Raw genomic sequence first — 44,737 nt, forward strand, 5'->3', positions numbered from 1 at the left:
ACGGGCACTTTCCTGACCGCCGATGGGCAGTCCTTATTGGCCGTCAGCGGGCACTTTCGTGACCGCCCATGGGCAGTTTTTCATGTCCGCTGACAATCACCTTTACGTTGGAGTACGTCCGGGGCGGTCGCCTCGGACGTTCGTCCGCGGTTCGGGGCGTGGCTCGACAATCACCTGTTGTCGCTGGTGGCTTGGCGTGGAAGGTCACCCCGGACCGTGACGGGTCGTTTCGGCCGCTGATTGAGATGTGTTCGCGAACTTGTCGCTGTGTAAAGGTGTGCCGGCGAAACCACCCTGACGAGCCAACCGCACACGGAAGGACAGTATGGACGAAAAGATCTGGGTAGGAATTGATGTCGGTCGGCATGCGCATCACGCCGCCGCGGTCGATGAGGCGGGAACGGTGCTGTGGTCTCGGCGGCTTCCCAACGATCAACCGGCGATCGAAGCGCTCATGGACCGGGTCGCCGACATGAAATTCGTGGTGTGGGCGATCGACATGACCGCACCGGAATCGGCGCTGCTGAGGGGTGTGCTGGCTGCGCGGCGCCAGCAGATCCGCTACGTGCCCGGCCGGGTCGTGCACAGCATGACCGGTGCGTTCGCGGGTGAGGGCAAGACCGATGCCCGCGATGCGGTCGTGATCGCCCAGACAGCCCGCCTACGTGGCGATCTCGCCACCGTCTCGGCGCCCGACGACGTCGCGATCGAACTCGACCTGCTGACCGGACATCGCAACGACCTCGTCGCTGAACGTACGCGAGGCATCAACCGCCTGCGCGGCCTGCTGACCCGCATCTTCCCTGCACTAGAACGGTGTTTCGACTACTCGACACTGACCGGTCTAACGTTCCTCACCCGCTTCGCCACGCCATCTGCGATCGCTGCGGTCTCTGACGACGAGATCTACGACCACCTGCGCAGTCACGGCGTCCGCCGACCCACGATCCCGAAGATGATCGACAAAGCCCGTGCCGCGGCGGCCGCGCAGACCGTCACCCTGCCTGGCGAGGCGACCACAGCCCTACTGGTGCAACACGCGGCTACCTCGTTGGTCATGCTGACCCGTCAGATCGCCGACCTGGATAAGCAGATCACCGAGGTGTTCCGCCGCCACCGTCACGCACGGATTCTCGAATCCGTGCCAGGCATCGGCACCCGAAGCGGCGCTGAGCTCGTCGCGATCACCGGCGGCGACCTCACTTCGTTCGGCTCGCCCGCCAGACTCGCCGCCTACGCCGGTCTTGCTCCGGTACCGCACGACTCCGGTAACCGCCGGGGAGCCTTGCGTAGACCCCAGCGTTACCACAGAGGACTTCGCAAGGTGTTCTACATGGCCGCACTCAACAGCTCGCAACGCGACGGCCCGTCCCGCGAGTTCTACCAGCGCAAACGACGCGAGAAGCGTTCCCACGTCCACGCTCTCATCGCTCTCGCTAGACGTCTGGTTGACGTGGTCTGGGCACTGATCCGCGACGGTAGGGTGTGGTTGCCGCGGCCGACCGTCGAGCGGGTGTCAGTCGATGAGGTGGGCGCGATGGCTGGATGACTGGCGGGGCCGGTCAGATCTCGGCACGTGCGTGCGTACTAGCGGGACACTGGATGCGTGTCGGTTCGGGTACTCGGCCACCAGCTTGCTCTGCCGACAAGTGTGGCGATGGTCGGCACAACGATGGTGCGGACGATGAAGGTGTCGAGCAGCAGGCCGATGCCGATGATGAGTCCGACCTGGGTCATGATCGAGATGGATCCGGCCATGAGTCCGAACATGCTGGCAGCGAAGATGAGGCCGGCCGAGGTGATGACTGATCCGGTGTTGGTGACGGTTCTCAGGACGCCGATGCGGATGTTGTTTTGGGATTCTTCGCGTAGGCGAGAGATAAGAAGCATGTTGTAGTCGGCGCCGACCGCGACGAGGACTATGAAGGCCAGTAGTGGTACGGGCCAGGCGATATCGGTTTTGAGGATGTGTTGAAAGATCAGGACACCGATACCCAGTGCCGCGGTGTAGTTGAGTATGACGGTGCCCAGAAGGTATAGCGGCGCGATGAGTGCTCGGAGTAGGAGTATCAGGATCAGGCCGACGATGGTGAGGGTGGCCAACGCTAGGAGTCGGAAGTCTTCGGTGAGTAGACGTTGCAGATCGGCGTTGATGGCGGGGAACCCGGCTATCGCGATGTTGGAGTCCTGCAGGGTTGTGTTCGGTCTGGCGGCGAGTGCGACATCGGTGATTGTGTCGGCCAGTTGCATGGCCTCGGTGCTGTAGGGGTCGAAGCTGGTTTGTATTGCGTAGCGCACGGTATGGCCGTCGGGCGAGACGAACTGGCGAGCGACGTCGACGAAACGGCGGTCTGCGTTGGCCTGAGGTGGGAGGTAGAAGCCGGTTGCTGAGTTTGTTCCGGCGGTCTCGCGGGCGGAGGTTTGTAGTTGTGTGGCTAGCGCGGCCATCCCGGCGAGTTGTTGAAGGTTGCTGTCGATCAGCGCGGATACACCGGCGGCGAGTTGGCGTGATCCCGCCGCGAGTTGACTGATACCTGTTTGCAGTTGGGTGAGCTTGCCGGGAAGGTCTTGGCTGCTGATGCTTCCCAGCGTGGAGCCCAGTGAGTTGACGGTGGAAGTGAGTTGGTCGGTGACTGTTGAGATCGGTGTATCCAGCTGCGCGAGTTGTGTTGACAGCGTGGCGATCTGGTCGAGGGTCCCGTTGCTCAGTAGGGCGTCGAGATTGCGGGTCTGCGCGCGCAGAGCTGCGCACTGCGGGACTTGGGTGCACCAGGGCGCATTATCGAGGATGGGCAGGATCGAGGTCACTGTTGCCAGGGCTGCAGATGTTTGGCGGGTGAGCGCGGCCAGCTGTGGGGCATTCTGAGAAGCGCGATCGAGCGCTGGTGCAGATGCGGCGAGTTGGCGGAGTATCGGCTGGTACTGCTGAATTTGCTGCCCTGCTGTGCTTGCCTGATCGAGGATGCCGGCCAGGGGGGCCAAGTTGGTGCGTACCTGGGTGTCGAGCTGAGTAAGCCCGTCGGCGAGTTGGAATGCGCCGGTACGGAGCTGTTCGAGGTCACCTCGGCGGTTCTGGCCATCGTCGACCGCACCCGCCAGCCGGTCCCCGATCTGACCGTTCTGCCAGGACAGCTCGGCTTGCTCGAGCTTGTCCCCGGTGGGACGGGTAACACCGATGACTCGAGTCACTCCGGGGATCTGGGATACACGTGAGGCCATTTGCTCAAGATCGGCCAGCCCGCTGGCAGTACGGAGATCGATCGGTGCATCTACAACGAGGAACTCAGTGATAGTGACGTCTTGAGGGAAATGACGGTCGAGCAACGCGTAGCCTTCGTTGCTGTCGGTTGTCGCGGGCTGCCCCTCACGATCGTCGAAGGTGATCTGGATGCCCATCGCGAAGACGCTAAGCACGATTAGCCCGACCAGGGTTAGTGCCAGCAGAGGCACAGGACGCCGCACGACGAGCACGGCGACGCGATTCCAGTACTTTCGGGTCAGATCTCGTCTGGGTGCGCCCCAGCCGAATCGCGCCGCCCACAGCAACACCGGTGGTAGCAGGGTGACCGTGGCGAGGAATCCGATGAGGATGGCGATCGCGCATGCCGGACCCAAGGTGGAGAACACGCTCAGCTGACCAAACACCATCGCCAAAAAGGCCAGCGCCACCGTGGCAGCTGAAGCCAGGATGACCCGTCCGATAGTTGCTGTCGCGTCCACGAGCGCAACCTCAGTGGTAGCGTCCTGGCGTAGCCGTTCGTGATAGCGACTGATGAAAAAGACTGAGTAGTCGACCCCGGCTCCGAGCAGGATGACGGTCATGAACGCGACGGTGAACTGCGATACCGGCATACCGAGTTCGCCGAGTGCGGACAAGACCCCGCGGCCCACGCCGAGGCTGACACCGATCACCAACAACGGCACCAGCGCGGTGAACAGCGATCGGTAAACGATCAACAGAATGATCGCGATAAGCGCCACCGTCGCCACAGTGATCACGACTAAATCGCTTTCAGCACTGACGATCTGGTCACTGAAAGTGGCCGTCGGCCCGGTGACATGGACAGTGGTGTCCGTACCGTCAAACACGCGCTGCGCGGTTTGGCGCACGGTCTCCACAGCATGCGTGGCCGTTGGCCCTCCCAAAGTTCCGGTGACCCCGACAGGCAAGTACCAGGCTTGCCCGTCCTCACTCAAGGCCTGGCCGGCCGTCGTCGGATCGGAGAGCAAATCCCGCACTGACTGCACATCGTCGAAATTTTCGCGCAACTGCAGAACGAGCATGTCGTAGCGTTCCCGCGCCACGTCGGTGAACCCGTTCGGGTTCTCCATGGTCACGAAAACAGTGGTCTTGGCGCCCTTCTCACCGAACGCACCACCCATCTGATCGAGTGCTTGAAACGATGGAACCCCAGCAGGGATCGGATCAACAGACTGCTGCCGCACCACCGTCTCCAGCTGGGGAAACAGTATCGCCAAGACGATACCCACAGCCACCCACGCCCCGATGACGAGGAATCTGTGCGCCAAGGTGAACCGTGCCAACCGCCCCAATGTCGTGCTGTACTCGCTGCGTTCCGCCAACCGGCGCGCCGCCAAGCGCCCACCACTTGGACGTTGGACCACCATACGCAGCACCTCACCCTCGACCCAGCCCGTCTACGAAACCGACGGTATCGTTACGGTACTAGCAGTACCGTAGATGGGGAAGGAGGTCAGGAGGTTTGGTGTCGCCGGTGGGCCATGAGGAAATCGTCGACAAGCTGTTCGAGATCGCCAACGGTCATCGACCGAATGCCCGTGAGCTTGGCAAAGACAAGGGGGCCCGCCAGTTGAGTGACTGCCATGGTCAAATCGAGGTCGCCGAGCTCCGCCGTGGCCACGTCACTCGTCAAAACTCGATCGAATGGTTCTCGATACTGCTCGACGACTCGACGACTCGACGACGCAGTGGCGCGAGCGCGTTCTGATCCCCGTCGGATTGCCCGGATTGCCGGGGCTGCTCGGGAAGCATTGCCAACCATGCCAGCGTCGTCAACTGCAGCGGTGCCTGCTCAATAAGCTCAGCCTGCCGCTGCATCAGCTTCAGCAGGTCATCACGGATCGACGTCGTCGTCTCGGGGGTCTCGGCCTGAGGCAACAATCGCTCGAAGGCAGCCGCCACCAGATCTGTGGAGCTCTCGAAGTGACGATACAAGGTGGTGCGAGCAACACGAGACAGTCGAGTGACCGCCTCCACGGTAACGGCTTCGACCCCGCCACTGTTCAGCAAGGTCACCGCAGCATCCAACAAACGCTGACGCGACCGAACCCGCCTCGGGTCAACATCGTCGGAATCGATGGTTTCCACCTGGCCACTCCCTATATAGCCAAAATCACGAACCCCTGACTGCACAACAATACCGTCGGTAACAGAGCGAAACTGCCAGTGGCGGTACCGATTGAAGGCTCAGAAAGGTCACTTATGAGGGGCGACAAACCACTACCAGCACACGCACCATGGTGCATGGGATGCGGCGAAGACAACCCCAATGGCCTGCACCTCGAGGTACACCTGCACGGCGACCACGTCTACGCCGACCTGCAATTCGACGAGCGCCACTCAGGAGCCCCGGGACTCGCCCACGGCGGAGCCATCTCAGCGGCATGCGATGACATCATGGGTTTCACCCTGTGGATCGCCGAGACACCCGCAGTCACCCGAACCCTCACCGTGGAGTATCGACGCCCGGTCCCACTGCACACCCCCGTGCACATCACCGCCTCCCTCGTCGACGAAACCGACCGCGCGCTCTTCATCGAAGCCAACGGTACTGTCGGCGACACAACCTATTTCGCCGCAGAAGCGGTCTTCGTAAAGGTCGACTTGAGTCATTTTCTTCGTCACGGAGACTGGGGCGCCACAGCAGACCTCATCACCAGATTCTTTCAGGCCGACTAGCGACCGCCAGGCACGCCACCAAGCAGAAGAGTCGCCCCGCATCCACCAGCTGGCCCATCCTTGCGCACCCGCATTGAGATCCACGTCCGCGGTGACATGTCCCTGCGGCTTGTTCTGCGATCGGCTACGGGGCACCCGCAGTGCCCGGCCGGTGCGCAGGCATGTGACCAACTCCCGTTTCAGGGCGCCTCGACCTTCGATGTACAACGATTGGTAGATCGCCTCGTGACTGATGCGCATGGACTCATCCTCCGGGAAATCAACTTTCAGCCGGTGCGAGATCTGCTGCGGGCTCCATGCCGTCGCCCACCGTCGGTCCTGCCGATGCGGCTTGTTCAGTCCTTTCCACGCGGGCGTGTCGGGGCCTGCGACGGCGGTGCCGTCGGGCCGGCGGACGGCCCCGGAGAGCCGCTCCTGCACATACTCACGCAACCTGTCGTTGTCTACCAGCTTCGCCGTTTTCGGGCGTTTCGCGGCTTGCTGCGCTTTCCACTGCGCCACTCCGGCTCGGTAGACCTGCGTGCCGCTGCGGGTCGCCGCGTTGCGGCGCAGCTCGCGTGAGATCGTCCCCGGGTCGCGTCCGATCCGACGGGCGATCTCCCGCACGCCGACATCCTGGGCGCGCAACAGTGCGATCTCCTCACGCTCGGTGAACGACAGGTAGCGGCCCGTGGGCTCGTCCAGGCTGATCGGCGGCATGCCGCCAGCGTGACGGAACCACCGGGACCCGACCGGCCACGACACGCCGACGGCCTCCGCGGCGTCGGCAGTCGTCGCTCCTGAGGCGATCGGCCGCCAGAAATCGCGCTGCACCGCACGCGAGGGTTCCGGTCTCCCCGGTGACCGCATCGACGGGCGCAACGCCCGATCCGCCGCCCACTGCCGGCGGGCACCCACCGGCGCCTGGCGTGTCTGCTTGTTGCTGCGTCCCATCGCACACCTCCGTCATCGAGGTGTTGCGACGACCGATTGAATCCACCCTGCGATCCGGCATCGCTGTGATGGACGAGCTTGCTCAAATCGACCACCCCGCAACGCTTTCTGTTATCTATCGCATTGTTGATCGCATCGGTCACCAAGTTCACCGTCATCTCCGTGGACACCTTCCAGCCGACGACCTTGCGGGCGAACACGTCAGTCACGAATGCCGTGTAGGCCCAACCAGATTCGGTGCGGCAGTAGGCGAAATCGGCCACCCACAGGCGGTTAGGTGCCGCGGCATAGAACTGCCGGTCGACCAGATCCGTCGGCCGCTTGGCCGCCGCGTCAGGAATGGTCGTGCGCACCCGCTTCTTCTTGATCGCGCCGTGCCATCCCATCTCCCGCATGACCCGCTCAACCGTGCACCGAGCAACATCTAATCCGGTGCCACGCAGCATTATCCACGTCTTTCGTGTACCCAGAACGCGGGTCAGGGGTTTGTTCTTGCGGAGCATGAAGATCGCATCGATGACCTGCGCGTCGGTGAGCATCCGCACGCTCGGCCCGCGGTTGATGTGGTCGTAGTATGTGGACTCCGGCGATGCGCCAGCCGTGCTCAGACAGCACGGCGCACATCGAATCGACTCCCCAGATAGGACCATCCGCACCCACCCGGTGTCCTTGGTGGTGCGGATGAAGTCCACAATTACCGGTGTGGCCGGTCGATCTCGGCCGCGAAGAAAGCCGACGCCGCCTTCAGGATCCGGTTGGCCCGTTTGAGTTCGGCGACCTCCTGTTTGAGCCTGCGGATCTCCTCGTTGTCGGCTTTCGCGGTCGCGCCCTCAGCATCAGCGGCCGGGGCCTTACGAACCCACTGACGAACAGTCTCCGCCGAGGTCACCCCCAGCAGATCTGCGGTCTTGCGCATCGCTGGCCACTCCGCCGACCCTTGCGCCACCAACTGGGCCACCATCTCCACGGCGTCTCGCTGCAACTCAGCCGAGTACCGCTTCGATCCCGCTGCCATAGGTTTCATCCTCCCTTGAGAGGAGCCCTCCGGAAACCCGGGGACGGATCAGTACCACCGTTGCGCGGGTGTTGAGTGCCGGCCGACGCTCGGTGTGGACAACCATTCGGTACTTCACCGTTGCCGGTCGCGCTGCCGCCCCCCATTCGACACGCCCATGCCCCGACGACCACCGTGACATAGGGTTTCTGTGGTGTGAACGCTTGGTCGTGGGGTGCACGGCGCCCACGGTGGGCCGAGGGAGTTCGAGGTGGTGGAGGAATCGGTGACGGGTCCAGCGGAAACGCCGGAAGAGATCGACGCGGCCGAGTCGTCGGTGACACCGGTCCGTCGTCCGCCGACCCTCGACCCGATCCGCGCGCTCATCCCGCACACGGTGAGCACCCCCGCGGCCACCGCCGTCAGCGACGGGCACACCGTGCTGTCGTATGCGCAGCTCGCGGCACGTGCCCGACGCCTGGCCATCGACCTCGGCAAGGGTGGCATCCGCTACGGCGACCGCGTCGCCCTACGCCTGCCCCGTAGCGCCGACACCGTCGTCGCGATGGTCGGCGTGCTGATGGCCGGCGCCGCCTACATCCCGCTCGACCCGGCCCTCGACTCCGACGCTGACACGGCCTCCGACGATGACGGCCCGGCCGCGGGACCGGTCGCGACGATCAGTGCCGGGCTCACCATCGACTGGCACCGCGACGACGCCGGCGCACCCCAACCGGGCGATGCGTACCTGCTACCCGTCGCCGGCACCGACCGCTGGGTCGGCGTCACCCGCGCCAACCTCACCGCCATGCTCGGCGCCGGCCTCGACGTCGTCGCCGCCGGACCCGCCGACGTGTGGAGTTGGGCGCACCCGCTCACCGCGCTGCAGTCGGCGTGGGAGGTGTTCGGTGCGCTGGCCTCCGGTGGGCGGGTGGTGGTGATCGACGCCGCCGCCGCAGCGGACCCGACGCTGCTGGTCGCCGCCCTGGACACCTATGCCGTCACCATCGTCACCCAGACCCCGACGGAGATGACCGGCCTCACCGACCCGGCCGCCGCAGCAGCCATCGCCACCGACCTGCCCGCCCTGCGGTGCATCGTCACCGGCGGTGACCCGACACCCATCGCGCACGCCGACTGGTTCGCCGCCCACCCGTACCTGCGGCTCGTCGCGCTGCGCGGTCACGCCGAAACCGGTGGGTGGTCGGTGGGCGGGGAGGTCGACCCCACCGCCGGCACCGGTGTCCGCGGGGCCGTCCTCGACGGGATCGACTGGTCGGTCCGTGACAACCAGGGGCGTGAGGTGGCGCCCGGACAGAGCGGCGAACTGTATCTCTCCGGAACTCAACTGGCGCGCGGATATTGGGGCGATCCGGTTCAGACCGCGGCCCGGTTCGTCGCCGACCCCGACCAGGTCGGCGGCCGCATGTTCCGCACCGGGGAGATCGTCGCCGTCGACGAGGACGGGCGGGTGGTGGAGCCCGGGGGCGCTGGTGCGGGCGTCGATGACGTCGACGTCAGCGCGCCCGAGAGTGCTGTCAACGCGGACGAGAGTGCTGTCAACGCGGACGAGGGCGCTGTCGACGGGGACGAGGGCGCTGTCAACGTCGCAGAGGGCGCTGTCGACGTCGGAACGAGCGCTGTCAACGTTGCAGAGGGCGCGGTCGAGGCGGTGGTCGACGAACCTGTCGTCGATGGACCTGTCGTTGATGAGCCCGATCCGGCTGACGTTGCTGTCGGTGTCGCCGACGACGCTCCCGCCGAGCCGGAGACCGTGCCCACCGATGACGAATCCGAACATGATGCGCTGCTGCGGTTCTGGGCGGAGACCCTCGACGAGTATCCCGGTAACTTCGGTCTCGTCGACCGTCGGCCGGCCGATCGCAAACCGTCGGCCGGGGTCATCTCCCGCACCATCACCGAGGGCCTCGTCGGACTCATCGACCGCACCGCCCGTCGCCACGACGCCACCGTCGTTCATATCTTGCATGCGGCAACGGCTTTCGCGCTCAGCGTGCACACCAGCCGTGACGACATCGCCGTCGTCACCCCCATCGGACCGGGCGAGGGTGACGCCGAACCGGCAACGGTGGTGCTGCGCACCCGATTTCCCCGATCGCTCACCGTCGGTGAGATGATCGACGCCGTCCGCGACGCCGACGTCGCCGCCGCCGACCACGCGCAGATCGACCTCGCCGACATCGTCGAACAACTCGACCTGCCCGTTGCCGCGGAAACGCGCCCGGTGACTCAGGTGCAGTTCGCCGTCGGCGACACCGTCGAGGCGAATGCCCACGGATACGACCTGCGGGTCGTCGTGGACCCGAACCCGGAGAACCGTCAGATCCACCTGGTGTATCCGCTGGATCTGTTCTCCCACAAGCCCATCGAGCTGCTGGCCGCCCGCATCGGGCAGGCGCTGCGCGTGCTCACCGGCGATCCGGGTGAGCCGGTGCAATCACGGATGCTGCTCACCCGCGCAGAGCAGGCGTTCATCGCGACCCGGGCCGGGGCTGCCCCGGATGACGCGGACCCGCCGCTGTTGTCCGAGCTGTTCGAGACCGCGGTGCGTCGTTTTCCGAACCTCATCGCCGTCGACGATGGCTACCGCACGTTGACATTCGACGAACTCGACTGGTGGGTGTCGGCGACGGCTCGGCACCTCACCGACAACGGGGTGGGCGCCGGTGATCGGGTGGCGTTGCTGATCGAACGGTCCACCGAATGGGTGGTCGCCTTCTGGGCCGTGGGGCGCGTCGGGGCGACGTGCGTGATGGTCGACGGTGCCGCGGAGACGGAGGATCTGGCCGGGGTGCTCGAGGCATGCGCGACGCCCTTTGCGCTGACCCACAGCGACATTCCGCCGCTGCCCACCAAACCGATTGCCGCGTCACATGATCCGTGGGTTTCGCCCGATGCGTTGGCATACGTCGTGGTCCGCTCTGCTGACCGTGGTGACGGATTCGCCGCGGAGAGTGTCGGAGTGACCCATCGCGGGTTGCATCGCCTGGCGCGTATCGGTGGCGTCGACGTCCTCGACCGGGTGGCGTTGACCACCGGCCCTGACTCGGACCTGTCGGTGCTGAGCCTGATCCTCGCCGCGGTCGGCGGTGCGCCCGTCGTCGTCGCTCCGGCCGCCCGCGACGACAGTGAACTCGCCGACTGGCTGCGCGGTGCGCACGCCTCGGTGATCATCGCCAATGCCGCTGTGCTGCAGACGCTTCAGCCCGTCGAGCTGCCCGCGGTGCGGCATGTGCTCGTCACCGGCGATGCGCTGCCCGCCGAGCTGGCCGACGCGTGGTCGGCGACGGCGGTCCTCGACCACATCCGCGGCCCGGAGGAGGCCACCGTCATCGGGACAGTGGTGCGGTATCGGCGTGGCGTCGACCCCGATCTGATCGGAAATCCGTTGGCGGGTATGGGTGCTGTGGTGTTGGGTAGTTCGTTGGAGCCGGGCGCGCCGGGCGCGGTGGGCGAACTGTACTTGGTGGGGACCGGACTGGCCCGCGGGTACATCGGCGATCCGGCGCTCACCGCATCACGCTTCGTGGCCGGACCGGGTGGCGGGCGACTGTTCCGGACGGGGCGGCGGGTGCGGTGGGATGTCACCGACGACGGCCCGGGCGGGTTGATCGGGGTTCGGGCATCCGAATGACGACGCCCGACGTCGGTGATATCTCTGGCCGGGTGAGCCCGTCCGTGCCATTCCCTCCGCGACAGGACCGACTGATGCCGCGCAGTTCCACCGCGGTGGTCTCGACTCGCCGCTCGCCCTGGGGGTTCGCGGCGGCTCGACCGACGAGGGGGTGCTCGACCGACGAGGGTCGGCTCGACGACGGTTCGGTCTACCGGACCGGCGGGGTCGGACTCGGCCGACGGAAACCACAGCATGACTGCCGGAGATGATCCGGGTTGGCTCCGACGAGTCATGCTGCACGCGTGCGTAGTTGGGCGAAATTTGCTCCGGAAAGGTCTTGGCACTCGTCACGTGGGAGTGCTAATCTGTCGGCACGCAGTGATGGTGAGTGTGGTGCCGTCAACCTGGCGGCATCCCTGGACATAGGAGGTGTTTGCTGTGCTGCGTGTCGATCCTTTTGCTGCTGTTGATGACTGGGCAAGGGTCCTGTTGGCCGGGGAGCCGGTTGCTACCCGGCGTACTCCCCGGTTCATGCCCATCGACGTGTTCAAGGTCGATGATCACTATTCGCTGGTCGCGGACCTACCCGGTGCAGATCCCGGTTCGATCGACCTGAGTGTCGACAACGGAGTGCTCACGTTGTCGGCACACCGCAGTGCTCGGTCCGACGACGGGGTGCAATGGCTGGCCAGCGAACGATTCTCGGGTACCTACCGCCGTCAGATCACCCTCGGTGACGGCGTCGACCCGGCCAGGATTTCGGCCGCCTACGACAATGGTGTGCTGACCGTGACCATTCCGGTGGCCGAGCAGGCCAAACCCCGCAAGATCGAGATCGGCCATTCCGGGGCAGGGCGCCAGGAGATCACCGCCGGGGCGGGCTGAGGGCCCATCGACTTCCGTTTCCATGAGACGTGAGTTGATCAGTAGAGGTTATGGACATGACGGATTGCCTCGATGTGGTTGTCACGCAGGGACTTCCTGAGATTCTGGAGCCGGAGGAGGCCTGGCTGGCCGCCGAGATCGACGCACTGTTTGCCGCTGCCCACCAACGCCGATGCCGTTGCGTCGCACGGTCCAGAACGACAACAGCGTTCGGTCGGGCGGCTCGGCGGCGGATCGGTGGCACCGAGAATCCCGACGGTGATGGCGGCGGACGGCGGCCGTCGTCGCGCGGTGGTCGGCAGCGCGCACCGCCTAGTCGGTGGTGGATGCCGGACGCCCAAGCCCGTGGAATCGACCGATAGTGGGAGGAGGTGATCGGTGGCGCCGCGTGAAAGCCGGTGACACAGGAAGATTCCGATCGCACAGTGATATCTCGAAGGTCAGGTGAGGTGGTTCCGGGTCGTCGGGACCCGAGAACCCCTCCCTGCCAGAGGTATTCGTTAACGAGTACGGCCTTAGTCGAAAGGTGGGATTCATATGCCAGTCGATCGCTTGCGTGCCTCCGTTGATGCCGACGTGGCGGACGTTGTGGAGCAATGTCTGTCGGTCGATCCGGCCGATGCCGACATCAGCGAGCCCGACATCGACAGCGTGACCGTCGAAGCCGCCGACGCCGACCTGGCCGAACAGGCTCTGCCGGTCGGGTCCGACGACCCGGACGAGTACCGGGACCGCCGTGGATAGTCGATGGTGCGGTTGTCACTGACCAGGGATGCGCGCGGGGGATGTCCCGCGCTCGGGCCGGCGGATACGCCCCCCGTGCCTTGCGGCGGCTCGACTGGCGGAATGAGTGAACCAGCCGGTCACGATCCCGTACTTCGGGCTGAACAGATAGACGAGGGTGAACAAGATGCCTGTGTCAGAACGACCATGCCGCCGGGTGAGGTGTCCTGATAGTAGGAGATGTAGAGGCCGACGACGCCGCTGACGACTGCGGCGGCTGGGGCGACGATCAGCATCCGGGGGAGCCGGTCGGTCAGCAGATGTGCGGTGGCGCCGGGGATGATGAGCATGGCCACCACCAGGACGATGCCGACCACCTGCAGCGCGGTGACGGCGGTCAGGGCCAGCAGCCCGAGAAGTGTGGCGCCCAGGACTCGTGGGCTCAGGCCGATGGCGAAGGCGTGCGTGGAATCGAAGGCGTACAAGGTGAAGTCGCGTCGTTTGGCGAGCAGGACGACCGCGACGATGCCGCCGAGGATCGCGATCTGCAGCAGGTCGCTTCGGGAGACGCCGAGGAGGTTGCCGAAGATGATGTGGTTGAGATCGGTCTGACTCGGAGTCACCGAGATCAGCACCAGGCCCAACGCGAACAGCGTCGTGAACACGATGCCGATCGCGGCGTCCTCCTTGACACGGCCACGGTAGCGGACCGCGCCGATCAACCCGACGGCGAGGAATCCGAAGATGATGGCGCCCAACGCGAAGGGGGCGCCGAGGATGTAGGCGAGGACGACGCCGGGCAGCACCGCGTGCGAGACCGCGTCGCCCATCAGCGACCAGCCGATGAGCACCAACCAGCACGACAGCAGTGCACACACCACCGATGCGATGATCGTCGCGGACAGCGCGCGGGTCATGAATCCGTAGGCGAACGGGTCGACGAGCAGGTCGATCATCGTCGCTCCCCGGTGACCGGCGCGTCGTCCAGCGGATCGAGTCCGAAAGCGCGAATGAGGTTGTCCGGGGCGATGACTCGCTCCGGCGTGTCATGCACCAGCACCCGGCGCATCAGCAACACGGCCTGATCGGCCAACTGCGGCAGCGCCTGCAGGTCATGGGTGGACACCAGCACGGTGGCGCCGTCGTCGGCGAGTTCCCGCAGGAGCGCGATGATGGTGGCCTCGGTGCGTTTGTCGACACCGGCAAACGGCTCATCGAGGAGCAGAATGGACGCGCCTTGCGCGATACCGCGGGCGACGAACGCCCGTTTGCGTTGCCCACCGGACAATTGGCCAATCTGTCGGTCGGCGAACTCGGTGAGCTCGACGCGGCGCAGCGCCTCGTCGACCGCCTCGTGATCGCGCCGGCGGGGACGACGGGTGAGACCGAGATGCCCGTAACGGCCGGTCATCACCACCTCACGCACCGAGATGGGAAAGCTCCAGTCGATGTCCTCGGATTGCGGTACGTAACTGACGGTTCCGCCGCGTCGAGCACGGGCCGGGGTGAGTCCGTCGATGCGGACACCACCGGACTGCGGGGTGATCAGACCCATGATCGTCTTGAACAGGGTGGATTTGCCGGAGCCGTTCATCCCGACGAGACCGCATACGGTGCCGGCGTGAAGCCGCAGGGTGGTGTCGTGCAGGGCGAGGACGTCGCCGTAGCGGACCGTCACGTCGTCGACGTCGATGGCGTAGCCGGTGTCGGTGGCCGTCATGACGCGGGTGCGGTTCCGGTGAGGCCGGTGACGATGGTGGTGACGTCATGGCGGATGAGGTCGAGGTAGGTGGGCACCGGGCCGTCGGCCTCGGACAACGAGTCGACGTAGAGGGTGCCGCCGAAGCGGGCGCCGGTGGCCGAGACCACCTGCTGCATCGGCTTGTCCGACACCGTCGACTCGCAGAACACCGCCGGAATGCCCTGCTCGCGAACGACATCGATGACACCGGCGACCTGTTGCGGGGTCGCTTGGGATTCGGCGTTGACCGGCCACAGGTAGTGCTCGGTGAGGCCGGCGTCGCGGGCGAGGTAGGAGAACGCGCCCTCGCAGGTGACCAGGGCGCGCTCGTTGGCCGGCAGTTCCTGCAGCGCGGCGACGAGGTCGTCCTGGACGCCGTCGAGTTGCTGCTTGTAGGCGGCGGCGTTGGCCCGGTACGTCTCGGCGCCGTCGGGATCGAGATCGGTGAACGCGGCGACCAGGTTGTCGACGTAGATCCCGACGTTCACCGGGCTCATCCAGGCGTGCGGATTGGGTTTGCCCGCGTAGGCGTCGGAGGCGATCGGGATCGGGTCGACGCCCGCGCTGACCACGACGTGCGGCACGTCGAGATCCTCGACGAACTGGCCGAACCAGGCCTCGAGATTGAGACCGTTGTCGACGATCAGTGACGCCGTCGACGCGTTGCGGACGTCGGCGGGAGTGGGTTCATAGCCGTGGATCTCGGCGCCCGGTTTGGTGATCGACTCCACTTGCAGGCGATCGCCGGCGACGTTGGCGGCGATGTCGGCGAGCACGGTGAACGTGGTGAGGACGACGGGCTTGTCGCCGTCGGCGCGTGAGCTGCCCGAGCATCCGATCACCGTCCACGCGGCCATCAACCCCGACGACCATGAGTGTCATCAAACGAACTCGATGTTGCGGCATGCCTACATCATAAGTTCGGCGACCCGTATTAGTGCAAGTCCGGCGAAACCGACCGGGGTGGGGGCTTTGCTCGACCAATCGTTCGCGTTGCGAAATCAAATGCGGGAGTTGTGCTGCACCGCGCGGCCGGTGCCCGTAATGTCCCTTGCGGCAACGGCGTTGCCATCGTGCGTGTCGAGGTGGCGCGCCGACAGTGAGTTGGGGAAACCGGAAAGGGTCCTCCACCATGACAATTCGCTGGTCTCGTCGTGCTCGATGCCGGGTGATGGTGTCATCGATCGCGGCGTGCACCGCGTCGGCGATGACGGTGGGCCTGGCGGGTCACGCCTGGGCCGTGGACCCTGATCGTCTCCGCAACGACGCCGGCTGCGTGTGGCGCACCCCCGAGGAGCAGGCCCAGCACGTCCAGACCTGTACCTTCTACTCAGAATCGTTGGGGCGCAACGTCGTCGTGCAGGTTCGCGCCTCCGACAACGAGGCCGGTGAGACCGAACACGCCGTGTACTTCCTCGACGGACTCGGTGCGAATCCGGAGTACAGCACCTGGTCGACCGCCGACGCGGGCGCGGTGTCGTCGTATTCCACCGGCACGAATCTGGTGATGCCCGCCGGTGGTGCCGGTGAGTGGATGACCGACTGGCAACAAGCCCCCACCGGTAGCGACACCGCGCTGCAATGGGACGGGTTCGTCGGCGACGAACTGCCCGCGTACCTGGCGGAGAACTTCGACGTGGGGACGTCGAACAACGCGATCGTCGGGGTGTCGATGTCGGGGGCACCGGCGGTGATCATCGGGCTCAATCATCCGAAGGTGTTCAGCGTCATCCGCTCCTACTCCGGCTACTACGAAACCGACAATCCTGTTGGCTGGATCGCGATTCCACTGATCCAGATCGCGCGCGCGAACATCACCAACGGGCTGTGGGCGATGTGGGGACTGCCTCTCAGTGAGGGCAACACCTGGGCCGTCAACGACGTCTCGCAACGGATCGCCGAGGCGAAGGCCAACGGGCAGACCGTCATCATCTCCACGGGCACGGGAATCCCGACCGAGATCGAACTGTCCACGGCGTGGGGGTTGATCCAGCAGGTCGCGCAGGACACGCCCGAACTACTGCCGGTCCTGTTGCCGGCCGCGGTGCAGGGATTGGCGTTGGGGATCGTGCTGGAGGTCGGGGCGTTGGTGTCGACGGTGATCCTGCAGGGCATCGCCACCGCTGCCGGGGTGCCCATCGAATTCAAGTACGCCAACGGTGGTCACAACTGGCTCGCATGGGCCGCTGACGAGGACAACGACGCCCAGGAGATCGAGGATGCGATGACGGCGGCGGCTGCCGGTGCGACGTCGACTGTGGCTGCGACGTCGGCAGCGGATGTGACGTCGGCTGTGGCTGCGACGTCGGCAGCGGATGTGACGTCGGCTGCGGATGCCGCTGTGGCGCCGCCCGTGACGTCTCGCGTCGGTCTGCGGTCAGTGGCGAGTTCCGACGACGAAGCGCCTACGACGAGTGCTGCACCCACCCCCGAGGCGATCGAGGATGAGGGGACCTCCGCCGAGGTGCCCGCGACTGACGTCACGACCCCGACCTCGAGTGGAACGGTGGAGCCGAGTTCGAGTGCGGAAACGACCACAGCCGAGCCCGCCACCGCGTCCACCGCGTCCGCCGCGTCGACGGCGGCTACAGCGTCGGCTGTACCCACGGCGTCTGCTGATGCGACCCCATGACGTTGTAGTAGAACGTATCGCCCTGGAGTGACGTTCTACTACAACGTCTCTCACTTGGCGTCGGCGAGTGCCTGACGAATGCGGGCGATAACGTATTCCGGCCGCTCGACGATGTCGGCCCAGGTGAAGTTGAGGACGTTCCAACCCGCAGCGATGAGATCGTTGCGACGCCGCCGATCACGCTGGAAGGCGTGTGCGTCGCGGTGGAACGCCATCCCGTCGATCTCGACGGCGACGCGCTTGGCGACAAAGGCGAAGTCGATCTTGTACGGCGGCACTGGGTGATTGGCGATCCAACCTTCGATGCCGGCGGCACGGAGTAGCCGTACCGCCTCGCGTTCGGCCACTGACCGCGCACCCGACCCGATGCCGTCGAGCAGCATGCCCATGGCCGCAGCGTCCTCGCAACCGCGTCGACGATCGTAGGCCGCGCGGAGGGCGTCCTCGGTGACCTTGTTATGCAGGAGAGCGGCATCGACAAGCTCGATACCGCTTTCGACGCCGGCCTCCAACACCGACAGCGCGAGCCCGGTGACGGCAAGTCCGCAGTGCTGCGTGACGTCCTTGCTGTTGAGTCGTCTGTGTCGGATGGTGGCACCCGGGATGGCGCATCGATGTCCCAGCGGGACCGTCACGGTGATGGTGCTCGGTGGCGTGTCGATCGCGTCCCACCACCACGCGGCCGCGTGGCCTGACACGATGGCCCGCACGCCGGCGCGATGAGTGGTCATTCTGATGCGCGTCCGCATCGTCATCGGGTAGGTGCTGACGCGGTGGACGCCGCGAGCCACGACGATCAGGTCACCGGTGCGCACGAGGCGGTGGACGGCAGCCCGATCCAGGCCGTCCTTCCGGAAGTCGCGGGCGGTGAGGACACCGTCGTGCTCGAGTGCGAGGACTCGCAGGGCTGAAGGAAGAGACATGCGGATTGGACGCGGCCGGCGGCGCCGCGGTTCCCGTTGCACCAAAAGAAGTTGTACCGAACGACTACACCGAATGACATTGTAGTAGAACGTGCCGTCCTGGAGTGACGTTCTACTACAACGTGCTGAAGCGCTCGCGTAACGCCCGCCGATCGACCTTGCCCGGGCCGCGGAGGGGGAGTTCATCGACGACGAAGATCTCGCGGGGGGCGGCATATCGGTCGAGGTGGGTTGCGACGAGGTCGTGGATACGTTGGGTGTCAACGGTTTCCGATGCGACGATCATCGCGACCACTCTCTCGCCCAGGCGGTCATCGGGGAGTCCGACGACGGCGCATTCACGGACCGCCGGATCGGTGACGATGATCGCCTCGACCACCTGTGGGACGATGGTCAGCCCGCCGGAGGAGATGGCCTCGTCGGCGCGGCCGACGATGCGGAGGGTGTTGTCGTCGATGCGGCCGAGGTCGTCGGTGCGGAAGGAGTTTGCGCGGGCCCCGGTGGCTGGGGCTGGAAACGCCGGATGATCCGGCCGCAGGCGATAACCATGCGCCACCATCGGGCCGGTGATGACGACCCGGCCCACACCGTCGGGATTCTCGTCGAGCAGCGAAAGGTGAACGCCGTCAAGGGGAATGCCGTCGTAGACGCATCCGCCCGCGGTCTCGCTCATGCCGTAGGTGCGGACGATGGGGATGTCGGCGTCGAGTGCCTTGCGTAGCAACGGTTCCGGAGTGGCGGCACCGCCGACGAGCAGCGCGTCGACCTTGGCGAGAGCTGTTGTGGCGCGCGGATGTTCGAGCACCTTCACAAGCTGGGTGGGCACCAGCGAGGTGTATCGTCGCGGACCGTCGAAGCGTTCGAGGGCGTCGGCGAAGGCGTCGGGATCGAAGCCGCGGGTCAGGTCGAGGACGTCGGGGGTGAAGCCCGCGGCCAGGGCGCGCAACAACACCTGCAGGCCGGCGATGTGGTGCGGTGGCAGGGCGAGGAGCCAATTGCCTTCTCCGCCGAGGTGTGTGGCGGTCGCGGCGGCTGATGCGGCGAGCGTGGCGGGCGTGTGCTGCGAACCCTTGGGCGTGCCGGTGCTGCCGGAGGTGGCGATCACCAGCGACACCTCGTCGTCGATCGGGGTGCCGATGGCGAAGGCGTCATGCAGGAGTTGCGTGGTGCGCGGGTCGTCGGCGGGGACCGGCGCGAACGCCGAAGTTCCGTCGAGGATGGCGCGCAGGTCGTCGAGGCGGTCGAGGACGGCGAGGCCCGGTGGGAGCGGGAGGGGCTGCAGGGGCCTCAGGGTTGGTCCTCGGGGTTGTCGGTGGTTTCGTCATCGGTGGGTGGGTTGGGTGCGTCGGTGCGGTGGTCTCGAGGCTCGTCGCTAGCGCTCCTCGCACCTCGACCAGCGGGAGGGGATGAGCCAGCGGGAGGGGACGGCGGACCGTCGGAAGGGGCGCCTCGACCAGCGGAAGGGTTGGAGGGGGATGAGCCGGCCGGAGGGGAGGGGTCCGGAGGCGCCAACGGGGCGTCGTCGAAGGGGAAGCCGTGCTCTTCGAGGTAGCGCTGCACGCGGGAGACGTCGTCGTCGTGGGGGAGTTCGTGGGTGACGGCGGTGATCTTGACGCCGGCGTCGATCTTGGAGATCGGTTCGGGCGGCGGTGCGGCCTCGGAGATCAGTTCGCCGGAGACGTGCTCGACCTCTTCTGCGGACAGTTGCCTGCGCAGGATGGCGAGCAGCGGGTTGTAGTCGCGTTCGGGGACACCGTGGGGATACCCGGCACGAAGCCAGTCGATGATCCGCCCCACCAACGGTCGATCGGCCACGAGTGACCACCTCTCTTCATCGGACGACTCCCGACTGCCCCCTGTCGCGATTGTAGGGGGCAGCACGGTGATCGCCACGTTTGGTTCACATAGCCGAACCCGGCCGCCTCGATGCGAGGTCGGCCGGGTTCGGGCGCTTCGGAATGTCGGGCGAGGCGCTCAGACGTTCGCGGTCGGGTGCGACAGTGGCCACCCGGCTGCGGCCAGACGACCGGCCACCTGGTTGATCTCGTCGTCGGTCGGGACCTCCGAGGTGACCTGGGCGATCGCGTCGGCGATGTCGGTCTCCGACAACGGCCGATCGAGATCGTGTTCACGGGCCAGGCGCAGCGCGACGTCGGTGACCTGCTCCTCATCAAGCGTGCGGATGAGCAGGGCCAGCAGTGGCGGGAACTCGGTGGGCGGGATGCCTTCCGGGTAACCCTTGCGAATCCAGTTGACGGCGGATTCGAACAGCGAGGTGTTACTCATCAAGTCCTCTTGCGGATCAGTCGATGACTCGGGCGGACGACGTGGACGGTCGAACTACTTCTTGTAGGCCCACTCGGGGAAGATCTTGATGTCGAAGTAGTAGTTGAGCGTCTGCCGGGTGATCCACAGGATGCCGAACACGATTGCGGCGATCACGATGGCGAAGAACAGGTAACCGACCGCCTTGAGGAACGGGTTGGGGGCGGTGACGGAGCCGTCGGCGTTGGCGTCACCCATGCCGGCGGCGTGCACGCGTAGTCCCACCGCGAACAGGGCCGGCAGTCCCGCACCGAAGATCAGTCCGACGATCAGGACCTTGCCGATCGCTTCGAGAGTTGTCATGGGATTCCAGTGTCCTTACTGGTCAGGAGATGACGGGGTTCAGGCGACCGGAGTCGAGCCGGGCTTGGTGGTGTCGACGGACTCGGTGTTCATCTCGGCCGGGATGATCGAGTTGGTGCTCTCGTCCCATTCGGCATTGACGTTGTTCGAGTCGACCTTGTTCTGCTGCGCGCGGTACCACATGAACACCGACAGGGCGATCAGTATGGCGAAGATGACCAGCGCGCCGAGCACGTTGCCCAGCAGGTGCGCGATGCCGAAGCAGACGGCGCCGACGATGCCGGCGGCCGGCAGGGTGGTGACCCAGGCGACGGCCATGCGGCCGGCGACGGCCCAGCGGACCTGGGCGCCCTTCTTGCCGACACCCGAACCGAGGATCGAACCCGTGGCGACCTGCGTCGTCGACAGCGCCATACCGGCGGCCGAGCTGGTCAGGATGATCGCGGCGGAGCTGGCCTCGGCGGCCATACCCTGCGGCGAGGTGATCTCCACGAGGCCCTTGCCCAGGGTGCGGATGATGCGCCAGCCGCCGAGGTAGGTGCCCAGCGCGATGGCGCCGGCGCAGGTGAACACGATCCAGAACGGCAGGCCGTGGCTGACGCTGGAGGCCTCGAGGTGGCCGGTGGCGATCAGGGCCATCGCGATGACACCCATCGTCTTCTGGGCGTCTCCGGTGCCGTGGGCCAGGGAGACCAGCGACGCCGAGGCGATCTGGCCGTACCGGAAACCGGCTTCCTTGTGGGATTCGGCGATCTTCTTGGTGATGGCGAAGATCAACCAGGTGCCGCAGGTGGCGACGATGCAGGCGATCACCGGCGCCATCAGGCCGGGCAGGATGATCTTGGTCCACACGCCGCTCCAGTTGATGCCCGAAAGGCCGAGGGCGGCGATGCCGGAACCGATGAGGCCACCGAACAGGGCGTGCGACGAGCTCGACGGCAGGCCGAACAGCCAGGTGAACAGATTCCACAGGATGCCGCCGATGAGGCCGGCGAAGATGATCAACAATGCTGTCGTGGCACTGATCCCCGCGACCAGCTCGCCGCTGTCGGCGCCCTTGGTCTGTTGCAGGTTCAGAATGCCCTTGGTGATGGTGGCAGCGACCTCAACCGACAGGAACGCACCCACCAGGTTCAAAATGGCCGAAATCCCGACGGCGACCTTGGGCTTGAGTGCGCCGGTGGCGATCGATGTCGCCATGGCATTACCCGTGTCGTGGAAGCCGTTCGTGAAGTCGAAGCCGAGTGCCGTGATGACCAGCAGCACAAGTATCAGCATCTCTCCGCTCATGCGGATTATCATGCGACTCTCGGTGTCGATCCGCCTAAAAATCAGGTCATCTGGATCGGGTCGTGATAGCGGTGTGACCTGCGAGTTCATGCCGTGAGCGCACGTGTTCACCAACTGTTCATCTAATTGCCCCCATGGGTATACCGGAAGCGGCACGACCGAGCGATCGCACGGGCGCGTCGTCGTCGGAAAACGGTGTGGAAGAATCCGGGCATGACGCTGAAGCTGGGTATGCCGATCAACTACGCGGGCGACTTCCGCGAGACCATCAACAACCTCGTCGACTTCGAGAATGCCGGTGTCGGGCGGATTGCGGTACCCGAGGCCTACAGCTTCGACGCGGTCAGCCAGCTCGGCTACATCGCCGCCAAGACCGAGAAGATGGAGCTGCAGACCGGCATCCTGCCGATGTACTCCCGCACGCCGACCAACCTCGCGATGACCGCGGCCGGCATGGACTACATCAGTGGTGGACGGTTCATCCTCGGTATCGGCGCATCGGGGCCGCAGGTGATCGAGGGCTTCCACGGCGTCAAATACGACTACCCCGTCGGGCGGGCTCGGGAGAACGCCGAGATCGCCCGCAAGATCTGGCGCCGGGAAAAGTCGGAGTACCAGGGCAAGCACTACACGCTGCCGCTGACCAAAGAGGACGGCGGCACCGGTCTCGGCAAGCCGCTGAAGATCATCAATCACCCTGTGCGCGATCGTATTCCGATGTTGCTGGCAGCTATCGGGCCGAAGAACACCGAGCTGGCGGCAGAGATGTTCGAGGAGTTCCAGCCGTTCCTCTTCCATCCCGAGTACGTCGACCTGGCCTTCGGTGAGCCCCTCGCGGCGGGCAAGGCCAAGCGGGATCCGTCGCTGCCCGACCTCGGCATCGTCGTCGGCGCCAGCGCCCGGATCTCCGAGGATGCCGACGAGATCGAACGCGCCATGCAGCATGTGCGCAATCACGCCGCTCTCTACATCGGTGGCATGGGTGCGCGCGGCAAGAACTTCTACAACACTCTCGCGGTGCGTTACGGCTACGCCGACGCGGCCAAGGAGATCCAGGACCTCTATCTCGACGGCAAGAAGGCCGAGGCCGCCGCGGCGGTGCCCGACGAGCTCGTCCGGGCGATGAGCCTCATCGGCCCGAAGTCGTTGGTGACCGAGCGGGTCGAGGCGTTCCGCAAGGCCGGGGTCACCGTCGTGCTGGCCGGGCCGTTGGCGCCCACCCATGCCGAGCGGGTTTCCGACATGGAGCAGCTCGCCGAGATCTTCGGCTGACGGTGGGCCGTCGGATGGATCGCCTGACCCATTTCGCCACGGCCCCGAGCGGTGAACCACATTGCGGCTTTCTGACTTTGCGAAATCGGTGGTCAATCGGGTAGTCGGTTGTGCGAAGCGTTCTGCGGCGTGGAATCATTCGGGTTTAGCGTCGTGGCGCGCGGCGGCGGCCGGAACACAGGGGGCAGGCGGAGTCATGGAGCGTGAGCGGGTCGTCGGTGAGCCGACGCCCGACGCGGTGGTGGCGGTCATCAAGGTCGATCCCATGTATCGGCTGGCGTCCACGCTGGGGCATTCCGCTGCCGTTGCCGTGGCGCGTCGGCACATCGACGAGACCGTGTCGGCGATCGATGCGGAGGTGACCGTCGTCGAACTGTCGACGACGAGGTTCGCGCTGCTGATCCCGCACGGCGGACCGGGTGCACTGGATGCGCTGCGGAGTCGCTTCGAGGCGGGGCAATTCTCATCGACACGGGCGAGCGGCCAAACTATGTCGACGTCCGCCTCGGTGTGGTCGGTGCCTGGATGCTGACAGAAGCCGTGAGTTGGGGCGAGCTCGTGCGCTTCGGGCATCGAGGGCTGTCGCGGACGTTGAGGTCGGCGTCGCGGGTCGTGGTGGTCGACGACGCACTCATCGCGGTCACCGACGACGAGGCCGCCCAGATGAAGCTGCTCGCCCGCGCCACGCCGAGCGACTTCCGGGTGCACTACCAGCCGATCGTCTCCCTCGGCGACGGTGAGGTGGCCGGGTATGAAGCCCTGTTGCGGTGGTACGGCTCGGGCGGGCAATTGTACGGCCCGTCGGCCTTCTTCCCGTTTCTGGAGGAGACGGCGCTGCTGCGTCCGGTGACGCGGGACTCGTTGGCGACCGCGGTGTCGGCGCTCGCCTCGGGCGCCATCGCCAACCACTGCCCCAAGGCCTTCGTCGCGATCAATCTGTCGGAGCGTCAGCTCCTGGACCCGCGATGTGTGGACGCGATCGTCGATGCGGCCGCCGAGAAGGGGATCGCCCTCGACCGGATCTGGGTCGAGGTGCGTGAGGACGAGATCATCCGCCGGCCGAGTCAGGCGGGCCGCACCATCGAGCAGCTCGGCGCGGTCGGCTGCACCGTGTGCATCGACGACCTCGGTGCCGGATACTCCGCCCTGAGCTACATCAAGGATCTGCCGATCGCGGTGCTCAAGGTCGATATCGCGTTGGTGTGCAAGCTACTCGTCGATCCGGTCGCGGTGGCGATCACCCGTACCATTTGCGACCTCGCGCAGGCCACCGGACTGCGGACCGTCGCCGAGGGAGTGGAATCGCCCGAGTTGATCCCGATCCTCAATACGCTGGGTTTCGACTACGCCCAGGGCTATCTGTTCGGGCGGCCGGCGGCGTTGGGGTCGTTGAAGGGGTGAGTGTTCTGCTGCGTCAGTCGCAGCCGAGCATCGCGGCCTTGCCCAGTGCGGTGTACTGGTAGGCGAATTCCTTGGTCCAGAAACCGAAATTGCTTGTGTATGAACGTGGGACGGGTTTCATGACGGTCTGACCGTCGAAGCACTGGCCGAAGATGTAGCGGGCGCGCACCATGTGGTAGCGCCAGCTGATGACCATCACCGAGTGCCAATTGCGTTCGGCGGCAAGTCGCTGCACCTCCATCGCCTCACCGCGCGTCGTCGACGGGTTGGGTGCGAAGCAGATCACCTCGATTTGCGCTGTGCTGGAGGAACATACGCGTTGCATCAACTGATACGTGCCTTCGAGGTACTCCGGCGGGATGGCCAGTTCCGGGTTGGAGATGACCACCGTGTTCGCGTAACCCTCACGCGCCAGCTGGATTCCGTAGTCCTCGCGACCGTCGTGCTCGCCGCCGAGCACGACGATCGCGTCGACGTGACGCAGCTGATCGGAGTGATCCCGGTAGAACAGTTGGTAGCCCAGGCCGTAGAAGGCGGTGAGCCCTCCGACGACGATGACGATCAGGGTGATCAGGAGTCGGCGCAGCATACGTGGTCGGCGTGGGTCAGTAGTAGTAGGGGAACGCGTCCCAGTCCGGAGAACGCTTCTCCAGGAAGGCATCTCGGCCCTCGACCGCTTCGTCGGTCATGTAGGCCAGGCGGGTGGCCTCACCGGCGAACACCTGCTGACCCATCAGTCCGTCGTCGGCGAGGTTGAACGCGAACTTCAACATGCGTTGTGCGGTGGGCGATTTGCCGTTGATGGCGCGCGCCCACTCGATGGCGGTGGTCTCCAGCTCGGCGTGGTCGGCGACGCGGTTGACCGCCCCCATCCGGTGCATCGTCTCCGCGTCGTAGGACTCGCCGAGGAAGAAGATCTCGCGGGCGAACTTCTGGCCGACCTGCTTGGCGAGGTAGGCGCTGCCGTACCCGGCGTCGAAGGAGCCGACGTCGGCGTCGGTCTGCTTGAACCGGGCGTGTTCGCGGGAGGCGAGGGTGAGGTCGCAGACGACGTGCAGGGAATGACCGCCGCCGGCCGCCCATCCGTTGACGACGGCGATGACCACCTTGGGCATGGTGCGGATCAGGCGCTGCACCTCGAGGATGTGCAGCCGACCGCCCTCGGCCTTGACGCGGGCCTCGTCGACGGTGTGCGCCCCGGCGGCGGTGACGTCGCTGTCGTGGCTGGTGGCGTACTGGTAGCCGGAGCGACCCCGAATTCGCTGGTCACCGCCGCTGCAGAAGGCCCAACCGCCGTCCTTGGGACTCGGCCCGTTGCCGGTGAGCAGGATGGTGCCGACGTCGGGGCTGCGGCGCGCATGATCGAGGGTGCGATAGAGCTCGTCTACGGTGTGGGGCCGGAACGCGTTGCGCACCTCCGGGCGGTCGAACGCGATCCGCACGATGCCGTTCGCTCGACCCGCACCGACGTGCCGGTGATAGGTGATGTCGGTGAGGTCGTCGAATCCGGGGACGGTTGCCCACTGGGTCGGGTCGAACGGTTGCGACTGCGCCGCTGCGGTGCTCATGCAGACAGGTTATCGGGGACGGATGGGGTGGCGTTGACGGCGCTCTCTTCTCCGTTGACGGCGGACGCACACGAATCTCGCAGGTCGAGCACACCCCGTGCCCATTTCTAGACATTCGCCGAGTACACCCACCCCCGCGACCTGGGCTTTTGCCGAATCTCTACTCGCAGAATGTCTAGAAATGGGCAGACGGGCCGGAGGACCAACGTGAATTCCCTCGTGCCCCGCGGATTCTCGAGACAGCGCTGTCAGTGGGCGCGGCGGCCGGTGCGAGCTGTCGGTTCTATTGCCTCGGGCCGTTCAAAGGAGTACATTTCTGCTTGGCTTTTCTCATCACGGTGGGGACGCGGCTGGGGGGCTGCGAAGTGATGATGACGGGCCGGGACAAGTGATTCTTCTTGAGGGGGAGATCTATAGTGACGCCTACGGCGTCGTCTTCTGCGCGGGAGACGACGGGGGGAAAGACGCGCGCACAGCACCTGCGGTGGTTGAATTCGTCTGCTGCACAGTCAGTTTCGGCGGACGTGTTACGGCGTTATGCGATGGCGCTCGGCTGGACGGATTTCATCGCGATCACCGCGGTGGTGTTCGTGGCGCAGTCGGTGCGATTCGGTTTCGACACCGAGCCGTCGGGTTCGGCGGGATTGCCGGTTACGGCGATCTCGATCTGCTTGATCGTGGCCTGGATGGTGGCACTGCGGGTGTACCAGACGCTGGATCGACGCGTAATCGGTTCTGGTTCTGTGGAATACAGTCGCGTGGTCTCGGCGTCGCTGTCGGTGTTCGGAGTGCTGGCGATACTGGCGCTCGCCCTGCAACTCGACGTCTCGCGCGGATTCTTCGCGATGGCGCTGCCCGTCGGCACGGTGGCCCTGCTGGTATCGCGCTGGCTGTGGCGAAAGTGGCTGGCGCGCCGACGATCCGACGGTGACTTCATCGAGCGAGTCCTCGTCGTCGGCGAAACCCGCTCCGCCACACACCTCATCAGTCATCTGGTTGCCCGCCCCGAACTCGGTCTGCACGTCGCCGGGGCGTGCCTGCCGACCGCGCGTATGCGGTCGGCCGAGACCGCTCTGATCGTTGACGACGCCGAGGTCGGCGTCTTCGGAGACTTCGACGACGTCGGTGCTGCCGTGCAGGCGTGTGGCGCCTCCGTGGTCGCGGTGACCTCGGCGGAAGCCCTCGGACATGCCGGAATGCGGGAGCTGTCCTGGGACCTGGAGAAGGTCGGTGTCTCGATGATGGTGTCGCCGGGCATCACCGACATCGCCGGCCCACGCATGATGGTGCGCCCGGTCGCCGGATTGCCGTTGCTGCACATCGACAAACCGCAGTACGAGGCCGCCACCCGGTTCCGGAAAGCCCTCGTCGACCGGGGCGGCGCCACCGTCATGATGCTGCTGATCGCGCCGGTGCTGGCACTGATCGCGCTGCTGATCAAACTCGACTCGCCCGGACCGGTGTTCTACCGTGCGACACGCGTCGGCATGGGCAACGCACCGTTCCGGATGTGGAAGTTCCGGTCGATGTACCGCGATGCGGAACTGCGCAAGCAGGAACTCCTCGATCAGAACGAGGGCTCCGGTGTGCTGTTCAAGATCCACGACGACCCGCGCGTCACCCGCTTCGGGAAACTGCTGCGCCGCTACAGCATCGACGAGCTACCCCAGTTGCTCAATGTGCTCGGTGGGACGATGAGTCTGGTCGGTCCGCGGCCGCCGCTGCCCGAGGAAGTCGAACTCTACGACGGTCGCGTCGCGAGGCGCATGCTCGTCAAGCCCGGAATGACCGGACTGTGGCAGGTATCGGGACGCTCCAACCTGTCGTGGGAGGAGTCGGTTCACCTCGACCTGTCCTACGTGGAGAACTGGTCGATCATGGGCGACGCCGCAATCCTGTGGCGCACCGTCAAAGCCGTTGTGACCAAGGAAGGTGCCTACTGATGTTGCACTGTCGTCTGTGCGGGTCGGAGCGGATGCGCAGCGTCCTCGACCTCGGCGCAACCCCGCCGTGTGAGCGTTTCCTGACGCCGGCGAACCTCGACGAGCCGGAAAACACGTTCCCGCTGCATCTTCGGCTGTGCGAGGACTGCCTGCTGCTGCAGATCCCGGCGCTGATCACCCCGGAAGACACCTTCACCGAGTACGCGTACTTCTCGTCGTACTCCGACAGTTGGGTGGCGCACGCCAAGTCGTTCGTCGACGACACCGCCGAACGTCTTGGGCTCGAAGACAAGTCGTTCGTCGTCGAGGTGGCCAGCAACGACGGGTACCTGCTGCGGCACGCCGTAGACCGCGGAATCCGGTGCCTGGGAATCGAACCGTCGGTCAACGTCGGCGAGGCCGCCCGCACGGTCGGGGTGCCCACCGAGACCGCGTTTCTCGGTGTCGACACCGCGCTAGGGGTCCGCGCCGAGCACGGACCGGCGGATCTGGTGGTGGCCAACAACGTGTACGCGCACATCCCCGATCTGCTGGGATTCACCCAGGGACTGCGTGGGTTGATGGCCGACGACGGCTGGTTGAGCATCGAGGTGCATCACGCCCGAAACCTGGTGACACTCGGCCAGTTCGACACGATCTATCACGAACACTTCCAGTACTACACGGTGCTGTCGGCGGCGCGGGCGCTGGCGACCGCCGGACTGCGCGTCGTCGACGTGGAATTGCTTACCACGCATGGTGGTTCGATCCGGGTCTGGGCGCGGCCCGACGAGGCGTCCGGCGAACCGTCGCCGCGGGTGGCGGAGGTGCTCGCCGCCGAAGAGGCCGACGGATTGCATGACGTGACCGGCTATCTGGGCCTGGCCGCACACACCGAGAGCCTGCGGCAGAATCTGCTGCGGTTCCTGCTCGACTGCCGCGCACAGGGACTCAAGGTCGTCGGCTACGGCGCGCCCGGAAAGGGCAACACGCTTCTCAATTACTGCGGGATACGACCGGATCTGGTGGAGTACACCGTCGATCGCAACCCGTACAAGCACGGCCGATTCACGCCGGGCACCCGGATTCCGATCCTGGATCCGGTGCAGATCGAGAAGGACCGGCCCGATGTGGTGCTGGTGCTGCCGTGGAATCTCGAGGCCGAGATCACCGAGCAGCTGCGTTTCGTGGGGGAATGGGGAGGGCGGCTGGTGTATCCGCTGCCTGAATTGCACACAGTTACACCGGAATTCGCCGGGTAGCGGACACTATCGACTCCGAGGGGGAGCAATCATGAAGGTCGTCTTGTTCTGTGGGGGATACGGGATGCGGATGCGCAACAGCTCCGATGATCCGGTGCCCAAACCGATGCAGATGGTGGGGCCGCGTCCGCTGATCTGGCATGTGATGCGGTATTACGCGCATTTCGGGCATCGCGAGTTCATCCTGTGCCTGGGCTACGGTGCCACGCACATCAAGGACTACTTCCTGAATTATCGCGAGACCGCGTCGAACGACTTCGTCATCGACGGCGGCGAGGTGAAACTCCTCGACTCCGACATCAAGGACTGGTCGATCACCTTCGTCGACACCGGCCTGGAGTCGGCGATCGGCGAGCGGCTGCGTCGGGTCCGTCCGTTCCTCGACGGCGACGAGTACTTCCTGGCCAACTACGCCGACGTGCTCTCCGACGCGCCGATGGACGTCATCGTCGACAAGTTCCAGCAATCCGGTTGTGCTGCTTCGATGTTGATCGTGCCACCGCAGTCCTCCTTCCACTGCGTCGACATCTCCGAGGACGGTCACGTCGGCGGCATCACCGCCGTGTCGAAGCTGCCGATCTGGGAGAACGGCGGATTCTTCGTGCTCAGCCAGGAAGTGTTCGACCTGCTGCCCGAGGGTGGGGACCTCGTCGAGGATGCGTGCGGCACCCTCGCCAAGGAGGGCCGCCTGTTCGGATACAAGCACGCCGGATTCTGGAAACCGGCCGACACCTTCAAAGAACGCGCCGAACTCGAGGCCGCCTACCACCGCGGTGAACGGCCGTGGATGCTGTGGGATCACGAAACGGTTCCCGCGTGATCGCTTCGCAGTTCGCGACGCTGCGCGAAATCGCGGTGCTCGGAGCACATTGCGACGACATCGCCATCGGGATGGGTGCGACACTGCTGACGCTGTGCCGGAACAACCCCGGGCTCCGGGTGCAGGTGTTCGTCGCCACCGGTGCCGGAACCGAAAGGGCCGCAGAGGAAGTGGAGGCGTTGGGCGAGTTCTGCCCCGGCGCCGACCTGGACGTGCACATCGGTGACCTGCCCGACGGCCGCACACCGGCGCACTGGGAACAGCTCAAAGAGGCACTGGCACGGTTTCGTCGGCAGTGTGAACCCGATCTGGTGTTCACCACCCAGCCCGACGATGCGCACCAGGATCACCGGGAACTTGCGAAGCTGGCACCCACCGAGTTTCGCGACCAGATGATCCTCGGATACGAAATCATCAAGTGGGAGAACGACACTCCCACACCCACCCACTACCATCCGGTCAGCACCGAAACGGCGCTGGACAAGGTGCGCCTGCTGCACAAGTGCTATCCGTCGCAGGTGGACCGGGATTGGTTCGACGACGAGACGTTCCTGGGACTCATGCGGATCCGCGGTGTGCAATGCCGCGTCCGCTACGCCGAGGCGTTCGTCGTCGCGAAAACCGTCATCGACTTCGGAGGACACTGACGTGCGCGTACTTCTCACCGGCCACCTGGGCTACCTCGGCACCGTCATGGCGCCCATCCTTACCGCGGCTGGTCACGACGTGACCGGTTTGGACAACGGCTATTTCGAGGACAGCGTCCTCGGCCCGTACCCGAACGACCCGCCGTCGATCTCGCGGGACCTGCGCGACGTCGAGCCTGCCGACCTCGTCGGCTTCGACGCAGTGATCCATCTGGCGGCGTTGAGTAACGACCCGCTGGGCTCGCTGGAGCCAGAAATCACCCACGACATCAACCATCACGGCTCGGTGCGGCTGGCGAAGGCCGCGAAAGAGGCTGGGGTGTCCCGCTTCCTGTACGCGTCGACCTGCTCGGTGTACGGCGCCGCCGGTGACGGTCTGGTCGCCGAGGACGCGCCGCTGCGGCCGGTCACGCCGTACGCGGAGAGCAAGGTGCGCGTCGAGGGTGACGTCGCCGCGATCGCCGACTCCGGTTTCACCCCGGTGTTCCTACGTAATGCCACCGCATTCGGCTTCTCGCCGCGGTTGCGCGCCGACATCGTGCTGAACAATCTCGTCGGGCATGCGGTGCTCACCGGGCAGGTGAAGGTGCTCTCCGACGGCACGCCGTGGCGGCCGCTGGTGCATGCCCGCGACATCGCCGAGGCGTTCCGGGTATGCCTCACCGCGCCGGCCGACGTGGTGTCGGGGCAGGCGTACAACGTCGGCACCGAGGTGAACAATCTGACGGTCGCGCAGATCGCCGAACACGTCGTCGACGCGGTACCCGGATCGAAGCTGGCCATCACCGGGGAGACGGGCGCCGACACCCGCTCCTACCGTGTCGATTTCAGCAAGGCGCGCGACGAGATCGGGTTCACCGCCGCGTGGAGCGTGGCCGACGGTGCCGCCGAACTGGCCAAGGCCTACACCGAGTACGGGCTGACCCAGGAGGCGTTCACGCAGCGGTTCGTGCGGCTGGCGACCCTGGAGCGGCTGCGCGCCGCGGATGTCCTCGACGACTCGATGCGACGGCTGGGTGCGGTCGCGCGGGTGATGTCGTGACCGCGGTGAGGCTCAGCGCAGCTGGGTGACCAGGGTCGCCCAGCTGCCGGCCGCGGCGTCGCGTGCCGACACGGTGGTGATCGGCTGCGGCCAGGCGATCGCGAGGTCCTCATCGGCGTGGTGGACACCGATGTCCTCGCTCGGATCGTGCGGCCGGTCGATGCGGTAGCAGACGTCGGCGGTCGGGGTGAGGGCCTGGAATCCGTGCAGGAAGCCCGGAGGGATGTAGAGATGAGCGAAGTCGGCGTCGTCGAGCAGAAACGCTTGCTGCGCACCGAAAGTCGGCGAATCAGGTCGGATGTCGACGATGACGTCGTGTACCGCGCCGTGGGCGCAGCGGACCAGTTTGGCCTCGCCGCGACCGGAACGGCCGTGCATCCCGCGGAGCACGCCCTGCGCCGAGCGGGATTGGGAATCCTGCAGGAACTGCGCCGCGGCACCGGGACGGCCGAGGGCGTCGTCGAAGATCTCGGCGTCGAAGGTTCGGGTGAACAGTCCGCGGTCATCCCGAAAAGGGGTCGGCCGCATCAGCAGTACGTCGGCGAGGTCGGTCGTGTCGATGATCACGCCCACCATGATGGCATGCGCGACAGGAGGAATCGAGTATGAAGTGGTGCCGTGGGTGCGGATCGTGGGGTCTGCGCCGAATCCTGGATCTCGGGCAGGTGCCCGCCGCCGACGACTTCCCGTTGGCGACCTCACCGGTGACCGTCGCGGAGGCCTCGCATCCGCTCGCGATGGATCGGTGCGCGGCGTGCGGTCTGGCGCAGCTCGCCGACGACGACACGGTGACCGCTGAACCGCGGGGGGTGGAACCGCAGGCGTTGCGGGACCAGGCCGCGGCCGCCATCGCCGACGTCGCCGCCGCCGGCTATCTGCAGGGAACGACGGTGCGGGAGTTCGGAAGTCCCCATGGCGGCACCTGGCTGCCGTTGATGGCCGAGCGTGGCTTCACCGAATCAGACTGTGCCGACGTGGTACTCGACTCCCTGGGCATCATGCACGAACCCGACCAGGCCGCGGCGTTTGCGCAGCGGGCCGGATCGACCGCTCGGGACGGCGTGCTGCTCATGCACTTTCACTCGTTCGCGACGATCATGCGGGACGGTCAGTGGAATGCGCTGCGCCACGGGCATTTCGCCTACTACTCGCTGCGGTCGTTGACGACGCTGCTGCGGGTGTGCGGGATGTCGGCGGTGGATGCGTGGCGCTATGACCTCTACGGCGGCACGGTACTCGTCGCCGCTCGTCATGGCGTGCATGCTCCGTCGGATGCACTGCGCGCCCTCGCCGACGAGGAGCGGGCGGTGTTGCGGGGGATGCCGCCGACGGCGCTGCAGGACGTCGTCGATGCGCACACGTCGGCGTTGCGCGGCTGGCTCGAGGGTGCTCGCGCGGCAGGGGAGTCCGTGTATGCCTACGGTGCGGCGTCGCGGGCGGTGGCGCTGTTGCATCGCGCCGGCGTCGACTCGTCGCTGCTGCGCGGGGTTGCCGATGCGTCACCGGCCAAGCGGGGACGACGTGTGCCCGGCACGGACGTCCCGATCATCTCACCCGAGGAACTCGTTGACGCCCAGCCGGATCGGGTGCTGTTGACCGTTCCCGATCTGCTCGATGAGGTGAGTGCCCGGTACCCGGAACTGTCCGGTCGATGGTACGTCGACGGACCTGACCTGAACGGCAACGACGCCGGTGTGACGACGACCGACGAGGCGAGGCAGGTGCAGGTGCGATGACCGAGCGAGTGTTCACGCGATCCAATCAGCTTCAGGCGCGCTTGCATCGACTGGTTCCGGGGGGCGCGCACACGTATGCGCGTGCCGCCGACCAGTATCCGGAGCAGATGGCGCCGGTGATCGTGCACGGGCATGGCGCCCGGGTGTGGGATGCCGACGACAACGAGTACGTGGAGTACGGCATCGGTCTGCGGTCGGTGACGCTGGGTCACGGGTATCGCCCGGTGATCGACGCGGCGTACTCGGCGATGCTCGACGGGATGAACTTCTCCCGGCCGACGACTCTGGAAGTGGATGCGGCCGAGGACTTCTTGCGGTTGGTGCCGACCGCGGACATGGTGAAGTTCGCCAAGAATGGCTCCGACGCGACGACCGCCGCGATTCGTTTGGCACGCGCGGCGACCGGACGCGAACGGGTCGCGGCCTGCACACATCCGTTCTTCTCCGTCGACGACTGGTTCATCGGCACCACCGGCATGAATGCGGGTATCCCGTCGTCGGCGACCGACCCGGTGGTGCGGTTCGATTACAACGACCTCGACTCGCTGCGGGTGCAGTTCGAGCAGTTCCCCGACGGGATTGCCGCGGTGATCCTGGAAGCGGCGACGGCGATGGCCGAACCCGCCGAGGGGTTCCTGGAAGGTGTTCGCGCGCTGTGTGATCGGTACGGGTCGGTGCTGATCTTCGACGAGATGATCACCGGCTTCCGGTGGTCGGAGCACGGCGCACAATCGGTGTACGGGGTGCGGCCGGACCTGTCGTGCTGGGGTAAGGCGATGGGCAACGGATTCCCGATCGCGGCGCTGGCCGGCCGGGCGGAGCTGATGGAGCTCGGCGGGCTGAACACCGACGCCGACCGCGTGTTCCTGCTGTCGACGACGCACGGCCCGGAAACCGGTTCGCTCGCGGCATTCCGGGCGGTGGTCCAGGCATACGAGGAGCGAGATCCGATCCGCCGCATGGAGGCTGCGGGTCGCCGGCTGGCCTTTGGCGTGAACGAGGTGGCCGCCGAGTTCGGGATCGGCGAGTACCTCCAGGCCGTCGGCCGGCCGTCATGCCTGATCTTCCTGACCCGCGACCACACGGGCGCACCGTCGCAGGAGTTCCGGACATTGTTCCTGCAGGAACTGATCAGTCGCGGTGTGCTCGGGCAGTCGTTCATCACCTCCGCCGCACACACCGACCGCGATATCGACGACACCATCGACGCCGTCCGCGGCGCACTGCCGGCGTATCGCAAAGCCCTGGAGGCGGGTTCGGTGGAGGGACTGCTCAACGGTCGGCCCGTCGCGCCGGCGTTACGCGCCAAGGCGGAGCCGCGGAGGTTGTGAGGTCGGCCGGCGGGGTCCATCCGTTGGTCGAGCCGGTGAGGAGCGCAAGCCGCCGCGTTGAGCTCCGTCGAAACGACGAGCCGTGTCGAGCGTTCATCCGTTGGTCGAGCCGGGCGGAGCGCCAGCGGAGCCCGTGTCGAGACCCGGTGAGATGGGGCTGGGACATTCTGGGCGGGTGAGGTTGTCGGCTTTCGGAGGTCTCGAGGCTCGTCGCTTGCGCTCCTCGCTCCTCGACCAGCGGGAGGGGCGTCGGCACTCGGTCAGCGGGGTTGCGTCGGCACTCCGCCAGCGGGGGTAGCGTCGGCCGGCGGGGGTTGCGTCGGGTCTGGGCCGGCGAGGTGACCACCCGCTGTGGTGGGCTTTCATTCGTTGGTCGAGCCGGGCGGAGCGCAAGCCGCCGCGTTGAGCTCCGTCGAAACGACGAGCCGTGTCGAGACCCGGTGGGGTGGGGCTGGGAGTTGTTGGGCGGGTCGGGTTGTCGGCTTTCGGTGGTCTCGAGGCTCGTCGCTTGCGCTCCTCGCTCCTCGACCAGCGGGAGGGGCGTCGGCAGTCGGCCAGCGGGAAGTGGCGTCGGCACTCGGCTGGCGGGGGTGGCCTCGACCTCGACAAGCTCGGCCCGGCGGATACACCGACTCGCAAGCTCGTCGGCACTCGGCCAGCGGGGGTTGCGTCGGGTCTGGGCCGGCGAGGTGACCACCCGCTGTGATGGGCTTTCATTTGTTGGTCGAGCCGGGCGGAGCGCCAGCCGCCGCGTTGAGCTCCGTCGAAACGGAGCCCGTGTCGAGACCCGGTGAGATGGGGCTGGGAGTCGTTGGGCGGGTCAGGTTGTCGGGCTGCGGTGGTCTCGAGGCTCGTCGCTTGCGCTCCTCGCTCCTCGACCAGCGGGAGGTGGCGTCGGCACTCGGCCGGCGGGGTGGCCTCGATACGCGACGAGCTCGCTCCGCTCGAGCGGCGCACTCGGCCGGCGGGCGCTATGCGAGCGGCGGGATCGTCGGCTCGATGGTGGTGGCGTAGGACTCTATGTGGCCGCAGGGGTTCATGCCCCATTCGAGGGCGGTGACGCTGACGGTGACTCGCAGCGAGGTGATTCCGGCGTTGTCCTTCATCGCCAGGGTGCATTGTGATTGGCTGCGGACGATGACGGCGGGGCGTTGATTGACGTTGACGCCGATGAGGTTGCCCTGATGGGAGTCCCGGTACGCCTCGAAGGTGGTCGTCGACTGGGAGAAGCGGACGGTGGTGTCGGAGGAGGAGACTTCGCAGGCGCTGGTTTCGGTGCCTGTTGGGGTGACGGGTGTGCGGGTCGCCGGGTTGAGGTCGAGCTCGCGGATCAGGTTGTCGCCGATGGCGGTACACGGATCGGAGATCGCGGGTGCCGACGATTCGGAGGCGGTGTCCGACGGTGATCCGCAGGCCGCCAACGCCGTCGCCACCGGTACGGCGAAGACGGCCCCTGCGGCACGGCGGAACATCGTCGGACGTGTCATGCCGAACTCTTCCGCAGACGACCCAACGCGACCTCGGTGCGGGCGGTGATGGCCTGTTTGGCCGGGTGGATGCGGGTCAGCGCGCCCGGTGCGACGCACAAGCCGGCGTAGATGGTGCCGGCGCGTGCGGTGCGACGCAGGCGGAAGGCATCGCGTGCAGCGATTTTGGCGGCTGACGCGTCGCCCTCGAGGAGCGCGTGACGGGATCGTCGGATCTGCTGCTGGTACCGCAGCCGACGCAACGTTGAATCCAGTGCGGCTGCCTCCTCGGCGGACAGTGACGTCCCCGCACCCGCCTGAAACGACCGCATCAGTTCGTTCTCGAACCGCTCCACCCGGGCCGGGTCCCGCGACAATGAATCCGACCGGAGTCGGTACCGCGCCAACACCTCCGGCAGCAGCCGAGCATCGAACTCGCGCACCAGCCGGCACCAGATGATGACCGACTCGTCGACATCGGACATCCCGGTGCCCTGCGGGTCGTACCCCTCGACGGTGTCCCACGCGGAGCGGCGGATGGCCGCGCAATAGTAGGGGACACACCCGGACAGCACGTCCACCAGCGTCAGCGGCGTATCGGGCGACGGCGGGTGATGCACACCGACCGACGCCATGTAGTCGACCGGAAGATTCACCGACACATCGGGTTCGCCGAATCGGTGGGCGTCCACGCCGACCGCCGCGACGCCGGGTTCCGCGTCGAAGGTCGCCAACACCCGCTCGACGAACCGGGGGAGCAGCGTGTCGTCGCTGTCGAGGACGCACACGAACTCCCCCGAAGCGGCGGCCGCCGCGGCCATCACGCCGCCGCGATAGCCCCGATTGGGCTGGCGCACCAGCCGGATCCGCGGATCGTCGGCGCCATACCGGCCGACGACCTCGGCCATCGCGTCGGATTCGCCGTTGTCGACGACGACGAGTTCCCAGTCCGGGCAGGTCTGGGCCTGCACGGACTCGATGGTCGCGGCGATGAGATCTTCGGTTCCCCACGCCGTCGTGAGGAACGACAGTTGGGCACTCACCACGCGATTCCGGTGTAGTTCAACCGGTCCCGACGGCCGTGCGCCTCGGGTACCCGCACCAGGTCGAGCACCAGGCGGTCGTCGTCGAGGGTGCTGAGCATGTGTGACACCTGCGGATCCTGCGATCCGATGACGAGGACCTCGGCGTGCTCGGCGACCGCGGACAGATCCCCGGTCAACAGTTCACCCAGGTGCGGCAACCGCTCCTCGATGTAGGCGCGGTTGGCGCCCATCAGACGGGACAGGTTGACGTTGCTGTCGAAGATCTTGACGTCAAATCCCTTGCCCAACAGACGTTCGGCCAACTCCACCAGCGGGCTTTCCCGCAGGTCGTCGGTGCCCGGTTTGAACGACAGTCCGAAGATCCCGATCTTGCGTTTGTGCTGCCGCATGATCGCCTCGACGGCGCGCCGCAGGTGAGCCTCGTTGGAGAACAACAGATTCGACAACACGGGCACCTCGACGTCGTTGCGGCGGGCCACGTGGGTCAGCGCGCGAACGTCCTTCGGCAGGCAGGAGCCGCCGAAGGCGAATCCGGGACGCAGATAGGCCGGGCTGATGTTGAGTTTGGTGTCGGCGAGGAAGATGTCCATCACCTCGTGCGAATCGATGCCGAGGGACGCGCAGATGGCGCCGACCTCGTTGGCGAAACCGGCCTTGAGGGCGTGGAAGCTGTTGTCGACGTACTTCATCATCTCCGCGACCGCGATCGGCACCCGGAACCGCGGCCCCGGCAGGCCGTCGTAGATTGCCTCCACCATCGCGCCACTGCGCGAATCGTACTGTCCGACCACGGTTTTCGGAGGCTCGTTGAAGTCACGCACGCTGGTGCCCTCACGCAGGAATTCCGGGTTGACGCAGACGCCGAAGTCGACGCCGACGCGTTTGCCGGAGGTCCGCTCCAGGATCGGGATCAGCAGGTTTTCGCACGTCCCGGGCACCATGGTGCTGCGATAGACGACGACGTGCCAGGCGTCCTTGGCCGCGAGGGCGGCACCGATCTGCTCGGTGGCGCGTTCGAGGTACGCGGTGCTCAATGCCCCGTTCGGCGCGGATGGCGTGCCGACACACACCAGGGTGATGTCGGTGGCCGCGACCGCCGCGGCGGTGTCGGCCGAAACCGTCAGTCGGCCCGAATTGACCTGTTCGGCAGTCAATTCGCCGATCAGTTCCTCCACGACCGGCGCTTTGCCGCGTCGTACGAACTCGACCTTCTCCGGGTTGGCGTCCACCCCGATCACCGGGAAGCCGCGCTGCGCAAAGCATGCCGCGGATACGCACCCGACATAGCCGAGTCCCACAATGCTGAGTCGTGCGGCCCCCACCACACTGTTCGACACATGCACCTCAGCGCGTGTGTCGTCAACGTGAACCGTCAAGGTTCCCCCCCATATGTGTTTGTGATGTCCCCCCGTCGGGTCACGTCGATCCGACGGCCCGCTCGCGAATTCCGGGTCCCCTCGTGTCCCCCAACACGACTCCGTCCTTGGCGATGGCAATGTCCAGGCTATGGCTTTGCGCGTGAAAACGCCAGTCAATCACCAAGTTTTCTTGTGGAAACTCGGACAAATCGGTGTTTCGGCGGATGGTGAGTTCGGTCACCGGCTCGTCCGGCGTGAGCACACTCACCATCGCGATCGGTAACGCCGCGTGGCCGGACATACCCAGCAGGGTGGCCGGTATCGCCTTCTCGAGGCGTTCGCTCCACCACCCCAGATGCGATGCGGGATCACCGCGGTGAACCTCGGTGCGCAGCGGTGTGGTGGCGGCGGTGACCAGGTGATAGGTGCCCGCCTGCGGATCGCCGGGATCGGTGAGTGTGGCAGCCGCGGTGGCGGTCTCGTCACCACCCGTGGCGGCGGCGGCGTCGGCGTGAATCGACGGTGCCAGCGGCCACGACACCGTCGCACGGTGGGATCCGGTGCCGGTCAGCAGGTCGACGACGACGATCTCGGGGCGGTCGGGTGCGGCGATCAGCCAACGCCGATGCGTGACCGGCTGCGAAAGTCGCTGGTAACCGTCGTGTTCGGCGTCGACGATGCCGGCCTCGAGATCCACGGACCGAATGCGCACCGCCGCGTGGTCATTCCACAGGAACGGGCCGCCGATCACCGACTGGTCGGCGCCGTCGACGGTGACCGTCGCATGAACCCGGGTGCCGCGGTGGACCGTTCGGCGCTGCGGGGTGCCGTAGTAGCTGCCGGCGCCCGGATCGGTGATGATCTCCCGACCGTCGTCGGCGAGGGTGATCGACAGGGCGTCGGCGTGCCCGTGGGCGGCGATCGACAGGAAGCCGAGCGGACCCACGTCCATGGTGATGCGTCGACGACCACTGCGCAGCACCACCAGCCCGGCGTCGGGGGCGTGGAAGGAGTCCGCGATGGTGGTCTCCGAGTGCGGCGCATGGGGATGGGCGAGCCATGCGCCAGTGAGTGATTCGGTGCCGCGACGGGTGAGGGTCCGATCGCCGAGTGCGCGACCGACGATCGCGAGGTGGCTGCGCACCGTACGGGTCGGTTCGGCGTCGAGACGCAGAGCGAAACCCTCGTCGTCGTCGCCGTAGCGGGGGGCCGGATCTCCGGTGCCGACGGTCGCGGCCAGGAATCGTGCGCTGCGGCCGATGGCGTCGGTGAGTGCCGGCGGCGCGGTGCCGTCGCGCAACGCGATCAGGCGGGCGACGACGAGAAGGAGTTCGGCGGTGAAGATCTGGTAGCCGACGGCCCGCTCGGCGCCGGATCCGTCGGGCAGGATCTGGCGGTCGGCGTGCGTGATCAGGGTGCGGATCGCGTTGCGTTCCCAGCACCGCGCATCCGGAAGGTCCGGCAGGATCAGGGCCACCGTGGCCAGGCCGGCCATCTCCCCGATCAGGTGATTGTTGGCGGAACTGAACAGGCTGCGACCGGCCCAGCAGCGTTGCGCCGACCTCGCGAGCATGCGGGCGGCGGCGACGAAACGGTCCTCGGTGAACTGCGGACTCTCACGCAGGCCCTGCAGGGCGATCGCCACCGAGATCGCGCGGACCCCGGCCTCGAAACCACCGCGCCACGCGATCCCGGTGCCGGGCGGGTTCTGGGTGATCCACGAATCGAGTTGCGCGAACGCCGCGTTGGCGTAGACATCGTCGCCGGTGATCAGCCAGGCCTGGGCGAGCCACGGGAGGTGCTGGAGCCGGTTGAGTTCCCAGATCCACTTGACGTCGCCGCCGGCGGTGCGGTGATCGATCCGGGACGCCGCGATCGAGGGCCAGGTGACATCGGCGACGGGATCGTGGTTCCAGTCGACGGGGGTGGCCAGTTGCGCAGTCGGATAACCGAACCAGCCGAAACGCAGGGCCACCGCGTCGTCGGCGGCGGCGATCAATGCCGCGGTGTCGCGGGGATGTTCGCGGGCGATGCGTTGCGCGCGGGCGCGGTCGAGCAGGATCGGACGATTGAGCCCAGCTCGGAATGCGGCGTGCGCGGCGGCCCACTCCGGCGCGGTCAGGCGCGCGGATCGGGTCGGCAGCGGCGACCGTGACCGCGCGGTGGTGACGACCCGCCAACCGATTTCGGCCGGCGACATCGACCGCAACCGATCGGCATACCAGGACAGTCTGGACATCGAGTTCCCCTCGGGCAGGTATCGCGCAGGGTGGCGACGACACGGTAGTCTCAGTGAGGTCAGCGGGGGGAACGCCGACAGTGCGGCGGGTGGCATCACATCCGCGCACGCACAACTGCGAATATCACTATAACGGCATAGGGGAGTGCAATGGCACCACCGGGGGGATCACAAAGTCTGAAGCATCGTCTGCGGCGGGCGCATCCGTTGCGGATGAGTTCGGGTGTGACGCTGTCGCGAATGGCGGACGCCGACGAGGCGGAACTGCGTCGCTATCAAGACCGTCGGCTGCGTGCCGTGGTGGCGGTGGCGGCGCGCCGGTCACCGTTCTATCGGAAATGGTTTCGGGACAACAGTATCGAACCGAGGGACATCCGCACGATCGATGACCTGGCGTTGTTGCCGTTGATCACTCGGGATGATCTCGTCGAGCGGCCCGACGATTTCCGGGTGTACCCGGCGGGCACTATGTGGAAGTCGCATTCGAGTGGGACCAGCGGCAAGGCGGTGACGGTGTACCGCACGCCCGGGTCGTCGGTGTATGAACTCGGTGCGCTGGAACGACAATGGGGTTGGTTCGGGTTGCCGCGGTCGGCGCGTCGGGTGATTCTGCGCGGCTGGGCCGGTGGTACCGACGGCGCGGTGACCCGGGAGGTTCCCGGTGCCCGTCAACTGTTGGTGTCCAGCTACAACCTGACCGCCGATCGCCTCGACGAGATCGTCACGGCGATCGAGGATTTCCGCCCGGACGCCATCGAGGGCTGGCCGTCGAGCATCACGCTGCTCGCGGCACTGCTGGCCGAACGGGGGCGCCGTCTCCCGGTGCGGGCGCTGATCACCTCGTCGGAGGTGATGAGCGCGCGGCAACGGGACCTGATGCGCGAGGTGTTCGTCGGGCCGATCGTCGATCACTACGGCCAGACCGAACGGGTTGCCCTCACCGGCAACTGCGAAGCCGGCGGCCATCACGTGTTCAGCGACTACGGGATCGTCGAGCTGCTGCCGGTCTCGGGGGCCACCGACCGGTGGGAGATCGTCGGGACCGCGTTGCACAACTACGGTTTCCCGTTGCTGCGGTACCGGACCGGCGACGAGGTGGGGCCGACGCCCACGACACCGTGTCCGTGTGGTCGGGCGTTTCCGCAGATCGGGAGTATCGACGGGCGCAGCGAGGATGCCTTCCACACCATCGATGGTCGGCCGTTGCCGTTGCCCGCCACCATCGTCGACGATCTTGTCGGGCTGCGGGAGGTGCAGATCGCGCAACTGGCGCCGGGCGAGTTCGAGGTGCGGGTGGTGCCCGGCCGCGGGTATGACCGGGTGGAGATCGCCGCGCAGATCCACGACAACGTCGCCACGTATTTCGGTGCCGGACAACAGGTGACCATTCGGGAACTCGAGTCCATCGCACGTCCGGCGAGCGGGAAGCTCAAACCTGCCGTGGTGATCGGCGGACGATGACGCGTCCGCGCTTCATGCGTCGATGGGGACCGGTGCCGGCGGTGCTGACCGCGCTGGTGCTGGGGCTGTCGGCGTGTGGGGGTGGCGGTGCGCAGTCATCGTGGAGGGCGACGGTCGGATCGTCGACGGCGTCGGTGGCCGATACCGCGCAGACGCAGGTCATCAGCCCGGAATTTCCGCGCACCGCAACGTATGTCCTCGATCAGGACAAGCTGCCGACGCTCGACGCGCTGGCCCGATACGACATCGTCGTCGTCGACGCCGAATGGCAGAACCGGCTGCCGCGCAGCTTCTTCGCCGACCTGCGATCCCGGCACCCGGGAATCATCCTGTTGGCGTATGTGAATCTGGTGGACAAGATGCCGCGGACCGGGTCCCGCGGGTACTGGCAGAACGCGTACACCCTGTGGCAGTTCAGCAACTCCACCACGAGCCGATTTCCGCGACAGTGGTTGTCCTACACCGCGTCGGGAAAACCGGTGCACGAGTGGCCCGGTCACGTGATGACCAACCTCACCGACCAGGCGCCGCGGGTCAACGGGCAGACCTACGCCGAGTACGCGGCGAACTTCGTGGTGGATCAGATCTGGGACACCGGGCTGTGGGACGGGGTGTTTCTCGACGTGTGGGCCGAACGGATCTACACCGCCGACGCCGCTGCGTGGGATATCGACGGCGATGGGAAGGATGAACCGGCCGACGAGATCATGGGACCCGGCGGGCCGCTGGATCGCGGACTCAGCAGCGCCGAACGGATCATGCGGTCCCGCATGGGAAATGCGATCCTCATCGCCAACGGTGATCGCACCCTGAGCGAGCAACGGTTGAACGGCCGGGTGTTCGAGAGTTTCGCCGACCCGCTGGCCGATCGGTCGATCGACGACGACCTCGCGGCTTATGTTGCGGCACAGACGTCGTCACAGTTGCGGCAACCGATCGTCGGGATGACCATCGACTCCGTCCGGGGGCCCGCGACGTCGAGGTATGCCCGCGCGCGACTGTTCCTGACGTTGACCCTGCTGCAGAACGGTTGGTGGGCGCCGATGGGCGCCGACTACGGACAAGTCCGGTACTACGACGAGCTGGATGGTGGTGGACTCGGCCGCGGCTACCTGGGCAAGCCGATCGTCGCCGATCCGGACTTGGCTGCCCTCTCGGCGCGAACGTCAACAGGGACCGGCTCACCACGAGAAGGTGTGTACCGGCGCGACTTTGATCACGGGATCGTGCTGGTGAACACGACGGATGAACCGGTGAGCATCGACCTCGAGCGAACCTACCGCCATCTCAAGGGAACCCAGGATCCGGTGGTCAACAACGGGCGGTCGGTGCAGCGGGTGGCGATCGGTGCGCGTGATGGTGTCGTCTTGGTGCGGTAGAGGCTGGGCGCTGGGTGGCTTCCAGCGCGGGTTGCGGTGGTCTCGAGGCTCGTCGTTTCGACGGAGCTCAACGCGGCGGCTGGCGCTCCTCGCTCCTCGACCAGCGGGAGGGTCTTGTGCTGGGGTGCAGCTATTCTCGTTGGTGAATCTGGTTCGTTGGTCGAGCCGGGCGGAGCGCCAGCGGAGCCCGTGTCGAGACCCTGGTGGGGTGGCGCTGGGCGTTGGGTGGCTTCCAGCGCGGGTTGCGGTGGTCTCGAGGCTCGTCGTTTCGACGGAGCTCAACGCGGCGGCTGGCGCTCCTCGCTCCTCGACCAGCGTGAGGGTCTTGTGCTGGGGTGCAGCTATTTTCGTTGGTGAATCTGGTCCGTTGGTCGAGCCGGGCGGAGCGCCAGCGGAGCCCGTGTCGAGACCCTGGTGGGGTGGCGCTGGGCGTTGGGTGGCTTCCAGCGCGGGTTGCGGT

At 66.3% G+C, this 44,737-nt stretch carries 35 protein-coding genes and 4 pseudogenes; 18 read left to right on the forward strand and 21 right to left on the reverse strand.

Features of this window, described 5'->3' with window-relative positions; all coding sequences use genetic code 11:
• Positions 1–325: 325 nt before the first annotated feature.
• Complete coding sequence (locus tag ACWETB_RS22105) at positions 326–1,549, forward strand: IS110 family RNA-guided transposase (RefSeq protein ID WP_006896189.1); 1,224 nt, start codon at positions 326–328, stop codon at positions 1,547–1,549.
• A gap of 38 nt (positions 1,550–1,587) precedes the next feature.
• Here the strand turns inward: ACWETB_RS22105 and ACWETB_RS22110 are convergent, their stop codons facing one another.
• Positions 1,588–4,629, reverse strand: coding sequence for an MMPL/RND family transporter (locus ACWETB_RS22110; RefSeq protein ID WP_006896188.1), 3,042 nt, complete (start codon positions 4,627–4,629; stop codon positions 1,588–1,590).
• Between the two features lie 86 nt (positions 4,630–4,715).
• Positions 4,716–5,350, reverse strand: a pseudogene (locus ACWETB_RS22115) (TetR/AcrR family transcriptional regulator).
• 114 nt (positions 5,351–5,464) lie between these two features.
• On the opposite strand from ACWETB_RS22115, the gene ACWETB_RS22120 reads away from it, so the two are divergent.
• Positions 5,465–5,941, forward strand: coding sequence for a PaaI family thioesterase (locus tag ACWETB_RS22120; protein WP_006896186.1), 477 nt, complete (start codon positions 5,465–5,467; stop codon positions 5,939–5,941).
• Between the two features lie 81 nt (positions 5,942–6,022).
• On the opposite strand, the pseudogene ACWETB_RS22125 reads toward ACWETB_RS22120, so the two are convergent.
• The 3 genes and pseudogenes from ACWETB_RS22125 to ACWETB_RS22135 all read right to left on the reverse strand — a co-directional run.
• A pseudogene (locus tag ACWETB_RS22125) lies at positions 6,023–6,790 on the reverse strand (transposase); the annotation flags it as partial.
• 131 nt (positions 6,791–6,921) lie between these two features.
• Positions 6,922–7,524, reverse strand: a pseudogene (locus ACWETB_RS22130) (DDE-type integrase/transposase/recombinase); the annotation flags it as partial.
• A gap of 44 nt (positions 7,525–7,568) precedes the next feature.
• Positions 7,569–7,889 carry a transposase gene (locus ACWETB_RS22135; protein WP_452213672.1) on the reverse strand — a complete coding sequence of 107 codons (321 nt, stop codon included), beginning with the start codon at positions 7,887–7,889 and terminating at the stop codon, positions 7,569–7,571.
• A gap of 265 nt (positions 7,890–8,154) precedes the next feature.
• Here ACWETB_RS22135 and ACWETB_RS22140 point away from each other — a divergent pair, with 265 nt between their 5' ends.
• The 3 genes from ACWETB_RS22140 (at position 8,155) to ACWETB_RS22150 (ending at position 13,134) form a co-directional block, all read left to right on the forward strand.
• Positions 8,155–11,523, forward strand: a complete 3,369-nt coding sequence (locus ACWETB_RS22140) for an AMP-binding protein (RefSeq protein ID WP_452213674.1) — start codon at positions 8,155–8,157, stop codon at positions 11,521–11,523.
• A gap of 420 nt (positions 11,524–11,943) precedes the next feature.
• Positions 11,944–12,390: an Hsp20/alpha crystallin family protein gene (locus ACWETB_RS22145; protein ID WP_449741478.1), complete on the forward strand. Its 447-nt coding sequence runs from the start codon at positions 11,944–11,946 to the stop codon at positions 12,388–12,390.
• Positions 12,391–12,927: 537 nt separating this feature from the next.
• Complete coding sequence (locus ACWETB_RS22150) at positions 12,928–13,134, forward strand: hypothetical protein (protein WP_348805011.1); 207 nt, start codon at positions 12,928–12,930, stop codon at positions 13,132–13,134.
• Positions 13,135–13,149: 15 nt separating this feature from the next.
• On the opposite strand, the pseudogene ACWETB_RS22155 reads toward ACWETB_RS22150, so the two are convergent.
• The 3 genes and pseudogenes from ACWETB_RS22155 to ACWETB_RS22165 all read right to left on the reverse strand — a co-directional run bounded on the left by ACWETB_RS22155 (position 13,150) and on the right by ACWETB_RS22165 (position 15,711).
• Positions 13,150–14,069 (reverse strand): annotated as a pseudogene (locus ACWETB_RS22155) (metal ABC transporter permease).
• Positions 14,066–14,833 carry a metal ABC transporter ATP-binding protein gene (locus tag ACWETB_RS22160; RefSeq protein WP_452213677.1) on the reverse strand — a complete coding sequence of 256 codons (768 nt, stop codon included), beginning with the start codon at positions 14,831–14,833 and terminating at the stop codon, positions 14,066–14,068. The pseudogene ACWETB_RS22155 and the gene ACWETB_RS22160 overlap by 4 nt, the downstream one beginning before the upstream one ends.
• Positions 14,830–15,711, reverse strand: coding sequence for a metal ABC transporter substrate-binding protein (locus ACWETB_RS22165; protein ID WP_452213679.1), 882 nt, complete (start codon positions 15,709–15,711; stop codon positions 14,830–14,832). The genes ACWETB_RS22160 and ACWETB_RS22165 overlap by 4 nt, the downstream gene beginning before the upstream one ends.
• A 314-nt stretch (positions 15,712–16,025) precedes the next feature.
• On the opposite strand from ACWETB_RS22165, the gene ACWETB_RS22170 reads away from it, so the two are divergent.
• Entirely contained in the window at positions 16,026–17,486 is a 1,461-nt protein-coding gene (locus ACWETB_RS22170; protein WP_452213681.1) for an alpha/beta hydrolase, read from the forward strand.
• Positions 17,487–17,536: 50 nt separating this feature from the next.
• On the opposite strand, the gene ACWETB_RS22175 is transcribed toward ACWETB_RS22170, so the two are convergent.
• From ACWETB_RS22175 to ACWETB_RS22200, 6 genes are all read right to left on the reverse strand, one after another.
• Complete coding sequence (locus tag ACWETB_RS22175) at positions 17,537–18,409, reverse strand: DUF559 domain-containing protein (protein WP_452213683.1); 873 nt, start codon at positions 18,407–18,409, stop codon at positions 17,537–17,539.
• A gap of 115 nt (positions 18,410–18,524) precedes the next feature.
• Complete coding sequence (gene menE / locus ACWETB_RS22180; RefSeq protein ID WP_452213714.1) at positions 18,525–19,700, reverse strand: o-succinylbenzoate--CoA ligase; 1,176 nt, start codon at positions 19,698–19,700, stop codon at positions 18,525–18,527.
• Positions 19,697–20,224, reverse strand: coding sequence for a DUF3349 domain-containing protein (locus ACWETB_RS22185; protein ID WP_452213685.1), 528 nt, complete (start codon positions 20,222–20,224; stop codon positions 19,697–19,699). The genes menE and ACWETB_RS22185 overlap by 4 nt, the downstream gene beginning before the upstream one ends.
• A 159-nt stretch (positions 20,225–20,383) precedes the next feature.
• Positions 20,384–20,695 (reverse strand): DUF3349 domain-containing protein, encoded by a 312-nt coding sequence (locus tag ACWETB_RS22190; RefSeq protein WP_452213687.1) that lies wholly within the window; start codon positions 20,693–20,695, stop codon positions 20,384–20,386.
• A 54-nt stretch (positions 20,696–20,749) separates the two neighbouring features.
• A complete protein-coding gene (locus ACWETB_RS22195) occupies positions 20,750–21,037 on the reverse strand; it encodes a hypothetical protein (protein ID WP_348805002.1) in 288 nt (95 codons plus the stop codon).
• A 39-nt stretch (positions 21,038–21,076) separates the two neighbouring features.
• On the reverse strand, positions 21,077–22,327 hold the full coding sequence (locus tag ACWETB_RS22200) for an anion permease (RefSeq protein ID WP_449741469.1): 1,251 nt from the start codon (positions 22,325–22,327) through the stop codon (positions 21,077–21,079).
• A 213-nt stretch (positions 22,328–22,540) separates the two neighbouring features.
• Here ACWETB_RS22200 and ACWETB_RS22205 point away from each other — a divergent pair, with 213 nt between their 5' ends.
• From ACWETB_RS22205 to ACWETB_RS22215, 3 genes are all read left to right on the forward strand, one after another.
• Positions 22,541–23,599 (forward strand): LLM class F420-dependent oxidoreductase, encoded by a 1,059-nt coding sequence (locus ACWETB_RS22205; RefSeq protein ID WP_452213689.1) that lies wholly within the window; start codon positions 22,541–22,543, stop codon positions 23,597–23,599.
• Between the two features lie 196 nt (positions 23,600–23,795).
• Positions 23,796–24,131: a hypothetical protein gene (locus ACWETB_RS22210; RefSeq protein WP_452213691.1), complete on the forward strand. Its 336-nt coding sequence runs from the start codon at positions 23,796–23,798 to the stop codon at positions 24,129–24,131.
• Positions 24,125–25,000, forward strand: coding sequence for an EAL domain-containing protein (locus tag ACWETB_RS22215; RefSeq protein ID WP_452213693.1), 876 nt, complete (start codon positions 24,125–24,127; stop codon positions 24,998–25,000). The genes ACWETB_RS22210 and ACWETB_RS22215 overlap by 7 nt, the downstream gene beginning before the upstream one ends.
• A gap of 13 nt (positions 25,001–25,013) precedes the next feature.
• Here ACWETB_RS22215 and ACWETB_RS22220 read toward each other — a convergent pair whose 3' ends face one another.
• Together ACWETB_RS22220 and ACWETB_RS22225 are read right to left on the reverse strand one after the other, a co-directional pair.
• Positions 25,014–25,589, reverse strand: coding sequence for a YdcF family protein (locus ACWETB_RS22220; protein WP_348804998.1), 576 nt, complete (start codon positions 25,587–25,589; stop codon positions 25,014–25,016).
• A 16-nt stretch (positions 25,590–25,605) separates the two neighbouring features.
• Positions 25,606–26,568 (reverse strand): 1,4-dihydroxy-2-naphthoyl-CoA synthase, encoded by a 963-nt coding sequence (locus ACWETB_RS22225; RefSeq protein ID WP_348804997.1) that lies wholly within the window; start codon positions 26,566–26,568, stop codon positions 25,606–25,608.
• Positions 26,569–27,110: 542 nt separating this feature from the next.
• Here ACWETB_RS22225 and ACWETB_RS22230 point away from each other — a divergent pair.
• From ACWETB_RS22230 to ACWETB_RS22250, 5 genes are read left to right on the forward strand one after another with little or no spacing between them, the layout of a single operon-like run.
• Positions 27,111–28,511, forward strand: coding sequence for a sugar transferase (locus ACWETB_RS22230; protein ID WP_452213716.1), 1,401 nt, complete (start codon positions 27,111–27,113; stop codon positions 28,509–28,511).
• 2 nt (positions 28,512–28,513) lie between these two features.
• On the forward strand, positions 28,514–29,752 hold the full coding sequence (locus ACWETB_RS22235; protein WP_452213718.1) for a methyltransferase domain-containing protein: 1,239 nt from the start codon (positions 28,514–28,516) through the stop codon (positions 29,750–29,752).
• A gap of 31 nt (positions 29,753–29,783) precedes the next feature.
• Positions 29,784–30,572: a glycosyltransferase family protein gene (locus ACWETB_RS22240; protein ID WP_348804995.1), complete on the forward strand. Its 789-nt coding sequence runs from the start codon at positions 29,784–29,786 to the stop codon at positions 30,570–30,572.
• The gene (locus tag ACWETB_RS22245) at positions 30,569–31,219 is read left to right on the forward strand and encodes a PIG-L deacetylase family protein (protein WP_452213696.1); all 651 of its coding nucleotides are present in this window, start codon (positions 30,569–30,571) and stop codon (positions 31,217–31,219) included. Before ACWETB_RS22240 ends, ACWETB_RS22245 begins: the two co-directional genes overlap by 4 nt.
• 1 nt (position 31,220) lies before the next feature.
• Positions 31,221–32,261, forward strand: coding sequence for an NAD-dependent epimerase/dehydratase family protein (locus ACWETB_RS22250; protein ID WP_348804993.1), 1,041 nt, complete (start codon positions 31,221–31,223; stop codon positions 32,259–32,261).
• A 12-nt stretch (positions 32,262–32,273) separates the two neighbouring features.
• Here ACWETB_RS22250 and ACWETB_RS22255 read toward each other — a convergent pair whose 3' ends face one another.
• Positions 32,274–32,837, reverse strand: a complete 564-nt coding sequence (locus ACWETB_RS22255; RefSeq protein WP_452213698.1) for a dTDP-4-dehydrorhamnose 3,5-epimerase family protein — start codon at positions 32,835–32,837, stop codon at positions 32,274–32,276.
• 29 nt (positions 32,838–32,866) lie between these two features.
• On the opposite strand from ACWETB_RS22255, the gene ACWETB_RS22260 reads away from it, so the two are divergent.
• Both ACWETB_RS22260 and ACWETB_RS22265 read left to right on the forward strand, forming a co-directional pair.
• Entirely contained in the window at positions 32,867–33,997 is a 1,131-nt protein-coding gene (locus ACWETB_RS22260) for a class I SAM-dependent methyltransferase (protein WP_452213700.1), read from the forward strand.
• Entirely contained in the window at positions 33,994–35,328 is a 1,335-nt protein-coding gene (locus ACWETB_RS22265; RefSeq protein ID WP_452213702.1) for a glutamate-1-semialdehyde 2,1-aminomutase, read from the forward strand. Before ACWETB_RS22260 ends, ACWETB_RS22265 begins: the two co-directional genes overlap by 4 nt.
• A gap of 971 nt (positions 35,329–36,299) precedes the next feature.
• Here the strand turns inward: ACWETB_RS22265 and ACWETB_RS22270 are convergent.
• From ACWETB_RS22270 to ACWETB_RS22285, 4 genes are all read right to left on the reverse strand, one after another.
• Positions 36,300–36,815, reverse strand: a complete 516-nt coding sequence (locus tag ACWETB_RS22270) for a DUF3558 family protein (protein ID WP_452213704.1) — start codon at positions 36,813–36,815, stop codon at positions 36,300–36,302.
• A complete protein-coding gene (locus ACWETB_RS22275; RefSeq protein WP_348807803.1) occupies positions 36,812–37,837 on the reverse strand; it encodes a glycosyltransferase family 2 protein in 1,026 nt (341 codons plus the stop codon). Before ACWETB_RS22275 ends, ACWETB_RS22270 begins: the two co-directional genes overlap by 4 nt.
• Complete coding sequence (locus ACWETB_RS22280) at positions 37,834–39,177, reverse strand: nucleotide sugar dehydrogenase (protein ID WP_452213706.1); 1,344 nt, start codon at positions 39,175–39,177, stop codon at positions 37,834–37,836. The genes ACWETB_RS22275 and ACWETB_RS22280 overlap by 4 nt, the downstream gene beginning before the upstream one ends.
• Before the next feature lie 79 nt (positions 39,178–39,256).
• Positions 39,257–41,437, reverse strand: a complete 2,181-nt coding sequence (locus ACWETB_RS22285) for an alginate lyase family protein (protein ID WP_452213708.1) — start codon at positions 41,435–41,437, stop codon at positions 39,257–39,259.
• Positions 41,438–41,650: 213 nt separating this feature from the next.
• Here ACWETB_RS22285 and ACWETB_RS22290 point away from each other — a divergent pair, with 213 nt between their 5' ends.
• Both ACWETB_RS22290 and ACWETB_RS22295 read left to right on the forward strand, forming a co-directional pair.
• A complete protein-coding gene (locus tag ACWETB_RS22290) occupies positions 41,651–42,898 on the forward strand; it encodes a phenylacetate--CoA ligase family protein (protein WP_452213710.1) in 1,248 nt (415 codons plus the stop codon).
• The gene (locus ACWETB_RS22295; RefSeq protein WP_452213712.1) at positions 42,895–44,277 is read left to right on the forward strand and encodes a putative glycoside hydrolase; all 1,383 of its coding nucleotides are present in this window, start codon (positions 42,895–42,897) and stop codon (positions 44,275–44,277) included. Before ACWETB_RS22290 ends, ACWETB_RS22295 begins: the two co-directional genes overlap by 4 nt.
• Positions 44,278–44,737: the final 460 nt, after the last annotated feature.

The sequence above is a fragment of the Gordonia sp. NPDC003950 genome (assembly GCF_053605205.1).

What these genes read in the sequence shown, in the direction of transcription:
- ACWETB_RS22105 (WP_006896189.1), top strand. Translation starts at nt 326, where the DNA reads ATGGACGAAAAGATCTGGGTAGGAATTGATGTCGGTCGGCATGCGCAT.
- ACWETB_RS22110 (WP_006896188.1), bottom strand. Translation starts at nt 4,629, where the DNA reads ATGGTGGTCCAACGTCCAAGTGGTGGGCGCTTGGCGGCGCGCCGGTTG.
- ACWETB_RS22120 (WP_006896186.1), top strand. Translation starts at nt 5,465, where the DNA reads ATGAGGGGCGACAAACCACTACCAGCACACGCACCATGGTGCATGGGA.
- ACWETB_RS22135 (WP_452213672.1), bottom strand. Translation starts at nt 7,889, where the DNA reads ATGGCAGCGGGATCGAAGCGGTACTCGGCTGAGTTGCAGCGAGACGCC.
- ACWETB_RS22150 (WP_348805011.1), top strand. Translation starts at nt 12,928, where the DNA reads ATGCCAGTCGATCGCTTGCGTGCCTCCGTTGATGCCGACGTGGCGGAC.
- ACWETB_RS22160 (WP_452213677.1), bottom strand. Translation starts at nt 14,833, where the DNA reads ATGACGGCCACCGACACCGGCTACGCCATCGACGTCGACGACGTGACG.
- ACWETB_RS22165 (WP_452213679.1), bottom strand. Translation starts at nt 15,711, where the DNA reads ATGGCCGCGTGGACGGTGATCGGATGCTCGGGCAGCTCACGCGCCGAC.
- ACWETB_RS22170 (WP_452213681.1), top strand. Translation starts at nt 16,026, where the DNA reads ATGGTGTCATCGATCGCGGCGTGCACCGCGTCGGCGATGACGGTGGGC.
- ACWETB_RS22175 (WP_452213683.1), bottom strand. Translation starts at nt 18,409, where the DNA reads ATGTCTCTTCCTTCAGCCCTGCGAGTCCTCGCACTCGAGCACGACGGT.
- ACWETB_RS22190 (WP_452213687.1), bottom strand. Translation starts at nt 20,695, where the DNA reads ATGAGTAACACCTCGCTGTTCGAATCCGCCGTCAACTGGATTCGCAAG.
- ACWETB_RS22195 (WP_348805002.1), bottom strand. Translation starts at nt 21,037, where the DNA reads ATGACAACTCTCGAAGCGATCGGCAAGGTCCTGATCGTCGGACTGATC.
- ACWETB_RS22200 (WP_449741469.1), bottom strand. Translation starts at nt 22,327, where the DNA reads ATGAGCGGAGAGATGCTGATACTTGTGCTGCTGGTCATCACGGCACTC.
- ACWETB_RS22205 (WP_452213689.1), top strand. Translation starts at nt 22,541, where the DNA reads ATGACGCTGAAGCTGGGTATGCCGATCAACTACGCGGGCGACTTCCGC.
- ACWETB_RS22210 (WP_452213691.1), top strand. Translation starts at nt 23,796, where the DNA reads ATGGAGCGTGAGCGGGTCGTCGGTGAGCCGACGCCCGACGCGGTGGTG.
- ACWETB_RS22215 (WP_452213693.1), top strand. Translation starts at nt 24,125, where the DNA reads ATGCTGACAGAAGCCGTGAGTTGGGGCGAGCTCGTGCGCTTCGGGCAT.
- ACWETB_RS22220 (WP_348804998.1), bottom strand. Translation starts at nt 25,589, where the DNA reads ATGCTGCGCCGACTCCTGATCACCCTGATCGTCATCGTCGTCGGAGGG.
- ACWETB_RS22225 (WP_348804997.1), bottom strand. Translation starts at nt 26,568, where the DNA reads ATGAGCACCGCAGCGGCGCAGTCGCAACCGTTCGACCCGACCCAGTGG.
- ACWETB_RS22230 (WP_452213716.1), top strand. Translation starts at nt 27,111, where the DNA reads ATGGCGCTCGGCTGGACGGATTTCATCGCGATCACCGCGGTGGTGTTC.
- ACWETB_RS22240 (WP_348804995.1), top strand. Translation starts at nt 29,784, where the DNA reads ATGAAGGTCGTCTTGTTCTGTGGGGGATACGGGATGCGGATGCGCAAC.
- ACWETB_RS22255 (WP_452213698.1), bottom strand. Translation starts at nt 32,837, where the DNA reads ATGGTGGGCGTGATCATCGACACGACCGACCTCGCCGACGTACTGCTG.
- ACWETB_RS22260 (WP_452213700.1), top strand. Translation starts at nt 32,867, where the DNA reads ATGAAGTGGTGCCGTGGGTGCGGATCGTGGGGTCTGCGCCGAATCCTG.
- ACWETB_RS22265 (WP_452213702.1), top strand. Translation starts at nt 33,994, where the DNA reads ATGACCGAGCGAGTGTTCACGCGATCCAATCAGCTTCAGGCGCGCTTG.
- ACWETB_RS22270 (WP_452213704.1), bottom strand. Translation starts at nt 36,815, where the DNA reads ATGACACGTCCGACGATGTTCCGCCGTGCCGCAGGGGCCGTCTTCGCC.
- ACWETB_RS22285 (WP_452213708.1), bottom strand. Translation starts at nt 41,437, where the DNA reads ATGTCCAGACTGTCCTGGTATGCCGATCGGTTGCGGTCGATGTCGCCG.
- ACWETB_RS22290 (WP_452213710.1), top strand. Translation starts at nt 41,651, where the DNA reads ATGAGTTCGGGTGTGACGCTGTCGCGAATGGCGGACGCCGACGAGGCG.
- ACWETB_RS22295 (WP_452213712.1), top strand. Translation starts at nt 42,895, where the DNA reads ATGACGCGTCCGCGCTTCATGCGTCGATGGGGACCGGTGCCGGCGGTG.